This is a genomic window from Mycobacterium sp. (assembly GCF_036490025.1).
GTDB lineage: Bacteria > Actinomycetota > Actinomycetes > Mycobacteriales > Mycobacteriaceae > Mycobacterium.
Map to the genome: position 1 here is coordinate 1 of NZ_DASXEP010000123.1, position 44,081 is coordinate 44,081.

Annotated in this window: 45 protein-coding genes and 1 tRNA gene; 27 read left to right on the forward strand and 19 right to left on the reverse strand. The window is 66.6% G+C overall.

The features are described 5' to 3' along the window. Positions 1-63: 63 nt before the first annotated feature. The 3 genes from VGG53_RS12825 to VGG53_RS12835 all read right to left on the reverse strand — a co-directional run bounded on the left by VGG53_RS12825 (position 64) and on the right by VGG53_RS12835 (position 2,605). Positions 64-360, reverse strand: coding sequence for a WXG100 family type VII secretion target (locus VGG53_RS12825; RefSeq protein WP_331518434.1), 297 nt, complete (start codon positions 358-360; stop codon positions 64-66). 78 nt (positions 361-438) lie between these two features. Continuing rightward, a complete protein-coding gene (locus VGG53_RS12830) occupies positions 439-1,629 on the reverse strand; it encodes a PPE family protein (protein WP_331518436.1) in 1,191 nt (396 codons plus the stop codon). A 70-nt stretch (positions 1,630-1,699) separates the two neighbouring features. Continuing rightward, positions 1,700-2,605 carry a PPE family protein, SVP subgroup gene (locus VGG53_RS12835; RefSeq protein WP_331518437.1) on the reverse strand — a complete coding sequence of 302 codons (906 nt, stop codon included), beginning with the start codon at positions 2,603-2,605 and terminating at the stop codon, positions 1,700-1,702. A 240-nt stretch (positions 2,606-2,845) separates the two neighbouring features. On the opposite strand from VGG53_RS12835, the gene VGG53_RS12840 reads away from it, so the two are divergent. Next, positions 2,846-2,919, forward strand: a tRNA-Leu gene (locus VGG53_RS12840). A gap of 154 nt (positions 2,920-3,073) precedes the next feature. Continuing rightward, positions 3,074-3,871: a hypothetical protein gene (locus VGG53_RS12845; protein ID WP_331518438.1), complete on the forward strand. Its 798-nt coding sequence runs from the start codon at positions 3,074-3,076 to the stop codon at positions 3,869-3,871. On the opposite strand, the gene VGG53_RS12850 is transcribed toward VGG53_RS12845, so the two are convergent. Beyond that, positions 3,862-5,109 carry a methyltransferase gene (locus VGG53_RS12850; RefSeq protein WP_331518439.1) on the reverse strand — a complete coding sequence of 416 codons (1,248 nt, stop codon included), beginning with the start codon at positions 5,107-5,109 and terminating at the stop codon, positions 3,862-3,864. The two genes, VGG53_RS12845 and VGG53_RS12850, sit on opposite strands and share 10 nt — an antisense overlap. Before the next feature lie 504 nt (positions 5,110-5,613). On the opposite strand from VGG53_RS12850, the gene VGG53_RS12855 reads away from it, so the two are divergent. The 6 genes from VGG53_RS12855 to VGG53_RS12880 all read left to right on the forward strand — a co-directional run bounded on the left by VGG53_RS12855 (position 5,614) and on the right by VGG53_RS12880 (position 11,716). Further along, positions 5,614-6,675 carry a YncE family protein gene (locus VGG53_RS12855; protein ID WP_331518440.1) on the forward strand — a complete coding sequence of 354 codons (1,062 nt, stop codon included), beginning with the start codon at positions 5,614-5,616 and terminating at the stop codon, positions 6,673-6,675. Between the two features lie 120 nt (positions 6,676-6,795). Continuing rightward, entirely contained in the window at positions 6,796-8,427 is a 1,632-nt protein-coding gene (locus VGG53_RS12860) for a long-chain fatty acid--CoA ligase (protein WP_331518441.1), read from the forward strand. 11 nt (positions 8,428-8,438) lie between these two features. Continuing rightward, on the forward strand, positions 8,439-9,497 hold the full coding sequence (locus VGG53_RS12865; RefSeq protein WP_331518442.1) for a dihydrodipicolinate reductase: 1,059 nt from the start codon (positions 8,439-8,441) through the stop codon (positions 9,495-9,497). A gap of 9 nt (positions 9,498-9,506) precedes the next feature. Next, entirely contained in the window at positions 9,507-9,980 is a 474-nt protein-coding gene (locus tag VGG53_RS12870; protein ID WP_331518443.1) for an SRPBCC family protein, read from the forward strand. Then, a complete protein-coding gene (locus VGG53_RS12875) occupies positions 9,980-10,846 on the forward strand; it encodes a class II glutamine amidotransferase (protein WP_331518444.1) in 867 nt (288 codons plus the stop codon). Before VGG53_RS12870 ends, VGG53_RS12875 begins: the two co-directional genes overlap by 1 nt. A 3-nt stretch (positions 10,847-10,849) precedes the next feature. Beyond that, a complete protein-coding gene (locus VGG53_RS12880; RefSeq protein ID WP_331518445.1) occupies positions 10,850-11,716 on the forward strand; it encodes a patatin-like phospholipase family protein in 867 nt (288 codons plus the stop codon). On the opposite strand, the gene VGG53_RS12885 is transcribed toward VGG53_RS12880, so the two are convergent. From VGG53_RS12885 to VGG53_RS12895, 3 genes are all read right to left on the reverse strand, one after another. Continuing rightward, on the reverse strand, positions 11,709-12,692 hold the full coding sequence (locus VGG53_RS12885; protein WP_331518446.1) for a patatin-like phospholipase family protein: 984 nt from the start codon (positions 12,690-12,692) through the stop codon (positions 11,709-11,711). The two genes, VGG53_RS12880 and VGG53_RS12885, sit on opposite strands and share 8 nt — an antisense overlap. A gap of 105 nt (positions 12,693-12,797) precedes the next feature. Further along, on the reverse strand, positions 12,798-13,481 hold the full coding sequence (locus VGG53_RS12890) for a class I SAM-dependent methyltransferase (RefSeq protein ID WP_331518447.1): 684 nt from the start codon (positions 13,479-13,481) through the stop codon (positions 12,798-12,800). Between the two features lie 310 nt (positions 13,482-13,791). After that, positions 13,792-14,232, reverse strand: a complete 441-nt coding sequence (locus VGG53_RS12895; RefSeq protein WP_331518448.1) for a lipoprotein LpqV — start codon at positions 14,230-14,232, stop codon at positions 13,792-13,794. 138 nt (positions 14,233-14,370) lie between these two features. Here VGG53_RS12895 and VGG53_RS12900 point away from each other — a divergent pair, with 138 nt between their 5' ends. Both VGG53_RS12900 and VGG53_RS12905 read left to right on the forward strand, forming a co-directional pair. Next, positions 14,371-14,958, forward strand: a complete 588-nt coding sequence (locus tag VGG53_RS12900) for a cysteine dioxygenase (RefSeq protein WP_414688959.1) — start codon at positions 14,371-14,373, stop codon at positions 14,956-14,958. Further along, on the forward strand, positions 14,955-15,365 hold the full coding sequence (locus VGG53_RS12905; protein ID WP_331518449.1) for a rhodanese-like domain-containing protein: 411 nt from the start codon (positions 14,955-14,957) through the stop codon (positions 15,363-15,365). Before VGG53_RS12900 ends, VGG53_RS12905 begins: the two co-directional genes overlap by 4 nt. Here the strand turns inward: VGG53_RS12905 and VGG53_RS12910 are convergent. The 4 genes from VGG53_RS12910 to VGG53_RS12925 form a co-directional block, all read right to left on the reverse strand. Next, a complete protein-coding gene (locus VGG53_RS12910; protein ID WP_331518450.1) occupies positions 15,329-15,595 on the reverse strand; it encodes a hypothetical protein in 267 nt (88 codons plus the stop codon). The two genes, VGG53_RS12905 and VGG53_RS12910, sit on opposite strands and share 37 nt — an antisense overlap. Before the next feature lie 125 nt (positions 15,596-15,720). Beyond that, complete coding sequence (locus VGG53_RS12915; protein ID WP_414688960.1) at positions 15,721-17,409, reverse strand: alpha/beta hydrolase; 1,689 nt, start codon at positions 17,407-17,409, stop codon at positions 15,721-15,723. A 9-nt stretch (positions 17,410-17,418) separates the two neighbouring features. Further along, a complete protein-coding gene (locus VGG53_RS12920) occupies positions 17,419-18,192 on the reverse strand; it encodes an enoyl-CoA hydratase (protein WP_331518451.1) in 774 nt (257 codons plus the stop codon). 10 nt (positions 18,193-18,202) lie between these two features. Continuing rightward, entirely contained in the window at positions 18,203-19,249 is a 1,047-nt protein-coding gene (locus VGG53_RS12925) for an enoyl-CoA hydratase/isomerase family protein (RefSeq protein ID WP_331518452.1), read from the reverse strand. 234 nt (positions 19,250-19,483) lie between these two features. Between VGG53_RS12925 and VGG53_RS12930 the strand changes: the two genes are divergently transcribed. Then, complete coding sequence (locus VGG53_RS12930) at positions 19,484-20,335, forward strand: Bax inhibitor-1/YccA family protein (RefSeq protein WP_331518453.1); 852 nt, start codon at positions 19,484-19,486, stop codon at positions 20,333-20,335. Between the two features lie 68 nt (positions 20,336-20,403). Here VGG53_RS12930 and VGG53_RS12935 read toward each other — a convergent pair whose 3' ends face one another. From VGG53_RS12935 to VGG53_RS12945, 3 genes are all read right to left on the reverse strand, one after another. Continuing rightward, complete coding sequence (locus VGG53_RS12935) at positions 20,404-21,021, reverse strand: hypothetical protein (protein WP_331518454.1); 618 nt, start codon at positions 21,019-21,021, stop codon at positions 20,404-20,406. 152 nt (positions 21,022-21,173) lie between these two features. Beyond that, entirely contained in the window at positions 21,174-22,391 is a 1,218-nt protein-coding gene (locus VGG53_RS12940) for an acetyl-CoA C-acetyltransferase (protein WP_331518455.1), read from the reverse strand. A gap of 148 nt (positions 22,392-22,539) precedes the next feature. Beyond that, positions 22,540-23,511 (reverse strand): SGNH/GDSL hydrolase family protein, encoded by a 972-nt coding sequence (locus VGG53_RS12945; RefSeq protein ID WP_331518456.1) that lies wholly within the window; start codon positions 23,509-23,511, stop codon positions 22,540-22,542. Positions 23,512-23,720: 209 nt separating this feature from the next. On the opposite strand from VGG53_RS12945, the gene VGG53_RS12950 reads away from it, so the two are divergent. The 4 genes from VGG53_RS12950 to VGG53_RS12965 all read left to right on the forward strand — a co-directional run bounded on the left by VGG53_RS12950 (position 23,721) and on the right by VGG53_RS12965 (position 28,099). Further along, positions 23,721-24,773: an alpha/beta hydrolase gene (locus VGG53_RS12950; RefSeq protein WP_331518457.1), complete on the forward strand. Its 1,053-nt coding sequence runs from the start codon at positions 23,721-23,723 to the stop codon at positions 24,771-24,773. A 52-nt stretch (positions 24,774-24,825) separates the two neighbouring features. Further along, positions 24,826-26,220 (forward strand): cystathionine beta-synthase, encoded by a 1,395-nt coding sequence (locus VGG53_RS12955; protein WP_331518458.1) that lies wholly within the window; start codon positions 24,826-24,828, stop codon positions 26,218-26,220. A 62-nt stretch (positions 26,221-26,282) separates the two neighbouring features. Continuing rightward, positions 26,283-26,930: an RDD family protein gene (locus tag VGG53_RS12960; protein WP_331518459.1), complete on the forward strand. Its 648-nt coding sequence runs from the start codon at positions 26,283-26,285 to the stop codon at positions 26,928-26,930. Then, a complete protein-coding gene (locus VGG53_RS12965) occupies positions 26,927-28,099 on the forward strand; it encodes a cystathionine gamma-synthase (protein ID WP_331518460.1) in 1,173 nt (390 codons plus the stop codon). Before VGG53_RS12960 ends, VGG53_RS12965 begins: the two co-directional genes overlap by 4 nt. Positions 28,100-28,176: 77 nt before the next feature. On the opposite strand, the gene greA is transcribed toward VGG53_RS12965, so the two are convergent. Both greA and VGG53_RS12975 read right to left on the reverse strand, forming a co-directional pair. Next, on the reverse strand, positions 28,177-28,671 hold the full coding sequence (greA, locus tag VGG53_RS12970) for a transcription elongation factor GreA (RefSeq protein ID WP_331518461.1): 495 nt from the start codon (positions 28,669-28,671) through the stop codon (positions 28,177-28,179). Between the two features lie 261 nt (positions 28,672-28,932). After that, a complete protein-coding gene (locus VGG53_RS12975) occupies positions 28,933-29,364 on the reverse strand; it encodes a DUF4307 domain-containing protein (protein WP_331518462.1) in 432 nt (143 codons plus the stop codon). Positions 29,365-29,474: 110 nt separating this feature from the next. Here VGG53_RS12975 and mca point away from each other — a divergent pair, with 110 nt between their 5' ends. Genes mca through VGG53_RS12995 form a run of 4 tightly spaced genes read left to right on the forward strand, consistent with a single transcriptional unit; the run spans position 29,475 to position 32,994 of the window. Further along, entirely contained in the window at positions 29,475-30,347 is an 873-nt protein-coding gene (gene mca / locus VGG53_RS12980) for a mycothiol conjugate amidase Mca (RefSeq protein ID WP_331518463.1), read from the forward strand. After that, positions 30,347-30,613 carry a hypothetical protein gene (locus tag VGG53_RS12985; RefSeq protein WP_331518464.1) on the forward strand — a complete coding sequence of 89 codons (267 nt, stop codon included), beginning with the start codon at positions 30,347-30,349 and terminating at the stop codon, positions 30,611-30,613. Before mca ends, VGG53_RS12985 begins: the two co-directional genes overlap by 1 nt. Beyond that, positions 30,597-32,585, forward strand: a complete 1,989-nt coding sequence (locus VGG53_RS12990) for a thioredoxin domain-containing protein (RefSeq protein WP_331518475.1) — start codon at positions 30,597-30,599, stop codon at positions 32,583-32,585. Before VGG53_RS12985 ends, VGG53_RS12990 begins: the two co-directional genes overlap by 17 nt. A 37-nt stretch (positions 32,586-32,622) precedes the next feature. Beyond that, on the forward strand, positions 32,623-32,994 hold the full coding sequence (locus VGG53_RS12995; RefSeq protein WP_331518465.1) for a nuclear transport factor 2 family protein: 372 nt from the start codon (positions 32,623-32,625) through the stop codon (positions 32,992-32,994). Between the two features lie 10 nt (positions 32,995-33,004). On the opposite strand, the gene trhA is transcribed toward VGG53_RS12995, so the two are convergent. Continuing rightward, positions 33,005-33,754, reverse strand: a complete 750-nt coding sequence (gene trhA / locus VGG53_RS13000) for a PAQR family membrane homeostasis protein TrhA (protein ID WP_414688961.1) — start codon at positions 33,752-33,754, stop codon at positions 33,005-33,007. Between the two features lie 77 nt (positions 33,755-33,831). On the opposite strand from trhA, the gene VGG53_RS13005 reads away from it, so the two are divergent. From VGG53_RS13005 to VGG53_RS13015, 3 genes are all read left to right on the forward strand, one after another. Further along, positions 33,832-34,626, forward strand: a complete 795-nt coding sequence (locus VGG53_RS13005; RefSeq protein WP_331518466.1) for a (2Z,6E)-farnesyl diphosphate synthase — start codon at positions 33,832-33,834, stop codon at positions 34,624-34,626. 75 nt (positions 34,627-34,701) lie between these two features. Beyond that, positions 34,702-36,063: a hypothetical protein gene (locus tag VGG53_RS13010; RefSeq protein ID WP_331518467.1), complete on the forward strand. Its 1,362-nt coding sequence runs from the start codon at positions 34,702-34,704 to the stop codon at positions 36,061-36,063. Between the two features lie 270 nt (positions 36,064-36,333). Further along, a complete protein-coding gene (locus tag VGG53_RS13015; RefSeq protein ID WP_331518468.1) occupies positions 36,334-36,753 on the forward strand; it encodes a hypothetical protein in 420 nt (139 codons plus the stop codon). 75 nt (positions 36,754-36,828) lie between these two features. Here the strand turns inward: VGG53_RS13015 and VGG53_RS13020 are convergent, their stop codons facing one another. Both VGG53_RS13020 and coaA read right to left on the reverse strand, forming a co-directional pair. Next, positions 36,829-37,164 (reverse strand): hypothetical protein, encoded by a 336-nt coding sequence (locus VGG53_RS13020; protein ID WP_331518469.1) that lies wholly within the window; start codon positions 37,162-37,164, stop codon positions 36,829-36,831. Beyond that, positions 37,161-38,099, reverse strand: coding sequence for a type I pantothenate kinase (coaA, locus tag VGG53_RS13025; protein ID WP_331518470.1), 939 nt, complete (start codon positions 38,097-38,099; stop codon positions 37,161-37,163). The genes VGG53_RS13020 and coaA overlap by 4 nt, the downstream gene beginning before the upstream one ends. Positions 38,100-38,165: 66 nt before the next feature. Here coaA and VGG53_RS13030 point away from each other — a divergent pair, with 66 nt between their 5' ends. The 5 genes from VGG53_RS13030 to VGG53_RS13050 all read left to right on the forward strand — a co-directional run. Then, positions 38,166-39,386 (forward strand): DUF885 domain-containing protein, encoded by a 1,221-nt coding sequence (locus VGG53_RS13030; RefSeq protein WP_331518471.1) that lies wholly within the window; start codon positions 38,166-38,168, stop codon positions 39,384-39,386. 49 nt (positions 39,387-39,435) lie between these two features. Then, a complete protein-coding gene (glyA, locus tag VGG53_RS13035) occupies positions 39,436-40,710 on the forward strand; it encodes a serine hydroxymethyltransferase (RefSeq protein ID WP_331518477.1) in 1,275 nt (424 codons plus the stop codon). Between the two features lie 50 nt (positions 40,711-40,760). After that, positions 40,761-41,591: an acyl-ACP desaturase gene (locus tag VGG53_RS13040; RefSeq protein ID WP_331518472.1), complete on the forward strand. Its 831-nt coding sequence runs from the start codon at positions 40,761-40,763 to the stop codon at positions 41,589-41,591. 356 nt (positions 41,592-41,947) lie between these two features. After that, positions 41,948-43,243 (forward strand): PhoH family protein, encoded by a 1,296-nt coding sequence (locus VGG53_RS13045; protein WP_331518478.1) that lies wholly within the window; start codon positions 41,948-41,950, stop codon positions 43,241-43,243. A 24-nt stretch (positions 43,244-43,267) separates the two neighbouring features. Next, positions 43,268-44,081, forward strand: an 814-nt coding sequence (locus VGG53_RS13050) for a polysaccharide deacetylase family protein (protein ID WP_331518473.1), incomplete at its 3' end; no start/stop codon positions are given.

The following is a 44,081-nucleotide window of genomic DNA, read 5'->3' on the forward strand; positions in this document are numbered from 1 at the left end:
TCGACATCACCGAACTGGTAGTTGATCGACATGAGTGTTCTCCTATGAGGTTTCGGTGATCGGCTAGCTGGACAGGATCTGCTGGGAGGCCTGCTCTTGGGACTCGTAGTTGTTCGCGTCGCGGATCAGCCCGTCGCGCACCCCGTGCAGCATGTTGACGATGTTGCGGAAGGCGGTGTTCATCTGGCCCATCGTGTCGTAGGAGGTGGCCTGGGCCATCCCGCTCCAGCTGGCCCCGGCGATGTTCTGACTGGAGGACCACATCTTGCGGGCCTCATCCTCGACCGTTTGGGCGTGCACGTCGAAACGGCCCGCCATCGACCGCATCTCATGCGGGTCAGTCATAAAACGTGTGGGCATGTCTTTCTCCTTGCTGTGAATTGATACTGGCCGGATCTGCTGACCTGGTTTAGGAAGGCGGCATCGCCCCCATCGTCATCAGACGAATACCTGCTTGGGCATGACCTTTGGCTTGACGCCGTAGCGCGGTCCGCCAAAGCCCATCCCCGACTTGCCGCCCGCGGAGGCCATTCCCGGCATGATGCCCGGCGCACCTCCCATGCCGGCGACACTTTGGTCGGCGGCCGCGGTCCAGCCGGTGCCCGCCAACGTGGCGTCGCTGACGGCGGCCGGGGCGGCCGCCGACCACGCGGCCGGCACCGACAGCCCGCCGACCTCGGCTGCTGAGCCCATGCCGGCCAGCGTTGCGCCACCGACGCCGGAGGCCGAGCCCGCCAGAGTGGTGCCGAAGCCCAACCCGGCCCCCAGCGGAGTGACATCGCCGATCGTGACACCGAACGGAGCACCGGCGATGAAGTGGCCCAGGGTTCCCGCCGCCGATATCCCCATCATGGCGCACCAGGACGCCGTCACGTCCACGGAGTTGACCGAGTTCGTCACCGCACCGACTCCGAAGAAACCCTGGACCGCGTTGTACAGGTCTGTCAGCGGCGTGGTGGCCGCGGTGCTGGCCGCCGGGTTGGCGATCGAACTCGCGGAGTTCTGCAGGTTGCCGAGCAGCCCGTTGAGCCCGGCGTTCGCTGCGTTGCTGTTGGCGGCGTTGCCAACCGCGGCCGATTGTGCACCCGAGCCGCCGGGGTTGGTGTTCTGGGTCGGCTCGGTCAACGGTGTCACCTGCGCCGCGGTTGCCGCGGAGCCGGCGTACGTAGACATCGCGGTGGCGTCCTGCGCCCAGAACTCCCCGTAGAGGGCCTCGTTGGCCGCGATCGCCGGGGTGTTCTGTCCCAGGATGTTGGTCGCGACGAGCGCTGCCAGCTGAGCCCGGTTGGCGAACACCACCGGCGGTGGGATCGAGGCGGAAAACGCCGCCTCGTACGCCGCCGCCGAGGCGGTGGCCTTCGCGGCCGCTTCCTGCAGCTGCACTGAGGTGGTGTTCAGCCACTCGATGCTCTGCTGAGCTGCGGCGGCCATCGCGGTGGACGACGGTCCCTGCCAGTCCGAGCCGGTGAGCTGCGAGATCACCGATTCGTACCCCGCCGCATTGGTGCTCAGCTCCGAGCTCAGGCTGCTGAATGTCGAGGCGGCGGCCATCATCGGTCCTGCTCCGGCACCGGAGTAGATCAGTGTGGAGTTGACCTCCGGCGGTCGCGCTGCGAAATCAAAAACCATTTCTTGGGTCCCGTCTATTCATATGGGTGCGATTGGTGGTGTGGCCGGCCGACGCTGGCGGCGTGGGCTGTCAGGTGATCGTCGGCTTGGGCACCGCCGGCATGACCTTGGGCTTGACGCCGTAGCGCGGGGCGCCGAAGCTCGAGCCGCCACGACCGCCATTGGCGACGGCGGGCATGCCCGCGATCCCGTTCGTCATGCCACCAGTCGCCGGCGGGGGAGTGGCCCAGCTCTGAGACGCGAGCGTGACGGGTGTGCTCGCCCCCGGGATCCCGGCTCCGCCGGCCCAGCTGGGCGGCACCGACAGGGCGCCGATCGACGACCCCTGGCCGGCCGCGGCTAGCACCGGTGCGGCGCCCATCGCGCCGGCTCCGCCGATCCCGGGGGCGACGTTTCCGGCCAGGCCGGCGCCCAGGCCCCCGATGTCGGCGCCCGCAGTCGCAGGTCCGGCCAGCGCGGTGAGCATGCCGCCACCGCCGAGTCCGATGAGGTCCGAACCAGCCGACGCCCAGTTACCGACCTGGACGTTAGCGAGGTTGCCGATGTTGCTGCCGAAGAACGAGCCGCTGAGCGCGCTGCTCACGCTGTTGATCCAGCCGGCCAGGGTCTCTGCCGGGTCGGTGGCCGCCGTGCCCGCGGCCGACGAGGCGCCCGAGGTCGCGCCCGACAGCGAGTTGGCGGCGGCGCCGGCCTGGTTGGCCGACTCGGTCTCCTGGTAGGAGCCGGAGCTCTGGTTCAGCAGCTGAACGAACTGCTGATGGATGGCCTGGGCCTGGGCGCTGACCGATTGGTAGAGCTGCCCGTAGGTGGAGAACACCCCTGCCTGCAAAATCGACACCTCGTCGGAGGCCGCGGGCACGACATCGGTGGTCGAGGTCGCAGCGCCGGTGCTCTCAGCGGCAAACGAGTTGCCGATTCCCTCGAGCTGCGTCGCGGCGGCCGCGATCGCTGCAGGCTGTGTATTCACGAAGGCCATGTAAGTCTCCTGGTGTAAAAAGCCGACCCGGTGAAGGGTCGGCCACGGTCATCAATGCGTGGGTGTAGGTCGGGCTTCGCTGGCGTCCACGGGATAACCTTCGCGGACCTGCGGGTGCGTTGCCCAGCTGGTTAATGGCTTCTTAACAAGCACGGCGGAACTTTTAACACTTTCCTTGCGCCGTCCTGCGGCTACGGGCGTCCGACGGAATCTGGCGTTAACACGCTAGATTCGTCGCTGGCCCCCATAGCCCAATTGGCAGAGGCAGCGGACTTAAAATCCGCCCAGTGTCGGTTCGAGTCCGACTGGGGGCACGGCCACCCGCCGTACGGCGTTTGGTCAAGGTGTGCTGTTGTGAGACAACGAGGTCCGTGGGTACACCATGATCCACCGACATCGGACTGCCAACGATCTTGACGGTTTCCTTGCGGGGCGCCGTTCACCTTCGATGCTGGGTACGGTTGCACGGTGGCTGATCAGCTTTCGAATCCCGATGGCGACGCTCGACAAGACCCGGGCTTGAACCCAAGTGCGCCTATCATCTTCATAGCTACACCCATGTACGGGGGTATGGCTATGGCGGCATACACGTGGTCAATGGCGCAGACGCCCGCTATTTTCATGCGCAACGGACTGGGCCTGCTCTACATGAACAAGGTAAATGACAGCGTGGTGGCCAACGCCAGAAACACCTTGGCCCACCAATTCCTGGAATCTCAGGCGACTCATCTGATGTGGATTGACGCGGATATCGGCTTCAACCCAATAGACATCGTGAGCATGGTCGTGGCGGACAGAGACATCGTCTGCGGCCTGTATCCCAAGAAAGAGATCGATTGGAAGCGCGTGGCGCAGGCGGTCAGGGATGGCGTGCCGCCAGAAGAGTTGCACCAGCACGCGGGATCGTTCGTGGTCAACTTGATCACCGGCCCCGCCGGCACTGTCTGCGGGGATACCGACGGACTCTTCGAGATCGCCGGCGGTGGAACCGGATTCATGCTGATCAAGCGCGGAGTATTCGAAGCTCTGGCTGATGACGCCCGCGGATACGTACACGAGCAGACGGTGATCAAGGAGTTCTACGCCTCGAGCATTGACCCCGAAACAGGCAAGATGATGTCGGAGGATTACCACTTCTGCCGGCTGGCACGTGACCACGGTTTCAAGGTTTGCGCGGCACCCTGGGTGCGTTTAAGCCATACCGGGACATACGTGTTCGACAGCCCAATTCAGCCGGATTGGCTGACGCTGAATGTTCAGAACTGATTCGACCTGGGAGGCAGTCGCCAGGTCGCGTCCAACTTGATCGCGATGAAGTCGAGGCGCCACAGCGACTGGAATAAGTTGCGGCCGAAGCTTTCCAAGTCGGCTGTGCTAACTCCGTTGGGCGGTTCTCGCTGCGCCAGGTCCGCGGCGATCTCTCGAATACTGCGGCGGCCATCGACACTGCGTAAGAACGCCAACTGCGCCGGGTTCAGACGTATACGCCCGGCCGGCCAGAAGGCTTCGTCCCCGTCGACTCCGCACCGCATTCGCATCAGCGGCACATAGTTCAAGGCGTCAGCCGTCGAGAAGTCGATCGCGTAACTGTTTTTCGGCCGTACTGGCTGGCATGCCATGAAGAAATGGCACCCGTTCAACGTTTGCAACCGTTCCATCACGGACCAGATCTTGTTCTCGGGCAAAGCATTAACGGCTGGCTGAAACCCGCTCGGCGGCGCGAATAGGCTGTTCGGGTAGTACGGCGTCTTGTGATACCAGCTCTGGAAAACCAGCCCGGCCGAGGCCACGAAATCGAGGCACTCGTCGACGGTGTAACTGCGCGCGCGATGGTGCAGGAACGTATCCACCAGCGCGCCATCGTCTTGCAGATCGTAGGCAATTTTCAGATAGCTCTGAATCGGGTGGTCCACCGTCAGGGTCGAGAGGGTGTCCTTGACTAACTGGACCGATGAATCATCTTGGCGCAGGCCCAAATCGCGAAAGACCGACTCCAATAACTCGACTCCGATTCGCCCGTACTTGGCGTAGAGCATGAGAGCCATGACGCCATCGGGTCGCAGGCATCCCGCCAGAGCCTTCAGGCCGGCCCGCGGATCGGCCATGTGATGCAACACGCCGGTCGACACCACCAGGTCGAACTGGCGCCGCAGCGTCGGGAGTTCCTCGATCGGAAGCTGATGCAGCTGCAGGTTGGACAGGCCGTGTTTGTCCTTCAAATATTGCTGGTGATCCAGCGAGGGCTGGCTGATGTCGACCCCGACCACGTTGGCGTCAGGATTGCTGAACGCGAAGACCGCGGCCTGGTTGGTGCCGCAACCCGCGATCAGGATGTCGAGATCCGGCCGATAGTTCCGGTCCGGCCAGAAGATGCGGTGCGCATGCACCGGGTCGAACCAGTCCCAGTTCGTTGCGCTCCACGCCACCAGGTCTTCGACGGGAGGTGGGTATCTCCACCGCTCGTACTGGCGGCTGACCACATCAGCGCGCGCGTCGTTGTTCACGTCAGCGGTGCTCCGTCCCCGGGGAGCGGCCCGGATCCGCGCCGGTCCACGCCGGGGATTATCCGGCTACCCCCGGCCCGCCCGCAATCCGGCGAATGCGCGGTGCGCCCATTAACCCGTTGTGATATACGACTCTTTTGTAGAAAAGGATAAGGAATCCTTATCGGCGAATAATCCCGCCCCAGGCTATTCTCGGTTAGCGAAAACCATGAAGTACCTGGCGAAACTGCTTACTCCGTTTGCTGTTTAGAAACCCTGGGTGATGCCCGGTAAATGTTGTTTAAGGCTGCCTGAGTTACTCCGGTGACATGAGCAACAAACCGGAGTTTCGCACGACAGGGTGGCAATTTCAGCCGCTAGACTCGGCCGGAAGCGGCGCTCGACGCGCCTGAAGCAGGGATCTGAGTGTGCGGTCCGCGGAAGCATCGGACCAGCTGGAGCGTTATCGGCTCAGATACCCGATGTCCGCCCACCACGGACCAACAAGTAGAGGCTGGTACCACTGTGAGCGATGTGATTCCTGGGCTGGATCGGCCCCCCGGTTTCGCGGTAGCCGACGAGATCGCTGCCAAGCACGGCGCCGTGAGCGGCATGGCGATCAGTCCCGATGGCGCCATGTTGACGCTCACCCACTATGGCGACGACAGTTTCTCGCTGATCGACACCCGCAGCGGTGCGGTCGCACTAACGGTCGTCGACGTCGATGAATCGTCTGCCGTTGCCATGTCCGGTAGCCGTGCTTACGTCAGCACCGTGGCAGCCGAGCATGACTCGGTGCTGGCCTTTGACACCGACTCCAACGAGATTGCCGCGGAGTATCCGCTGGCGTTCAGCGTCACCGACTTGGCGGTCAGCCCGAACGGTCGGCAGGTCTATGCGGGCCGGACCGGCGTCAACGGCGCCGACGTCGCGATCATCGACACCAAGACCGGCAAGGGCGACTCGGTCAGCATCGCGAGCACCGCGGGAGCGACCGCCGGATGCGTGCGGGTGAGCCCGGACGGGCGCCGGTTGTATGTCGCGGTCAACGGCGCCTTCACCGCGGAGCTGGTGGTGATCGACGCTGTGCAGAAACGTGTGCTGAGCACGATCGAAATCGGTTCGCCCATCCGGGATATCGCGCTCAGCCCGAACGGTGCCACCGCCTATGTGGGCAGTTGCGGTCCCGACTTCGGTACCGTGCTCGACGTCGTGGACGTCCCCGCCACCCGCATGTCCATCAACGCCACCTACAAGTTCGGCGACGTCGCGGGGGCTCTCGCCCAGCTGACGGTGAGCCGCGACGGTGAGCGGACATACCTGGTCGGCGACCAGAGCGTGACCGTGCTGTCCACCGCGACGCAGGACGTGATCGGCAACATCGTGATCGACGGCCAGCCGTCGTGCGCGATCGAAAGCCCGGACGGCAAGCGGCTGTACATCGCCGACTACGCCGGGACGGTGACCGTCATGGAGATCGCTGCAACGGCCCCGCGCGCCGATGCCCGGTCAATCGATGACGATCCGACCGCTCCGCATCTGTGGGCAGTGCCCGACCTGCTGCTACTGCAGCCGACGCCGGCCTAGCCGCCGTCGCGGCCGCATCGCCGACAAGGCGATCGGCCGGACGTGCGATGATCGCCACCAGGGCGGGCCTAGGGCGGGCCGCCCCGGTAGTCAGGCGGCGGAGCCAAAGGCGGTCCATCGATGTACAGCACCATGCACAGCTTCCCGCTGACGATTACCGCCATCCTGCGGCACGCCACCCACGTCCACGGGGCGCGCAAGGTCACCACGGCCACCGGCGACGGTTATCGCGAGATCACCTACGCCGAGCTCGGTCGGCAAAGTGCGCAGTTGGCGAATGCGTTGCGGCGCATCGGTATCACCGGGGATCAACGGGTTGCCACCTTCATGTGGAACAACTCCGAACACCTGGCTGCGTATGTGGCGGTGCCGGCGATGGGCGCGGTGCTGCACACCCTGAACATTCGGCTGTTCCCCGAGCAGATCGTGTATGTCGCCAGCGAGGCCGAGGACCAGGTGGTGCTGGTCGACCTGTCGCTGGCCAACCTGCTGGCGCCGATACTTGCCGACCTCGAGACGGTGCACACCGTGATCGCGGTCGGCGACGGTGACACCGCTGCGCTCGAAGGATCGGGCAAGACCGTGCTGCGCTACGCTGACGTCGTCGCCGGCGAGCCGGCCGAATTCGACTGGCCCGAAGTTGACGAAAACTCCGCGGCCGCAATGTGTTACACCAGTGGCACCACCGGAAACCCCAAAGGCGTCGTCTACAGCCACCGGTCGAGCTATCTGCACACCATGGCGATCTGTACCAGCAACGGGATCGGCATCGGTTCCGGCGATTCGGTGTTGCCGATCGTGCCGATGTTTCACGCCAACGCGTGGGGCCTGCCCTACGGGGCGTTGATGGCCGGTGCGGACCTGGTGTTGCCCGACCGGCATCTGGATGCCAAGTCGCTGGTCGACATGATCGAGAAGCTGCGACCCACCGTCGCCGGCGCGGTGCCGACCATCTGGAACGACGTCATGCACTACCTGGAGCAGAACCCGGGCCACGACGTGTCGTCGCTGCGGATGGTTCCCAGCGGCGGCTCGGCGGTGCCGGTGTCGCTGATGCGCACCTTCGAGGAACGGCACGGCGTTCAGATCCGCCAGCTGTGGGGCATGACGGAAACATCGCCGACGGCCACCATGGCCTGGCCGCCGCCGGGCACCCCTGAGGACCAGCACTGGGCGTTCCGTGCGACCCAGGGTCAGCCGCTTTGCGGTGTGGAAGCCCGGATTGTGGACGACGACGGGCAGGTGCTGCCCAATGACAACGAGGCCGTCGGCGAGGTGGAAGTCCGCGGGCCCTGGATCACCAGTTCCTATTACCAGGGCCACGACGCGTCCAAGTTCGACTCGGGCTGGTTACGCACCGGCGACGTGGGCCGGGTCGACGAACACGGGTTCATCACCCTGACCGACCGCGCCAAAGACGTGATCAAGTCTGGCGGAGAATGGATTTCGTCGGTCGACCTGGAGAACGCCTTGATCGCGCATCCGGATGTGATCGAAGCCGCCGTGGTCGCGGTCCCCGACGAGCGCTGGCAGGAACGGCCGCTGGCCGTAGTCGTCGCCAGGGAAGGCTCCGATGTCAAAGCCGACGACCTGCGAAAGTTTCTGGCCGACAAGGTAGTTCGGTGGTGGCTGCCGGAGCGTTGGACATTCGTCGACGAAATTCCGCGCACCAGCGTCGGCAAGTACGACAAGAAGACCATCCGGTCCCGATACGCCGACGATGTCTATGCGGTCACCGAAGCCCGAGACTGAAAGGGAGAGCTATGAGCCTGCGGGTCGTTCAATGGGCAACGGGGTCGGTCGGTGTGGCCGCGATCAAGGGCATACTCGAGCATCCCGAGCTTGAACTGGCCGGGTGTTGGGTGCATTCGGAAGTCAAGAACGGCAAGGACGTCGGTGACATCATCGGCTGGTCCCCGCTCGGCGTCACCGCGACCAACAGCATCGACGACATTCTCGCGCTCGACGCCGATGCGGTGATCTACGCACCGCTGCTGCCCAACGTCGACGAAGTCGCGGCGCTGCTGCGCTCGGGCAAGAACGTCGTCACCCCGGTTGGCTGGTTCTACCCGGGCGAGAAGGAAGCCGCGCCACTGGAGGTTGCCGCCCAGGCCGGAAATGCCACACTGCACGGCGCGGGCATCGGTCCGGGGGCCGCGACCGAACTGTTTCCGTTACTCCTTTCGGTGATGTCGACCGGGGTGACTTTCGTTCGCTCCGAAGAGTTTTCCGATCTACGGACCTACGGGGCCCCGGATGTGCTGCGCCACGTGATGGGCTTCGGCGGCACGCCGGACAAGGCGCTGACCGGACCCATGCAGAAGATTCTCGACGGGGGCTTCATTCAGTCGGTGCGGCTGTGCGTGGATCGGCTGGGATTTGCCGCCGACCCGCAGATCCACACAGCGCAAGAGGTGGCGGTGGCGACCGGCCCGATCGAGTCGCCGATCGGGGTGATCGAGCCCGGGCAAGTGGCCGGTCGCCGTTTCCACTGGGAGGCGCTGGTCGGCGACGTGGTGGTGGTACGGATCACGGTGAACTGGCTGATGGGCGAGGAAAACCTCGATCCCCCTTGGACTTTCGGGCCGGCCGGGGAGCGCTACGAAATCGAGGTCCGCGGTCACCCGGACGCGTTCATCACGGTCAAGGGTTGGCAGCCGGAGAGTGTGGAAGCAGGTCTGAAAAGCAACCCCGGGGTGGTGGCGACCGCGGCGCACTGCGTCAACGCCGTACCGGCGACCTGCTCGGCGCCGGCGGGCATCCAAAGTTTCTTCGACCTGCCGCTGATCACCGCGCGGGCCGCACCCGGGCTGTCGCGGTAACCTGCCCGCATGGTGAGCACTTTGGCCGTTGAGCAATCGCGTGTCATTCCGGTCAGCGTCGAGGATGCCTTCGCCGGCACCTTGCCGATACCGCTGACCACAATTTTCAGCCGCTGGTACGGACCCATCGGGCCGATCAAAGGAGTCCGCGATCAGACCGGCCAGTGGGGCACCGTCGGGCAGACCCGGACAGTGCTGCTGACGCCCAGCGGGAGCTTCAAGGAAGAACTGACCAGTCTGGACCCGCCGCACTCGTTCGGCTACGCGTTGACCGGGGTCACCGGCCCATTGGGCTTGCTGGTGGGGCGGGCAGACGGCGAGTGGCGCTTCACCCCGAGCGGTAGCGCGACCACGGTCACCTGGCGGTGGAACATCCACGCCCGGTCGGCGCTCACTGCGCCGTTGCTGCCGGTGTTGGGCCAGCTGTGGAAGGGCTACGCGGGCAGATCGCTGGAAACGCTGTCGGCACAGCTGGCCCGCTGATGTGCCGACTGTTCGGTCTGCACGCCGGCAAGAACGTCGTCACTGCGACGTTTTGGCTGCTGGACGCCCCCGACAATCTGGCCGAGCAGAGCAGGCGAAACCCCGACGGCAGTGGTCTCGGGGTCTTCGACGGCCAGGGCCGCCCGCAGGTGCACAAGCAGCCGATCGCGGCGTGGCATGACGCCGAGTTCGCCACCGAAGCCCACGACCTGACCGGCACGACTTTTATCGCGCATGTCCGCTACGCGACCACCGGCTCGCACGACGTGGTCAACACCCATCCGTTCCTGCAAGACGGCCGGATCTTCGCGCACAACGGCGTACTGGAAGGCCTCGATGTACTCGACGAGCGGCTGCGCGAATCGGGTACGGCTGACCTGGTTTTGGGACAGACCGACTCCGAGCGGGTGTTCGCGCTGATCACCGCGTCGATCCGGGCGCGCGGCGGCGACGTCACCGCCGGTCTGGTCGACGCCATGCGCTGGCTGGCCGCCAATGTGCCGATCTACGCGGTCAACGTGCTGCTCAGTACGGCCACCGACCTGTGGGCGTTGCGCTACCCGGAGTCGCACGAGTTGTACGTGTCGGATCGCCGCCAGGTTCCGGCCAGCCACCGATTCCAGCTGCGCACCAGCAGAATTCGCGCCGACTCACAACATCTGCGCCAGCTGCCATCGGTCGTGTTCGCCACCGAGCCGATGGATGACGCGGCGCGCTGGCAGCTCATCGACCCGGGTGAGCTGATCCACGTCGATGCCGGTTTGCAGATCAGCCGCCATCTGGTGCTGCCGGATCCACCGCGCCACCAATTACGCGCCGCGGATCTGAGCCCGGCGGCTCAGGCCTCGCTACACCCATCGGTTTAGCGGGTGGACCTTACAGCCAACCGCGCGTTGGTGCTGGGCGGTGGCGGGGTGGCGGGAATCGCCTGGGAGACAGGTATTCTGCTCGGTATTGCGGATGAGTCTCCGTCGGCGGCACGGGTATTGCTGGATTCCGACGTGCTGCTCGGCACCTCGGCAGGCTCGGCGGTTGTCGCGCAGATCAGCAGCGGCCTGGGTCTGGCGGACCTGTTCGCCCGGCAAGTCGGTGCGAGGTCCGCCGAAATCGACCCTGGGGTCGGGATCGACGGCGTCACAGAGCTTTTCCTGGCCGCCATGGCCGACCCGGACGCCACGGTGACACAGCGGCGGCAGCGGATCGGGGCGGTCGCACTGACGGTCGAAACGGTGGCCGCGCCGTTGCGGCGCAACGTGATCGCGCAGCGACTTCCCGCTCACGTATGGCCCGACCGAGTGTTGCGCATCACCGCGATCGACACGGCCACCGGCGAATTGGTGGTATTCGATCGTGATTCGGGCGTCGACCTGATCGACGCGGTCGCGGCAAGTTGCGCCGTACCCGGCGCGTGGCCGCCGGTGACGATCGGCGACCGCCGTTACATCGACGGCGGCATCGGCAGCACGATCAACCTCGACGTCGCCGATGACTGCGCCGCGGCGGTGGTGCTCGTTCCCGCCGGTGAATCGGCGCCGGCTGCCTTCGGCGCCGGGCCTGCCAGTGAGATCAACGGATTTCGCGGTGCGGCACTCGGTGTGTTCGCCGACGACGAGTCGCTGTCGGCCTTTGGGCCGAACCCGTTGGATCCGCGCTGCCGCACCGCATCCGCGGAGGCTGGGCGCACTCAGGGCCGACGGGAGGCCGCCGCCGTCGCCGCGTTCCTGGACGTCAGCTGACCGGACGGGGTGCGTCGGCGGCATCCAGCGCCTCGGCGGCCAGCGTGCGTCCGATCTCGATCACTTCGGCCGCGCGGTGGAACTCCAGCCCGCGGCACGCCGAACGCGGCACCTCGATCAATAAGTCGGGTGGATAGGCGGCCAGCGTGTGGCGGGCCAGCGCGGCCTGAGCGATGTCGATGGTGCGGTTCATCACCTCGAAACCGCCGAGCTTGGGTACCTCCGATTCGGATTCCGATAGGACCTGCGAGTCCTCCGGATCCGCGGGGTCCGCTGTGTCGTCCGCGCTCGACGCCCCGAACCGGTCGAACAGCGCCGACGTGCTGCTCAGCATTCGGTTCAGCCACTCGGTGGTGGGCCGGGGTTCGGGTTCCGCGTCGGCGCCGCCGGCTTCGCTGCCGGACAGGCTGACCGCGATGGTCAGGTCGGCGTTGACGGCCGCGATCGGCGCCATCGGCAGCGGATCGAGGATTCCGCCGTCGGCCAGCAGCCGCCCGTCGACGACGTGCGGCGCGATGACTCCGGGGATGGCGATCGACGCCCGGATCGCCTCATCGACCGGTCCGCGCTGCAACCACACTGACTTGCCGGCCAACAGATCGGTGGACACCGCGGTGTATGGGATCGGCAATTCCTCGATGGTGGCGGCGCCCAGAATCTCACGCACCGCGTCCAGAATCTTCTCGGCCCGCAGCACACCCGCCGCGGTGATCGACGGATCCAGCAGCCTCAGGATCGAGCGCTGAGTCAATGACCTTGCCCAGTCGGCGAATTCGTCGAGTCGTTCGGCGGCCTGTAGCCCACCGACGAGCGCGCCCATCGACGACCCGGCAATGCCGACGATCTCATAGCCGCGGTCGCGCAGCTCGTGGATCACCCCGATGTGGGCGTATCCGCGGGCACCGCCGCTGCCCAGCGCCAGTGCGACCCGCGGCCGCGACACGTCCCCGCCGGCGTGAGCATCGAAGTCGGGCATGCGCTCATTGTTCCCCGCGCGGGAACGGTAGGGCGCACAGCACCCCGGTGCGAGGAGGGTTCGGCGGCCCGTCGGTGGCGACCGGCGAGCCACACGGCCAGGAGATTAGCCGCGGTGCGCGCTGACCAGCAGCGACGGCAGCTGCGCGCGGCCGTCGGACCCGATTGTCACGTTGCGGTATTCGAAACCGGCGGGCAGGGTCCGGGGCACGTTGACCCATGCGCGCGCGGGCCGCACCTCGTCGACGATGAGGTGCCTGCCGACGATGTCGCGCAATCCCGGCTCGGTGAACGGCCGTGGCCCGAAGTCGGCATCGGGCGGGAAGGCGTCGGTAGAGAAAACCAGCGCAAAGAATCTCCCGCCGGGCCGCAGCGCCCGCGCGCTCGATTCGATGTAACCGTCGCGCAACTGCTCGGGCAGGCAATGAAAGACCAGCCCGTCGACGACGGTATAGAAGTAGTTTTCGTACCCGGTCGATTTCGAGAGGTCGGCGACGCCGAATTCAACGTCCTGACCGCACCCGTCTGCCGCGCGCCTGGCTCGCTCGATAGCGGTTGCGGAAAGGTCGAGGCCGACGGCGTCATATCCTTTTTTGGCAAGCGCCAATGTCGTGATTCCGACCCCGCAGCCAGAGTCGAGAACCGGGCTTCGGAAACGCCCCTGACGCTCCAGCGCGGCGAGTTCGGGTTGCAATTCGCCGATATTCCAGCCGGGATTTCCGGGTGCGTAAGACGCCTCTCCGTTGTACAGCTCATCCCAGTCGACGCTGTTCACATTGAATGTTGGCATAGCACCGAAGGTAAGTACGCCGAGCAACGGCCGCAACTGGCCGAAGCCATTTTAACGACTTCAATACGGGTACCGATTCGCGAGCATTATGCCTCCGAAAATTGAAAAGACGCTGGAGATTTCCTTTGGCTATGCCAAAGCTGCCTCGACGTCATCGCATCGGCTGAATACCTGGCGCCGAATGCTGGGAATGCAATCAGAAATCTATTTATCGGCCGGGTCGCCGGTTCCTGTCGGGCGGGCGCTGTCCGCCAACTGCCGTCCGGCGCCCATTTTGCTCGGCGTGATTCATTCGCGGGCCGGTCTCAGGTCAGCCGCATTCGTCGTTGGCGGCGGCTTTGGCCGCCACGATCACCCCGGCCTGGCGTGCCAACGGCAATGCGCCCCAGGCGATGTTCCAGGTGCCGGCACCGGGCGGGGTGCCCGGCGCCTGGACTGCCGCCAAGTACCTTTCGACCAGACCCGATGGGTCACCCGGATGGCCCTGCATCCACGTTTTCGCTGCATGGCAGGCCTGGAAGTACTGCTCCTCGGTGGAGTACGCGGGCACGTCGACCTTGGTGGTGACGCCCGCGGGAGATACCGCCACCCCGCCGGGTGCGGCCGTCGCGCCGACTGGCACGGTGCTCGGCGCGGTCACCGACGGGGGCGGGCCGTTCTTGCCGTCGGCCGAACAGCCCGTCGTGGCCGGCGAAACGGCCAGGACGGCAGATGTGGCCCAGATCAGGGGCCGAGACGGGTGCCACCGCACCCGAGTAAATCTATGCAACACTGGCGACCGTGATGCAGCGAACCCGGTTTTGGGAGTGTTGTCGGCCCTAGCAAGGCCTTAGCAATAGGGCCCGTGCCGCCGCCCCCTCATACACCCGTTCGCTCTGGAGCATCCCGCATGGTTTCTGCAAACCTCGTTGCTGACACTGTCCTGTCCCGTCCTTCGCCGCTGCGGTCTGTCCCTGGGCCGACCCGGCTGCGGATGGCCGACCTGCTGCACATCACCGACCGAACCGCGGACGACGTGCTCAGCGGCCGTTACGACCACCTGGTTCCGCCGGGTGGTGTGCCCACCGACGACCGTTGGTTCGCGCGGTTACACGGTGACGACGAAGTCGACGTCTGGCTGATCAGCTGGGTGCCCGGGCATCGCACCGAGCTGCACGACCACGGCGGCTCGCTGGGTGCACTGACGTTGTTGTCCGGGTCGTTGGACGAATTCCGTTGGGACGGCCGGGATTTACGCTGCCGACGACTCGAGGCGGGGGATCAGGCCGGTTTTCCGCTGGGCTGGGTGCATGACGTGGTGTGGTCCCCGCCCGGGCCGAGGGCGTCGGTGTCGTCGCTGTCCAGCCCATCGGAGCCCGCACTGAGCGTGCACGCCTATTCGCCACCGTTGACCGTGATGTCGTACTACGAGATCAACGAGCGACACCGGCTGCACCGCAAGCGAACTGAGTTGACCGATCAACCGGAGACGCTGTGAGCCGTATCGACCAGGCCTTGGCGGCGGCACGAGCCCGGCTGCGGCGCCTGGCCGCCGACGAGGTGCCCGCGGCGCTGCGGCGCGGAGCATTGCTGGTCGACATCCGGCCGCAGGCGCAGCGGACCCGGGAAGGCGAGGTGCCCGAGGACCTGAAGGCTCTCGTCATCGAGCGAAATGTGTTGGAGTGGCGGTGCGATCCCAGCAGCGACGCCCGCCTCCCGCAGGCCGTCAGCGAGGACGTGGAATGGGTGGTGCTGTGCTCGGAGGGCTACACCTCGAGCCTGGCCGCGGCAGCCCTGCAGGACCTCGGCCTGCACCGGGCGACGGATGTCATCGGCGGCTACCAGGCGCTGGCCGCCGCTGGTTCGGCTCAGCCGCCCCCGCCGCCTTCGCCGCCGCTGCTGTAGTACCACCAGTCATTCGAGTCGTTGGGGTTGTAATACTCCCCATTCGGATGCCACGGCGGCGCCGGCACATCGGTGGGTGGATCCGCCGGCAGCGGCGCCGGGATGACGCTGGGCGGGGCGGGTGCCGCGGACGCGGGGACGCTCACCGCGGCAAGGGGTGCAGCGACGAGCATGCTTGCGATGGCGAGCTTGGTGATTGTGCAGACTTCGGACGACCGTGATCGAGTCATTGACTACTCCCTTCCGCGGGCGCGGAATAGGCTGATCGTGCCACTAATCGAGGCGGCCCGAGAGCTGTTCATCGCGACGTAGCCAATGTTCAGACGGTGGAAACCTGGCGCCCGGCGCGTCGGGGTCAACTGCTGCTGGCACGCAGCATCGGGCGCAGTCTGGCGGTCTTGTCCGGCGTCCAGCCCGGTGGCTGCAGCACTGCCGCCCAGCCGTCGGCGACATCGGCGACGTAGTCGTGGCCGTGCCCGGCCGGGACATCCTGGGCGACCGCCATATCGGCCGACAGCTGCAAGAACGTCACCACCGGAATCCATCGGGTCTCGGGCAGCACGTCGTAGCCCCGTTTTTCGCGCAACCAGTCCGGCTGGCGGAACAGCAAGCCGGGATCCCACCAGGCGATCGGATCGGAGGCGTGCTGCAGATACACCACCCGCGGCGTGATCCACGGCGAATCGGGACGGTTCAGGTCCGGTGGGCGTGCCACGAACCGCACATAGAGGCCGCGGTCGTAGGTCGGCAGCCATTCCGGTGACCCGCGGTCGCGGGTCGAGGTCAGGTCGGTCCAGATGGTGTTCTTGAAGGTCGGCCCGGAGAACAGCGCGCCGTCGGTGCGGGCCAAGACGTTGTTGAGGCTCAGGAAGGGCGCTTCGCCGCCGAAGGAGCCCAGGCTTTCACCGAATACGACGAGCTTGGGGCGCTGCGCCTCCGGCAATCGGCGCACCAACCGGTCGACAGCTTCGAACAGCGCCTGGCCCGCGTGACGCGCGTTCTCCTTGTCCACCAGAAACGACAGCCAGCTGGGCAGGAAGGAGTACTGCATGCTCACCACCGCGGTGTTGCCGTTGTACATGTACTCCAGCGCGTCGGCTTCGGCCTCGTTGATCCAGCCGGTGCCGGTGCTGGTTCCGACTGCGACGACGGCGCGGCGTAATCCGCCCGCACGCTCCAACTCGCGCGCGGCCAACTCCGCGGTCGCGGTGATTCCGTCGGCGGAGTCCAGCCCGGCGTAGGCACGAATCGGCTCGGCCGCTGCGGCGCCGTTGAAGGCGGTGAGCTGGGCGACGCTGGGCCCGCCCTGGACGAAAATGCGTCCCTGATGTCCCAGCGACTCCCACGATGTCAGCGATCCGGGGCCGCCGGAACGCAGCGGTGTGCGCGGCGCAGCGGAGTCGGGATCCACCTCGTCGTTCACGGCGGCGAAGGTGCTGTTCATGTTCCGCATCGCGAATTTCACCACGACGCCGTTGAGCAACGCGATAGTCAGGGCCACCAACAACGACACCACGATGACGGCCGAAACCCGCGGCGGCGCAAAGCGATCGAGTCGCAGATCCAGAAAGTGGACCAATCGGCGAATGAGCTGGCCGATTTCCACGACGCCGAACAGCACGGTCAACGAGACTGCGGTTGTCAACGGATAGTCGTGCCAGCTCAGGTGCTTGACGCCCATCAAGTCGCGCACCCGGTCTTGCCACACGTGAAACCAGATCACCATTGCGACCATGCCGATGGCCCCGAGGACGATCAGCACCCACCATGCGGGCCGTGGCGCCGGTGGGCTGGAATCGCGTGAGCGCATGAAACGAACCAGCCACACTGCGAAAACCCCGATGCCGTAGCCGATTGCGCCGCCCACGCCGCTGACCAAACCCTGAAACAGCGGTCCGCGCGGCAGCAGCGACGGGGTCATCGACAACCAGATGAACATCAGGCCGACCGCGGTGCCGGTGAAGGTGTAGTGCCGGACCCACCACGCCTTTCGGCGCTGTGGCTCGGCCGCTTGCGCGGGTTCGGCTATCGCCGACTCGCTCACCATGACCCCCTAACGGTGGGTGAAATTGGGTGCACGCTTTTCGATGAACGCGGCCATGCCTTCGGACTGGTCGTCGGTCGCGAAAGCCGAATGGAACAACCGGCGTTCGTACAGCAGCCCTTCGGCCAACGTGGACTCGAAGGCGCGGTTGACCGCTTCCTTCGCCATCCGGGACGCCGACCGCGACATCTGCGAAATCGTGGTGGCCACCGCCTTGGCCTCGGTCAGCAGGTCATCGGCGGGCACCACCCGCGACACCAGTCCGCTGCGTTCGGCCTCCTCGGCGTCCATGTTGCGTCCGGTCAGAATCAGGTCCATCGCCTTGGCTTTGCCGATGGCCCGGGTCAGCCGCTGCGAACCGCCCATACCCGGCAGCACGCCCAGTTTGATCTCGGGTTGTCCGAATTTCGCTGTGTCGGCAGCGATCAGCACGTCACACATCATCGCGAGCTCGCAGCCACCGCCGAGCGCGTAGCCGGCCACCGCCGCGATCGTCGGCGTGCGGGTGGCGGCCAGCTTGGCCCACGGGGCGAAGAAGTCGGCGTCGAAGACATCGGAAAACACCAGGCTGGACATCTCTTTGATGTCGGCGCCCGCGGCGAACGCCTTCGCCGAACCGGTGATGATGATCGCGCCGATGCCCGAATCGCGATCGAATTCGGCTGCCGCAGTGGTCACTTCGTTCATCATCTGGCTGTTGAGCGCATTGAGCGCCTTTGGCCGGTTCAAGGTGATGATGCCGACTCGCTCGTCGCGCTCGACCAGAATCGTTTCGTAAGCCATGGTTGCCTTCCTAGAACTCCAGTTCGTCGTCGACGGGTGCGAAATAGGCCTCGACGTCGGCCGCGCTCACCTGGGATAGCGATGCCGGCGACCACTGCGGGTTGCGGTCCTTGTCAACCAGCTGAGCGCGGATGCCTTCCACCAGATCGTGCGAACGCAGCGACGCCGATGACACCCGATAGTCTTGGGCCAGAACGTCTTCCAACGTGTCGAGGTTGGCGGCGCGGCGGATGGCCGCCAGGGTCACCGACAGCGCGATGGGCGAACGGGTAGCGATCAGGTTGGCGGCGTCGTTGGCGGGGCCGGCCCCCGTTTTTTGGTGGTTCCGCAGACTGGCGACGATATCGGCGACGGTGTCACCGGCGTAGCAGTGGTCGATCCAGTCACGTTGGGCGGCAAGGCTACTGGGTGGCGGTTCGACGGCGTGGGCGGCAATCGCCTGCTCGACACCGTCCGCGGCGATGGCCTGACTGAAGGTGTCCAGTTTGTCGTGCGGCAGGTAGTGGTCGGCGAAGCCCATGGCGATCGCATCGGCCCCGGAGAACGGCGCTCCGGTGAGCGCGGCGTGCAGACCCAGCAATCCCGGTGCGCGCGACAGCAGGAAAGCCCCGCCGACGTCCGGGATGAAGCCGATCCCGACCTCGGGCATGGCGACCTTCGACGTATCGGTCACCACGCGGGTGTTGGCGTGGGCGCCGACCCCGACGCCACCGCCCATCACGATGCCGTCCATCAGCGCCACGTACTGCTTCGGGAATCGGCCGATCTGACCGTTCATCAAGTATTCGTCGCGCCAGAACCGCCGCGCGGCGGTCCCGTCGGCGCGGGCGCTGTGGTAGATCGCCACCACGTCACCGCCGGCGCACAGCCCGCGCTCACCGGCCCCGGCCAGCACCACCGCGCTGACCGCCGGTTCGTGCTCCCATTCCGCCAAGACCGCGCGCAGCCCCTCGACCATGCTCTGGTTCAGCGAGTTGATCGCCTTGGGCCGGTTGAGCGTCACAAAGCCGACGCCGTTGTCGACTCGGCTCAGAATGTCGTCGGATTCGTCCGTCACGCGCGTGGTCTCCCCTTGGTGAATGGTCTGCTGGATCCCTCGTCGAACGCTGGTCGCGGCCTGACGAGCAATCTAGATCGTTACCCCGGTCGGGGTCCCGGGCGGGTAAGGTTTATCTGGAGTAGGTCCGGCCGCACATTCGGGTAAAGCCCCCGCGGGGAACACGGCTGGACTACCGTTCGTTGATCGATTGTTCGCACAGCTCGAAGTCACAGCTCACGAGAGGAACCGACGGTGCGGGAGACTAGCAACCCGGTATTTCGCTCGCTGCCCAAGCAGCGTGGCGGGTACGCGCAGTTCGGCAGCGGCGTCGCGGGCGCCGCGACGCAATATGGGCATCAGGCGGACCCCTATGCGTCCTATACCGATCAGCGGGCAGGCGTTTCGCGTCCGCTGACCATCGACGATGTCGTCACCAAGACCGGAATCACCCTGGCGGTGCTGTCGGCTGTCGCCGTCGTCTCGTACTTCATGGTGGCGGCCAACCAGGCGTTGGCCACGCCGTTCACCTTCGTCGGTGCGTTCGGTGGGCTGGCCATGGTGATGATCGCGACGTTCGCCCGCAAGCAGGACAACCCGGCCATCGTGTTGACCTACGCCGGTCTGGAGGGGCTGTTCCTCGGAGCGATCTCCTTCCTGCTGGCCAACTTCTCGGTGTCGAACACCAGCGCCGGCGTGATGATCGGGCAGGCGATCCTGGGCACGCTCGGGGTGTTCGTCGGGATGCTCGTCGTCTACAAAACCGGCGCCATCCGGGTCACCCCGAAGTTCACCCGGATGATCGTCGCCGGTCTGTTCGGAGTGCTGGCCCTGATGCTGGGCAACCTGGTGCTGGGCATGTTCGGTGTCGGCCACGGCGAGGGCATGGGTCTGCGCAGCGGCGGCCCACTGGCCATCATCTTTTCGCTGGTCTGCATCGGTCTGGCGGCATTCAGCTTCCTGATCGACTTCGACGCGGCAGATCAGATGATCCGTGCCGGAGCCCCCGAGAAGGCCGCATGGGGTGTCGCGCTGGGCCTGACGGTGACACTGGTCTGGCTCTACATCGAGATCCTGCGGTTGCTCAGTTATCTGCAGAACGATTGACGCTTGACACAAAAGAAGGCCGGCACGTACGCAACGTGCCGGCCTTTTTGTGCGTCAACGTCGTTGCGTCAGCTCAGTCCGTTCTTGATGGCCATGTCTTGCTTTTGGCCGAGGCCGGTGACGAAATCCGGTGGCGGCAGCATGTCGGGCGGACCGACGAAGTTCAGCGTGGTGAACGCTTTGCCCTCGGTGAACAGCAACACCATGACCCCCTTGGAGCCGTCCGGTGAGTTGCCCGAGGCTGTGGTACCGCCAGTTCCCACGTCAGCCGGTCCGGGTGTGCCCTGGACGGAATCACCCAGCTTCGCCTTCGCGGCGTCGAGCGCGCCGGCCGCCGCGGAAGGATCGCCCAGGACGAGGATGGTGTCGTGGATCTGACGAGTGTTGTCGTCGTTGCTGAACGTCGTTTCCACCCCGGCCTGGCCATTTGGGTTATGTGTTACCGGGCCCGCGGTGAAGGGCATGGGCGATTCGATGTCTTTGGCCTGGATCAACAGTCGGCTGTAGTCGGCGGACTGGGGTTGCGCCGAACTCGCTGTCGAGCTGTGGCTGGTCGGCGCCGAGCTGGCTGACTTCGACGAGGCCGTCGGCGACTTCGGATTGCTACTGCAGCCGGCCGCTGACGCCGACGTGACTGCCGCCACCGCGGCCGTCACCGCTGCAACTGTTCTCAGGGAAGTACTCATTGCGCCGCTCCTTTTCCACCGAGTCATCTCGAACTCGGATGCGCAGGCCACCGGGCGGCAGCTGGCAAACCGTAACCCAATCCGGGTGATCCCATGCCCGAACGTGCGGTTACGCCAGTTTGGCGGCAAAACAGGAGACGTGTGCCGCGGTGTCAGCTCAGCCGCTCGATCACCATCGCCATGCCCTGACCACCGCCCACGCACATGGTTTCCAGACCGTACGTCTTGTCGTGGGTCTGCAGGTTGTTCAGCAGCGTGGTGGCGATGCGGGCGCCGGTCATGCCGAACGGGTGACCCAGCGCGATGGCGCCCCCGGAGACGTTGAGCTTGTCCTGGTCGATGCCCAGTTCACGTGCCGAGCCGAGCACCTGCACCGCGAAGGCCTCGTTGATCTCGAACAAGTCGATGTCCTTGACGGACAGCCCGGCCCGTTGCAGCGCATTCCTGCTCGCCTCAATCGGTCCCAGGCCCATGATCTCCGGGGACAGGCCGCTCACGCCGGTGGACACGATGCGGGCCAGCGGCTGCAGGCCGAGCTCCTTGGCCTTGGTGTCGCTGGTGATGACCACCGCGGCGGCGCCGTCGTTCAGCGGGCAGGCATTGCCCGCAGTCACCGTGCCGTTGGGCCGGAAGACGGGCTTGAGCTCGCTGATCTTCTCGTAGGTGGTGCCCGGCCGCGGGCCGTCGTCGGTGCTGACAGTGCTGCCGTCGGGCAGCGTGACGGGCGCGATCTCGCGCTCGAAGAAGCCACTCTTGATGGCTTCCTCAGCGCGGTTCTGGCTGCGCACGCCCCAGTGGTCCTGGTCCTCGCGGCTGATCCCGGTCATGATCGCGACGTTTTCGGCGGTCTGACCCATCGCGATGTAGATGTCGGGGATCGCGTTGTCGGTGCGGGGATCGTGCCAGTCCGTCGCGCCCTCCGCGGCGCTGGCCGTCCGCTCGGCGGCCTCGTCGAAGAGCGGGTTCTTGGTGTCCGGCAGCGAGTCCGAACTACCCTTGCCGAACCTGGACACCGTCTCGACGCCCGCGGAGATGAACGCGTCGCCTTCACCGGCCTTGATCGCGTGGAAGGCCATCCGAATGGTCTGCAGCGATGATGAGCAGTAGCGGTTGACGGTGGTGCCCGGCAGGAAGTCGTAGCCGAGCTCGACGGCGACGACGCGGGCCATGTTGAAGCCTTGCTCGCCACCCGGCAGGCCGCAGCCCAGCATCAGGTCGTCGATCTGGTGCGGGTTCAGCGCTTCCACCTTGTCCAGCGCGGCGCGCACCATCTGCGCCGCGAGGTCGTCGGGCCGCACGCTGACCAGCGATCCTTTCATGGCGCGCCCGATCGGCGAACGGGCAGTTGAAACAATGACGGCTTCCGGCATTTCGGCTCCATCCGTGGTGTTAGGTCCGGACCCGAATCTAGCCCGGCGACGATGCAGGCCGTAAACGGCCTGCTGAGAAGCCGGGCAATCGGATCTAGCCCGGCGACGATGCAGGCCGTAAACGGCCTGGCTAGACACCCCGGGAGACTCAGCGGGGGGCGGTTGTGACGAGAGATGCGGGGACTCCGGTGGTGGGCCGTCGCCACAACCGCGAGATCAGGCCCAGCGCCGAATAGCCGCCGGGACCAGCCTCCGTGGCGGTATCGGACTGCAGGGCCGGTATCGGCTGGCCCGCCCAGTCGCCGAGCGCGTGGCACAGCGCCGGCAGCAGCTGACTTGCGGCGAGCGCGTATCCGGCCGCCGACGGATGGAATTGGTCCTCGGACAACATCAGCTCGGCTGCATGCCGAAACTCGCGACTCATCAATGACGCCAGCGGCACCGGCACGCCGCCGGCCGACCTGACGGCGCCGGACTGGGCGCGGGCCAGCCGCAGCCCCCAGGTACGCACCGTCCACCGCAGCGGCTGCGGAATGGCCCTGACCACCCCGAAGTCGGGGCAGGTGGCAACCACGACCACTGCGCCGCTGGCGCACAGCCGTCGTACCGCTGCCCCGAGCCGGCGCGCGGAGGCACCGATGCCGTTCAGCCTTGTGACGTCGTTGGCGCCGATCAGGATCACCGCGGCATCCGGTGGCGGACCGGCCACGAACATGGCGTCGACCTGTCCGGACAAGCCCTTGGAGGTGGCTCCGACGATCGCCTTGGTGCTCAACCGGATACGTTTGCCGGTCTGCTCGGCTAGCCCGCGGGCGATCAGGACGCCGGGAACTTGGTCGGCGATGATGCAGCCGTAGCCCGTTGCCGTCGAGTCACCGAAGATCATCAGATGCAAGTCGACGTCCATCCCGCGCTCCCAGCGCTGGACCGGGCCGCCGCCCGGGGCGTACACACCGTCCGCTCGCGGCGGGACGTCCCACGACTTCGGAATGACGCTGCGTGCCTTGGCGGCCTGGCTGATCAGCAGATTGCGCGCCCCCACATAGGCTGTGCCGGTCGATGCCAGCGCGCCCGCTGCAGCCAGCGCGGCGATCGAACCCCGCGGTGCGCGTCGTACCACGTGATCAGTTTATGTCCTGAGCGGCCGCTGGCTCCTGCGCCCGGCCTGTGCCATCACGAGTCGGAGCAATCTCGGCATCAAATCAGACTCTTTGATTGTTGAAACTTTTTATAGTGTCAAGCTAAGTTCGCGAGGTTGGCTGAGGACGCCCTCTCCGCTGCTTCGCCGACATGTTTACCGCGGACTACAACGGCGTAGGAGTGTTGAGCATGACCGCACCGAACAAGGTCTGGGGTGCCCCCCGTACCGCAGTTCGTGCCCGCGACGTCTTGCGGGCGCGCAGATTTCCCGCTGACGACGGCGCGCCGGTCGAGGTCGTCGAGAGCGGACCCAGCCTCACCGGGATGCTGGCGTCGCTGGCCTGTCGTCTGACGATCCGTCCGACTTTGGGTGTGGTCAGCCATATCCCGCACGTCCCCTTCCCGTTCGGGATCATCGACTTCGCTTCCCGGGCGTTGCTTCCCGGGCCCGGAACGATCCGCAAGACAGTCGGGTTGCCGCACTGCACCGCCCGGCTGGTGCGCGCTCCCGGCGTGCTGCCGGCCGACGGCAACCGGCGCGTGGTGCTCTATCTGCACGGCGGCGCGTTCTTGACGTGTGGGGTCAACTCGCACAGCCGAATCGTCAACGCGCTGTCGAAGTTTGCCGACTCGCCGGTGCTGGTGGTCAATTACCGGCTCATCCCGAAGCACTCCGTCGGTCAGGCACTGGACGACTGCCACGACGCCTACCGCTGGCTGCGCTTGCGCGGATATCCCCCGGAGCAGATCGTGGTGGCCGGCGACTCGGCCGGCGGCTATCTGGCTCTGGCTCTGGCGCAACGACTTCAACAGGTACACGAGCAACCGGCGGCACTGGTGGCGATCTCTCCGCTGCTGCAGCTGGCCAAGGAGCCCAAGCAGTCGCACCCGAACATCAAGACCGATGCGATGTTCCCGGCCAAGGCATTTGACGCGTTGTCAGCCCTGGTCGCCAAGGCCGCGTCCAAGCACGTCGTCGACGGAAAGCCCGAGCAGCTCTACGAACCGCTGGACCATCTCGAGCCGGGGCTGCCGCGGACGTTGATCCACGTGTCCGGGTCGGAGGTATTGCTGCACGACGCCCGCGTCGCCGCCCGTGCACTGGCGGCGGCGGGAGTGCCGACCGAGGTGCGGGTCTGGCCCGGCCAGATTCACGACTTTCAGCTTGCCGCGCCGATTGTGCCCGAGGCCGTCCGGTCGCTGCGGCAGATCGGCGAGTACATCCGCGAGGCCACCGGGTAGCCGTCCGGGCGGCCGCTGCGCGCGGCCGAGCCGCACCTGAGACGATTCACACATGCGGATCGCGCAACACATCAGTGAACTCATCGGCAATACTCCGCTGGTTCAGCTGAACTCGGTCGTGCCACCAGGGTCGGGCCGGGTGGTGGCCAAGGTCGAATATCTCAACCCCGGGTTGAGCAGCAAGGATCGGATCGCGGTCAAGATGATCGACGCCGCCGAGGCCAGCGGCGAGCTCAGGCCCGGCGGCACCATTGTCGAGCCGACCTCGGGGAACACCGGCGTCGGCCTGGCCCTGGTTGCGCAGAACCGCGGCTACCGGTGTGTGTTCGTCTGCCCCGACAAGGTCAGCGAGGACAAGCGCAACGCGCTGCGGGCCTACGGCGCCGAGGTGGTGGTCTGCCCGACGGCGGTGCCGCCCGAACACCCGGACAGCTACTACAGCGTCTCCGACCGGCTGGTCAGCGAGATCGACGGTGCCTGGAAGCCCGACCAGTACTCCAACCCGCAGGGGCCGGCCAGCCACTACGAGACCACCGGCCCGGAGATCTGGGCCGACACCGACGGCCTGGTCACCCATTTCGTGGCCGGCATCGGCACTGGCGGAACCATCACCGGCGCCGGGCGCTATCTCAAAGACGTTTCCGGTGGGAAGGTGCGCGTCGTCGGTGCCGACCCGGAAGGGTCGGTGTACTCCGGCGGCAGCGGCCGGCCCTACCTCGTCGAGGGCGTCGGCGAGGACTTCTGGCCGGCCGCCTATGACCCGGCGGTGCCCGACGAGATCATCGCGGTGTCCGACTCCGACTCGTTCAACATGACCAGGAGGCTCGCCCGCGAGGAGGCCATGCTCGTCGGCGGCTCCTGCGGCATGGCCGTGGTGGCGGCCCTGAAAGTGGCCGAGCAAGCCGGACCCGACGCGCTGATCGTGGTGCTGCTGCCCGACGGTGGGCGCGGCTACATGTCGAAAATCTTCAACGACGCCTGGATGTCGTCGTACGGGTTCCTGCGCACCCGGCTGGACGGCTCGATCGAGCAGCCCACGGTTGGCGACGTGCTGCGGGGCAAGTCCGGTCACCTGCCCGACCTGGTGCACACCCACCCGTCCGAGACAGTCCGTGACGCGATCAGCATCCTGCGCGAGTACGGGGTGTCGCAGATGCCCGTCGTCGGCGCCGAGCCGCCGGTGATGGCCGGCGAAGTGGCCGGGAGCGTCTCTGAGCGCGAACTGCTTTCGGCGGTCTTCGAGGGACGCGCCAGCTTGGCCGACGCCGTCGGTATGCACATGAGCCCGCCGCTGCCGATCATCGGTGCAGGCGAACAGGTCAGCTCGCTGGCCAAGGCGCTGCGCGACTTGGACGCCGTGATGGTCGTCGAAGAAGGCAAACCGGTCGGGGTCATCACCCGCTACGACTTGTTGGGTTTTCTCTCCGACGGGGTGTCACGCAAGTAGCCGGAGGGCCTGCAGGCAAATTACTTCGGGTAGCAAATCACTGTGCAACGAGAAAGCCGGTCATGACCGAACAACCCCCATCGTCGTTTCCGCCGCCCCCGCCGCCGGGGGGCGGTGCCTATCCGCCGCCACCCCCGCCGTCGGGCGGATACTTGCCGCCGCCGCCCGGGCCGGTACTGCGCGGCCTGACGCAAGAGCAGTGCACGCCGTGGATCACCCGGGTCGCGGCCTACCTCGTCGACCATCTGCCGCTGGTGCTGATCCTCGGCGTCGGCTGGCTGGTGCTGCAGAACTCCATCGACAGCGCCTGCCTGACCGGCATCACCCCCAACGCCGGTGATCAGATCTGTGCGATCGGATACTCGACGAAGGGTCTGACGGTGATGTGGGTTGCGGTGCTGGCCGGGCTGGCCTACTTCGTCTGGAACTACGGATACCGGCAGGGCACCACCGGATCGAGCATCGGCAAGTCGTTGCTGAGATTCAAAGTCGTCAGCGAGAACACCGGGAAGCCAATCGGTTTCGGCTTGTCGCTACTGCGACAGATCGCCCATCTGGTCGACGCGGTCATTTTCTACATCGGCTACTTGTTCCCGCTGTGGGATGCCAAGCGCCAGACGTTGGCCGACAAGATGATCGCCACCGTGTGCCTGCCACTGGACCGGTCGGCGGCCGCCGAGGAGACCTCTCACGAGGGTGATCGTCGATGAGCGAACACCGCAGTGCCTCCGCCGGCTTTCACTCCGCAGGGCTGGCCACCAAGGCCATCCACGCCGGCTACCGGCCCGATCCGGCGACCGGCGCGGTCAACACCCCGATCTACGCCAGCAGCACCTTCGCCCAGGACGGCGTCGGCGGGCTTCGCGGCGGATTCGAGTACGCCCGCACCGGCAACCCGACCAGGGCCGCGCTGGAAACCGCGCTGGCCGCGGTCGAGGAGGGCCGTTTCGGCCGGGCATTCAGCTCCGGCATGGCGGCCAGCGACTGCGCGCTGCGCGCGCTGCTACGCCCCGGCGATCATGTGGTGATCCCCGACGACGCGTACGGCGGAACATTTCGGCTCATCGACAAGGTCTTCACCCAGTGGGGCGTGCAGCACACCCCGGTCCCGTTGTCCGATGTCGAGGCGGTCCGCGCGGCGGTTACCCCGCAGACGCGGCTGATCTGGGTGGAAACCCCCACCAACCCGCTGCTGTCGATCGCCGACATCGCCGCGATTGCCGAGCTTGGCGCAGAGAAGTCAGCAAAAGTCTTGGTGGACAACACCTTTGCCTCACCAGCGCTGCAGCAGCCGCTGACTCTCGGTGCCGATATCGTGCTGCACTCGACCACCAAATACCTCGGCGGGCACTCCGACGTGGTGGGCGGCGCACTGGTCACCAACGACGAGGAGTTGGACGCGGCGTTCGCCTTCCTGCAGAACGGGGCCGGTGCCGTACCGGGACCGTTCGACGCCTACCTGACCATGCGCGGCCTCAAAACGCTAGTGCTGCGAATGCAGCGGCACAGCGAAAACGCCGCTGCGGTAGCGCAATTCCTCGCCGGACACCCGTCGGTGGACGCGGTGCTGTATCCGGGTCTGCCCACTCATCGCGGTCACCAGGTCGCCGCGCGGCAGATGCACGGTTTCGGCGGCATGGTGTCGGTGCGGATGCGGGGCGGACGCAGCGCGGCGCAGGCGCTGTGCGCCAACACCAAAGTGTTCATCCTCGCCGAGTCGCTCGGCGGGGTGGAGTCGCTGATCGAGCATCCGGGTGCGATGACCCATGCGTCGACGGCCGGTTCCCAGTTGGAGGTTCCCGACGATCTGGTGCGGCTGTCGGTCGGCATCGAGGACATCGCCGACCTGATCGGTGATCTCGAACAGGCACTGGGCTGACTGGTCCCCGCGAGCAGACAGAGAATCGCATCCGAAAGCCGCCCAGCGTGCGATTCTACGTCTGCTCGGCAGGAAAACTAGGCGTGGTAGGGCTCCGCGCTGACCAGCGTCACTTTGACGGTGTTGCCGTTGGGCACGGTGTAGCTGCGAGTCTCACCGACCTTGGCGTCGATCAGCGCGCCGCCCAGCGGTGAGTTCGGCGAGTACACCTCGAGCTTGCCCTCGTTGACGCCTTCCTGGCGGGTGGCGATCAGGAAGGTTTCGTTGTCCGACTTGTCGCCGTTGTAGTAAACCTTCACCACCGAACCGGGCAGTGCGACCCCGGACTGCTTGGGCGCTTCGCCGACCTTCGCGTTGTTGAGCAGGTCTTGCAGCTGGCGAATCCGGGCCTCCTGCTGGCCCTGCTCCTCGCGGGCGGCGTGGTAGCCGCCGTTCTCGCGCAGATCGCCTTCCTCGCGCCGGTCGTTGATTTCGGCGGCGATGACCGGACGGTTCGCGATCAACTGGTCGAGCTCGGTCTTGAGTCGATCGTGCGATTCCTGGGTCAACCAGGTCACCTGGGTGTCCGTCATCTCGTCGTGCTCCTTGTGGTGTCGGTGGGGCGGCATCCGCCTCGGCAGGTTGTCGGTCGTGCTGCCGGGCGGTCCCACCACCTGTACCGCCGACCTCAGTAGTCGGGCGGACCCCCTGCGCGGCGCATATGGCCACTAATGCAGCAATACACGGTCCCAGCCGGAACCGTGCATCCGAACAGCCTACCACCGCGGCCGGGGCGGTCGAGGCCATTTTCGCAGTTCGGCGTTTGCCGCCAGGGTTTGCCGGGGCCGACGTGATCAGGGTGCGCGCAGGTAGTCGGGCACATCGGTGCCGCAGCCGTAGATGTCGCCCACCACGGCCGGCTTACTCGACTTCACGATCGTCGTCACCTGCACTGTTGCCTGGTCCGACGGCGGGACCAGCACCTCGCGCCTGCCTGTCTCGCTGCCGTCTTTTGCCCGCACCCGCACGATGCAGTCGACCGGGCGCGACGGGTCGGTTCGCGTCACGCTGATCGTTACTGAGACGGTGTGGCTGTCGATCAGCCGATAGCCGGCCAACGTGCCGTCGACATCGCTGCGGCCCAGTCGGTGATAGCCGATGACAGCGAGCACGACGCCGGCCGCGGCAACCACCACGACGGCGGCCGCGGCCTTGCGTCGCGACGGGCGACGCAACCGGCCAGGCCCGTAGCGGGTCGGTGGCGGCGAGCGGGAATCGTCGGTCATTGTGGGTTGCTGTCGGCGCCGGGTACTCGGGTTTCGGGCCCCGGTGTCCGGGATGGAACTATTAGACCTGGAACTATAGGCGCAGGAAACAGCACACAGTCAGGGAGCACGTGAGCGAACTGCGGTTGATGGCGGTGCACGCCCACCCGGACGACGAGTCCAGTAAGGGCGCTGCCACCCTTGCCCGCTACGCGGATGAGGGTTGCCGCGTACTGGTGGTGACCCTGACCGGGGGCGAACGTGGCGAAATCCTCAACCCGGCGATGGACTTGCCGGAAGTGCACGGTCGCATCGCAGATATCCGCCGCGACGAAATGGCCAAGGCGGCCGAAATCCTCGGAGTTGAACACACTTGGCTGGGCTTCGTCGATTCCGGATTGCCGCAAGGGGATCCGGCGCCAGCCCTGCCGGATGGCTGTTTCGCGCTGACGCCGCTGGACGCGCCGACCGAGGCGCTGGTTCGGGTGATGCGCGAATTCCGGCCGCATGTGGTGACGACCTACGACGAGAACGGGGGCTACCCCCACCCCGATCACATTCGCTGCCACCAGGTTTCGGTGGCCGCATACGAGGCCGCCGGTGACTATCAGCGGTTCCCGGATGCGGGCCCGGTGTGGGCGGTATCCAAGCTGTATTACAACCACGGGTTCCTGCGCCAGCGCATGCAGATGCTGCAGGACGAGTTCGCCAAGCGCGGGCAGACCGGTCCGTTCGAGAAATGGCTCAAGCATTGGGATCCCGCCCACGACGTGTTCGCCGGGCGGGTGACGACCCGCATCGAGTGCTCGGCGTATTTCAGTCAGCGTGACGACGCGCTGCGCGCGCATGCCACCCAGATCGATCCCAAGGGAGATTTCTTCGCCGCCCCGATCGAATGGCAGCAACGGCTCTGGCCGACCGAGGAATTCGAGCTGGCGCGATCACGTGTTCCGGTGCGGCTGCCCGAGAACGACCTGTTCGACGGAATCGAGGCCCACCAGTGATGCACCTTCAGCTGGCGGCGTTGGCATTGCTGGCCGACGACGCGCCGCACAACAGCGGACCGGACTTCGGCAAGGCCAGCCCCTTCGGCCTACTGGTGGTGGTGCTGCTGTTGATCAGCGTGCTGCTACTGGTCCGCTCGATGAACCGGCACCTCAAGAAACTGCCGGAGTCCTTCGACCCGCAGCATCCCGAACCGGATCAGGCCGCCGACGACGGGACGATCCAGCAGCATGAGGACCAAGCACCGCATGAGCCCGGCGGGTAACCAACTCGGCGGGGCCGCCAGCCCCTACCTTCGCCAGCACGCCGACAACCCGGTGCACTGGCAGCAATGGTCGCCGGACGCGCTGGCCGAGGCCGCACGACGCGATGTGCCGATCCTGCTCTCGATCGGCTACGCCGCATGCCATTGGTGTCACGTGATGGCCCACGAATCGTTCGATGACGACGTGGTGGCCGCGGCGATGAACGCTCGCTTCGTGTGCGTCAAAGTGGACCGCGAGGAGCGGCCCGACATCGACGCCGTGTACATGAATGCCACCGTCGCGCTTACCGGGCAGGGCGGCTGGCCCATGACGTGTTTTCTGACGCCGGACGGACGGCCGTTTTACTGCGGCACCTACTATCCCAAAGATGCTTTCCTGCAGCTTCTTTCGGCCATAACCAGTACCTGGCGGGACCGTCGCGACGAGGTCGAGCAGAGCTCCGATCACATCGCGAGCGAACTGCGGTCAATGGCATCAGGTTTGCCCGGCGGCCCGGATGCGGAGCCGTTCCTCTGCGATCAGGCCGTAGCCGCGGTGCTGCGCGACGAGGACACCGTCCACGGCGGTTTCGGTGGCGCACCAAAATTCCCACCGTCGATGCTGCTGGAGGCGCTGCTGCGGCACTGGGAGCGTACCGGATCGGAGCAGGCACTGGCTGCTGTGCGCCGCACCGGTAGCGCGATGGCGCGCGGCGGAATGTACGACCAACTGGCCGGCGGGTTCGCCCGCTACAGCGTTGACAATGCCTGGGTGGTACCGCATTTCGAGAAGATGCTGTACGACAACGCGCTGCTGTTGCGGGCGTACGCGCACTCGGCCAGGCGAACCGGCGACCCGTTGGCGGGCCGGGTCACCGACGAAACCGCGCGGTTCTTGCTCGACGAGTTGCGCGAGGCCGACATGTTCACCTCGTCGCTGGACGCCGACGCCGACGGCCGGGAGGGCTCGACCTACGTCTGGACGCCGGCACAGCTCACCGAGATCCTCGGGGACGACGACGGGCATTGGGTCGCTTCGGTTTTCGGCGTCACCGAGGCCGGTACATTCGAGGCCGGTGCATCGGTGCTGCAACGGCCCGGCGATCCGGACGACGCTGCCCGGTTCGACCGGATCCGGGCCGCGCTGCTGGCCGCCCGGCTGACCCGACCTCAACCGGCGCGTGACGACAAGGTCGTCACCGCCTGGAACGGGCTGGCCATCACGGCGCTGGCAGAGGCCAGTGTCGCGTTGGCCGCACCGGAGTTGGCCGACGCCGCCACCGCATGCGCGCGGGCCCTGGTAGGTCTGCACCTGGTGGATGGCCGATTGCGACGGGCCAGCCTGGGCGGGCGGGTCGGTGAAAGCGCCGCGATCCTGGAAGATCACGCGATGCTGGCCACCGGCCTGCTCGCGCTGTATCAGCTGACCACCGAAGCCGACTGGCTGACCACCGCGACCGACCTGCTGGATATTGCGTTGGCGCACTTCGCCGATCACGACAATCCGGGCCGCTGGTTCGACAGCGCCGACGATGGTGAGCGGCTGTTGCTGCGGCCCGCCGACCCCTACGACGGCGCGACGCCGTCGGGCGCATCCGCGATCGCCGAAGCGTTGCTGACCGCGGCGCATCTGACCGGTGCAGGGCGAGCGGACCGATACCGGCAGGCGGCTGCCGACACGCTGCAGTCGCACACTGTGCTGCTGGCCCGCGTGCCGCGCTCGGCCGCTCACTGGCTGGCCGTCGCGGAATCCGTTGTGCGCGGGCCGTTGCAGATCGCGGTGGCCTGCGGGCCGGATTCGCCGCTGCTGGCCGATGCCCGCCGGCTCGCGCCCGGCGGGGCGATCGTCGTCGGCGGCGCGGCCGATTCCTCGGAGTTGTTGGCCGGCCGCGGCCGGGTTGGCGATGCCGACGCGGCCTACGTGTGCCGCGGCCGGCTGTGCGATCTGCCGGTCACCTCCGCCGCGGACTTGGCGGCCGCTCTCGCCCGGTGACGATGCGGGCCGTGAATCGGCGGGTAGCCTGCCTCCCATGCCGAGTGCTCAACACATCACCGAGACCGTCAACCGCTACATCAGTCTGGTCGCCAAGGGCACCGCGGACGATCTGGTCGAGTTGTACGCCGAAGACGCCACCGTCGAGGACCCGGTCGGCGGAGAGGTGCACATCGGCCGCCAGGCGATCCACGGCTTCTACTCCGCGATGGAAAGCGTGCAGCGGGACTGCGAGCTGGTGACGCTGCGGGTGGCCGGAAACGAGGCGGCTTTCCACTTCAAGTTGACGGTCAGCGCCGGGGACAGCCGGATGCTCATCGAGCCGATCGATGTGATGGTGTTCGGCGACGACGGCAAGATCACTGCGATGAAGGCCTACTGGTCGCCGGACAGCGTCACGCAGTTATAGCGCCCGCACGTCAGAAGACGGCGAACCAAATCGCGATGTAATGGCAGATCGCGGCGACCGCGGTGCAGGCGTGGAAGAACTCGTGATAGCCGAACGTGCCCGGCCACGGGTCGGGCCAGCGCAGCGCGTACAGGACTCCGCCGACGCTGTAGAGGACGCCGCCCGCGGCCAGCAGCACCATCGCGGCCACCCCCGCCTGGTGCAGGATCATCGCGATGTAGAACGCCGACACCCAACCCAGGACCAGATACAGCGGAACACCGACCCAGCGTGGCGCGCTGGGCCAGCACATCTTGAGCAACACCCCGGCCAGTGCGCCGCCCCAGACGATCCACAGCACCAGCACCCCCGCGTGATGCGGCATTGCCAGCAACGCGAACGGTGTATAGGTGCCCGCGATCAGCACGAAGATCATCGAGTGGTCGAGCCGTCTCATCCACTTGCGGGCGGACGCCGTTTTCCAGGTCACCCTGTGGTAGATGGCGCTGACGGTGAACATCCCCACCACCGAGCCGGTGTAGATGAACGTCGCCAGACCTGCCGTGAGTCCGGCCAACGGCCAGGACACCGAGATCAGCGATGCGCCGGCGATGACGGCGACGACCGCCGACACCAGGTGAATCCAGCCCCGCGCCCGAGGCTTGACCAGTGCCTGGGCGGTGTCCTTGACGCCCTCGACGATCTGCCCGGCAACGTCCGCGACGGCGTCGGACGCCCCGGTTGCGCCGCCCTTCGTGGCCACGTCGGTGTCGCGACTCAATGCCACTCCTTAACGTCGGCCTGCCTTTGCGGCAGGGATGCCGATGGGCCGTATCGCCCACAGTAATCTGGATCGCTGTGGAGATCATTCCGCCGCGTGTCAAGGAACCGTTGTATCGGCTCTACGAGTTGCGGCTGCGGCAAGGCCTGGCCGCATCGAAATCCGCGCTGCCGCGCCACATCGCGGTGCTGTGTGACGGCAACCGGCGCTGGGCACGCGATGCCGGCTACGAAGACGTCAGCTACGGCTACCGGATGGGCGCCGCCAAGATCGCCGAGATGTTGCGCTGGTGCCAGGACGCCGGCATCGAAATGGCCACTGTCTATTTGCTTTCCACCGAAAACCTGCGCCGCGATCCCGCCGAGCTGGCCGCGCTCATCGAGATCATCACAGATGTCGTCGAGGAGATTTGTGCGCCGGCCAACGGCTGGACGGTGCGCACGGTCGGGGACTTGGAGCTGATCGGCGAGGAACCCGCGCGGCGACTGCGTGATGCGGTGGAGGGCACCGCAGCGACCGGCAACGGCGGCTTCCACGTCAACGTCGCGGTCGGCTACGGCGGCCGCCAGGAAATCGCCGACGCCGTGCGCGCACTGCTGGGCAAGGCACTTGCTGACGGCGCCAGCGGCGAGGAGCTCGTCGATGCCGTCACCGTCGACGCGATCTCGGAGAACCTGTATACCTCCGGGCAACCCGACCCCGATCTGGTGATCCGGACCTCAGGGGAGCAGCGGCTGTCCGGTTTCCTGCTCTGGCAAAGCGCCTATTCGGAGATGTGGTTCACCGAAGCGCACTGGCCCGCATTCCGCCGGGTCGACTTCTTGCGCGCATTGCGCGATTACAGCTTGCGCCACCGCCGCTACGGCGCTTGACGACGATCGCAAGCGCGGCGCAGCCGGGTGCGGCGGGTCGCCGCCGACTACCCCGTGGCGTGCCACACTGAAAGCATGGCTGCGCTTTCGGCGTTGGTGTTCTCGCTGAGCTGGTGGCTGGGGCTGTATCTGGTGGCCCGTAACCCGCGCAAGCCGGTGCTGGCTTTCTCGGCGGTCGGCCTGTGCAGTTTCGCGATGGCGGTCGCGCTGGACGCGGTGCGGCTCGTCACGCACTCCGCCCTGCTCGGCCACATCGAGATCTATCTGGTCGCTGTGCCCGGCGTGGCCTGGTTCGCGGTGCTTCTCGAGCTGGCCCGGCCGACCGACGGCGAGCGGGCACGCACCGGCGAGCTGTTGCTGGTCGGTATTGTCGCCGCGCTGACACTCGTCGGTGCGACGCTGGCCGGCAGTGTCAACGGCCCGTTGCGGCTCGGCCATGTGGTGATGTGCGCGGTGATCTCGGTGTCCACGTTGGGCGCGATGGTCGCCGCACTGCGGAGCCGGGCGCAGAAGATCCCGCTGGTCGGACTCATCATCACGGCGACGCTGTTCTTCGCGCTGGCCAACGCGATCCTGATCATTCCGCTGGGCGTGGTACCCAGCTGGCTGGCCCTGGCGTCGACGAGTTGCGACGTGCTGGGGCTGGGGGTGGCGGTGGCGCTGTGGGACGCGTTCGATGAAGGCCAGGCGTTGCGGGCCGACATGATGCGCTCGTTCACTGGCACCGGCACAGTCGTGGCGCTGCTCGGCGGTCAGCTGCTGATCGCCATCGAGTTGACCCGGCGGCAGAGCGTCGCGCAGATTGCGTTGACGGTGCTGCTGTTCACCAGCCTGGGGATCGCCGCCTCGGTGCAGGTGCTGGCCGATCCGCTGGCCGCCGCGCTGGACCGGCTGGTGTTTTCCCGAGCGCCGTTGCTGCGGGCGCATCGGGAGACGTTGCGGCGCACGCAATCCGCGCTGCCGCTGCGGCTGGCCGATCCGCTTGGCGGCTTCGACGACGACACATTCGCCCGGCTGACCCGCCGTGCGCTCGGCCATTACGGCGACCTGTCCAAGCTGGTCGCCAACCCGCTGACCGCACTGCCCTGCATCGACGAGCGACTGGCCGCCCGGGGCGTCCCGGATCAGCCGCTGGAGCGTGCCATCGAGCTCAAGGCTTTGCTGGCGGATCGGATTGCAGCGCTCAAACCGCGCGACGGCGGTGACTTCGGCACCACCGAGCAATGGCGGCACTACAACTCGCTGTACTTCCCGTACGTCGTGGGGGTGCGCGCCTACGCGCAGAACGCCACCGCCGCCGGTCTGGACCCGACCGCGCGGCAGGCGTGGCAATGGTTCGTCACCGAGGTGCCGCAGCGGTCGCTGCACAACTGGCAGAATGCCGCGGCCAAGCTGATTGCCGCCGATCTTCGCGGCCGGGTCACCGTCTCCAGCTAGGACGCGACGGGTCTTCACCGTGCGCTCAGGGCGATGGCCACCGGCGTGTCACCGCCCTGGATGCACGGTGGGCGCCCTAGATGCACGCTGAACAGGCAACGGCCTGGGCGGTCCGCCTCAGCCGATTAGCCCGGCTAGCCAAGGAATACGTGGCCTAGATCACCTGGTTGACCTGCGCATGGCACTGCTTGGCAGTGTCAAGCGTCGATCTGGCAGTCCCGGAACGGCACGCTCAGAAGTGTTCGATCCGATATCGCAAGGAGTTCCGACATGACCGCTGTTGCTCCACTGGCCACTCGCCCCTTCGCCGACTCGACTGACTCCCTGTTGCGGTTTGCCATGCGGCTGGACGCAACGCTGAGCGGCCTTGTCGGCCTGTTCATAGCCGCGGCGGCGGACCCGCTCTCGTCGCTGACCGGGCTGAGCTCCATCGCGGAGTACGGCCTGGGCGCATTCCTGGTTCTCTGCGGTGCGCTCATGTTCGGCCTCGCCGCGGCACCAGACCTGCGCCGCGCCGGGATCGGCGTCATTGTCGGCAACATCGTCCTGACGGTGGCCGCGGTCGCGGTGGTCGCCGCGGACGTACTGCCGCTGACCGAAACCGGCATCGCCGCGACACTGGCCACCGGCGGCTACACCGCGCTGATCGGCTACCTGCAATACCTCGGAGTGCGCCGCCTGCCGGCGTGACTCCCGTCCCGCCGGTGCGGGGCGTCGCCGTCAGAGGTTGCGGTGCGCGTCCCCGCATCGGCTTGAGTTAAAGGATTATCCTGCAGCGAATTTGATGATGCGGGCGTTCATCGTGTCGGCGACGTAGACACTGCCGCCCGCGTCGACCGCCACGCCCTCCGGCCAGGACAGACCGACCAACGGCAGCTCGGTCTGCTGGGTTGAGCCGACCCCGAGCTTGAGCACCCGGCGATGGCCCGCATCGGTGATATAGACGTCGCCGTTGGTGGCTACCGCGACGCTGTTCGGATCCTTGAGACCGGTGAACGGAAGATCGGTCTGCTCAGCGGACATCAGCTTGGCGGACGTCCCTGGCGGCGGCATGCTGACGTTGAGGAGCATCAGGGCCGCGGCGACGAGTCCGACTCTCACAGCTTGCGCAGCCGTAGCCGGTTGATCGAATGATCGGCGTCTTTGCGCAGCACCAGGGTGGCGCGCGGCCGGGTCGGCAGGATGTTCTCGATCAGGTTGGGCCGGTTGATCGACCGCCAGATGTCGCGGGCCGCGATGTCGGCCTGCTGGTCGGTCAGCCCCGCGTAGTGGTGGAAGTGCGACGCCGGGTTGGCGAACGCCGTGGAGCGCATCGCCAGAAACCGCGAGATGTACCACTGCTCGATGTCCTCGATCCGGGCGTCCACATATAGCGAGAAGTCGAACAGATCCGACACCATCAGCGTGGGGCCGGTTTGCAGCACGTTGAGGCCTTCCAGGATCAGGATGTCTGGGTGGCGGACCACCTGCTTGGCGTCCGGAACCCGGTCGTAGTGCAGGTGCGAGTACACCGGCGCGCACACGTAGTCCGAACCCGACTTGACCGAGGTGACGAATCGCATTAACGCCCGCCGGTCGTAGCTTTCCGGAAAACCTTTGCGGTGCATCAGGTTTCGTCGATTCAGCTCGGCATTGGGGTAGAGAAAGCCATCGGTGGTGACCAGGTCGACCCGAGGGTGGTGATCCCAGCGGGCCAGCAGCGCCTGCAGCACGCGGGCCGTCGTCGACTTACCGACCGCCACGCTGCCGGCCACCCCGATGATGAACGGCACCGGCCGATCCGGGTTCTGCTGGGGCTCGCCGAGGAACTCGGCGGTGGCAGAGAACAGCCCTTGACGGGCGGCGACCTGCAGGTGCAACAACCGGGCCAGCGGCAGGTAGACCTCTTCGACTTCGCGCAGGTTGATCTGCTCGCCGAGGCCGCGCAAGCCGACGACCTCTTCTTCGGTCAGCGGCTGCGGCGTCGACATACGTAGGGCGCGCCATTGACGTCGATCGAACTCCACATAGGGGCTCGGCTCGCTTGGCCGCGGCATGGGTGTCAGTCTTGCAGCCCCAACCACAATGCGGACCGCTGGGGCGAACAGATAGCGTTGGCTGACGTGGAACCTGACGCGCTGGTCCGCGATCACCTGCTCCTCGGTTTGCGTTTCGACCGGATCGAGTCGGGCTACGTCGACTCCTTCACCGGCGATCCGGCGCTGCGCCAGGCGGTGTCGGCCGAGCCCGCGCCCGATCCGGCCGACCTGGTTCGACAAGCCCGGCGGCTGATTGCGGCGCTTCCAGATGTCCCGCACCGCAATGGATTTGATCAGCAGCGCGCCGACTACCTGGGCGCTCATCTGCGTGCGCTGGAATGTGCCGGGCGCAAGTTCGCCGGAGAAGACATCGGATTCGTCGACGAGGTGCACGATTACTTCGACGTGCACATCAGCAAGGGTGAGCCCGAGACATACCGGCAGGCGCACGCCCGCCTCGACGACGTGCTCGGCGGTGACGGCCCGCTGGCCGACCGGATGGCAGCGCACCGCACCGCCGAGGAGATCCCACCCGAGCGGCTGGGGGAATGCATCGAAGCGTTCTCCAGCACGCTGCGCGACCGGGTCCGCGCCGAGTATCCGCTGCCGGACGCCGAAACCGTCGACTACCAAGTGGTGACCGACAAGCCCTGGTCGGGATTCAACTACTACCTGGGTGACTACCGCTCAACGGTCGCCGTCAACGCCGACATCAAGCAACTGATGTCCAACCTGCCGCGGCTGGTGGCGCACGAGTCCTATCCCGGCCACCACACCGAGCACTGCCGCAAAGAGGCCGGGCTGGTCCGCCGGAAAGGCCAGGCCGAGCAGACCATCTTCCTGGTGAACACGCCGCAGTGCCTGATCGCCGAAGGTCTGGCCGACCTGGCGCTGTATGCGGCGATCGGCCCCGGCTGGGGGCGGTGGGCAGCCGAGATCTACGCCGATCTGGGACTGCGGTTCGACGGCGAACATGCCGAGGCGGTATCGGAGGCGTCGGCGGCGCTGGCCCGGGTGCGTCAGGACGCGGCGTTGATGTTGCACGACGAGCACCGCGACGCCGACGAGGTCGCGGAGTTCCTGCGCCGCTGGTTGCTGGTCGACGATGTCCGCGCGCGGCAGATGCTGCGGTTCTTGTCCTCGCCGCTGTGGCGCGCCTACACCAGCACGTATGTCGAGGGTTATCGGCTGCTTCGCGGCTGGCTGGACGATCGCCCCACCGAGGTGAGCGTGATCGAGCGGTTCGGCCGGCTGCTGGACGAACCACTTCTCCCGTCGGCGCTGCGGGACGAAGCCGCTCGATAGACTGACGGGCGTGACTGCCGCACCCGACGCTCGTACCGCCGCCTCCGTCATGTCCGCGCCACTGGCCGACGTCGACCCCGACATCGCCGAGCTGCTCGGCAAAGAGCTTGGCCGCCAGCGCGACACGCTGGAGATGATCGCCTCGGAGAACTTCGTGCCGCGGGCAGTACTGCAGGCCCAAGGCAGCGTGCTGACCAACAAGTACGCCGAGGGTCTGCCCGGTCGCCGCTACTACGGCGGTTGCGAGTACGTCGACGTGGTGGAGAACATCGCCCGCGACCGCGCCAAGGCGCTGTTCGGCGCGGACTTCGCCAACGTGCAGCCGCACTCGGGCGCCCAGGCCAACGCCGCGGTGCTGCACGCGCTGATGTCGCCGGGGGAGCGACTGCTGGGTCTCGACCTTGCCAACGGCGGTCACCTGACGCACGGCATGAAGCTGAATTTCTCCGGCAAGCTCTACGAAAACGCCTTCTACGGCGTCGATGCCACCACGCACCTGATCGACATGGACGCGCTGCGCGCCCAGGCGCTCGAGTTCCGCCCGAAGGTGATTGTCGCGGGCTGGTCGGCTTACCCGCGAGTTCTAGACTTCGCGGCGTTCAAGTCGATCGCCGACGAGCACGACGCCAAGCTGTGGGTGGACATGGCGCACTTCGCGGGTCTGGTCGCGGTCGGTCTGCACCCATCGCCGGTACCGCACGCCGACATCGTGTCGACCACCGTGCACAAGACGTTGGGTGGCCCGCGGTCCGGCCTGATCATCGGCAAGCAGGAGTACGCCAAGTCGATCAACTCCGCGGTCTTCCCTGGCCAGCAGGGCGGGCCGCTGATGCACGTCATCGCCGCCAAGGCGGTGGCGCTGAAAATCGCGGGCACCCCGGAATTCGCCGACCGTCAGCAGCGCACGCTGTCCGGTGCCCGGATCATCGCCGATCGCCTGTTGGCCGCCGATGTCGCCAAGGCCGGGGTCTCGGTGGTCAGCCGGGGCACCGACGTCCACTTGGTGCTGGTCGACCTGCGCGACTCACCGCTGGACGGTCAGGCGGCCGAGGACCTGCTGCATGACGTCGGGATCACCGTCAACCGCAACGCCGTGCCCAACGATCCGCGGCCGCCGATGGTTACGTCGGGCCTGCGGATCGGCACCCCGGCGCTGGCCACCCGCGGCTTCGGGGACGCCGAATTCACCGAGGTCGCTGACATCATCGCCACCGCGCTGGCGGCCGGCAGTGCTTCGGATGTGTCGGCGTTGCGGGACCGCGTGACCCGTCTGGCCAGGGAATTCCCGCTGTATGACGGCCTGGAGGACTGGTCGCTGGTATAACGTCGCGCCAGATTTTACGAAACCTGTGTACGGGGGTTACAGTTACTTTCATGGCAGTCAAACCCGTTGCTAACGCGCTCATTCTCGAACTCGAGCCAGTCGTCGGCGAAAACATGGACCGCCACCTCGCGACCGAGCAACTCTGGTTCGCCCATGATTTCGTGCCGTTCGAACAGGGCCAGAACTTCGCCTTCCTCGGCGGACATGACTGGGATCCGTCGCAGGTGACGCTGCCCAAGGCCATCACTGACGCGTGCGAAATCCTGCTCATCACCAAAGACAACATCGCGGGCTACCACCGCGAGCTCGTCGAGCACTTCATCCTCGAAGACAATTGGGCCCATTGGATCGGCCGGTGGACCGCCGAAGAACATCTGCACGCCATCGCGCTGCGCGAGTACTTCGTCGTGACCCGTGAGGTCGACCCCACCGCCAACGAGCAGGTCCGCTTCGAGCACGTGTCGTCGAAGGGCTACCGAGCCGACCATTATTCACAGGTCGAGACGTTGACGTTCATGGCTCTTTTCGAGGGCGCCCACGCGGTGTACTGCAACAACCTGGCGGCCCAGATCGAGGAGCCGGTGCTGGCCGGCCTGATCACCCACATCGCGCGCGACGAGGAGCGGCACGAGGAGTTCTTCGCCAACCTCGTCGCGCACTGCCTCAGCTACACCCGCGACGAGACGATCGCCGCCATCGCCGCGCGCGCGGCTGAGATCGACGTCATCGGCGCCGACATCGACGCCTACGGCGACAAGGTGCGAAACGTCGCTGATGCAGGCATTTTCGGCGCCGACCAACTGCGCCAGGTGGTTTCCGACCGCATCACCGTGTGGGGAGTCGCCGACGAGCCCGCGCTGCAGCAGTTCGTCATCAGCTAGCCATGTCGGCGGGGCTTATCTGCGCCGCTCCTCGGCATCGCTGCGCTCTGCGTCATCGTCGGCGCGCCTGCACGGCGCACCTGCGCTGACCGGAGTAGCGTCGTTTTCGATGGCTAGCGACATGCTCTGCTATCCGGGCGGCGCCTCTCATCTCAACTTCGACAGGACCGCCGGCCCCGGTCCTGGCGCCGCGGCCCCCGCCGAATCGTCCGTGCGGGCCGCACGGGCATCCAGCCCGGTCAGGACGCCTCGCGCGCATGGGTGGCGGTGGGGCCACCACCCGCATGGCGCAGGCAACCGGGCGATGAGCTCGAGGAGCGCTCGTGACTGATTCTCCGGCGGTTTCACAGCACACCATCAGGACCTACGTTCTCGACACGTCGGTGTTGCTGTCCGATCCGTGGGCCTGCTCCCGCTTCGCCGAACACGAAGTGGTGGTTCCGCTGGTAGTGATCAGTGAGTTGGAAGCCAAGCGCCACCACCACGAACTGGGCTGGTTCGCCCGCCAGGCGTTGCGGTTGTTCGACGACCTCCGGCTCGAGCACGGGCGGCTGGATCTGCCCATTCCGGTTGGGACACAAGGCGGCACGCTGCACGTCGAACTCAACCACAGCGACCCGGACGTGCTGCCGCCCGGATTCCGTACCGACACCAACGACTCGCGCATCCTGTGCTGTGCCGCCAACCTCGCCGCCGAAGGCAAGCGAGTGACGTTGGTCAGCAAGGACATTCCGCTGCGCGTGAAAGCGGGCGCGGTGGGTTTGCCCGCCGACGAATACCACGCGCAAGATGTGGTGGTATCCGGCTGGACCGGCATGACGGAGATGGAAGCCAGCACTGACGACATCGACGCGTTGTTCGCCGACGGCGATGTCGACCTGGAAGCGGCGCGAGATCTGCCCTGCCACACCGGTATTCGACTACTGGCCGGCAGCTCGCATGCACTGGGCCGGGTGAATGCGCACAAGCGCGTCCAGCTGGTCCGCGGCGACCGCGAGGTTTTCGGGCTACGCGGCCGCTCCGCCGAACAGCGGGTGGCCCTGGATCTGCTGCTCGACGAGTCGGTCGGCATCGTGTCGCTGGGCGGCAAGGCCGGCACCGGCAAGTCGGCGCTGGCGCTGTGCGCCGGGCTGGAAGCCGTGCTGGAGCGGCGCACGCAGCGCAAGGTCGTAGTCTTCCGGCCGCTGTACGCGGTCGGCGGCCAAGAGCTTGGTTACCTACCGGGCAGCGAGAGCGAAAAGATGGGCCCGTGGGCGCAGGCGGTCTTCGACACCCTCGAAGGTCTGGCCAGCCCCGCGGTGCTCGAAGAGGTGCTCTCTCGCGGCATGCTCGAGGTGTTGCCACTGACCCACATCCGCGGTCGCTCGCTGCACGACTCGTTCGTCATCGTCGACGAGGCGCAGTCGCTGGAACGCAACGTGTTGCTGACCGTGCTGTCGCGGCTGGGCGCGGGCTCACGGGTGGTGTTGACCCACGATGTCGCCCAGCGTGACAACCTTCGGGTGGGCCGTCACGACGGGGTCGCGGCGGTGGTCGAGAAGCTCAAGGGACATCCGCTGTTCGCGCACATCACGCTGCTGCGCAGCGAGCGGTCGCCGATCGCGGCGCTGGTCACCGAGATGCTCGAGGAGATCAGCGGCGCACCGCTGTAATCAGGGCGCGGGTAAGGTTTGCCCGTGCCGAAACGACTGGACAACCAAGCCTGGCGGTACGGGCGCATGGTCGCCGGCGTAGCGGCAGGCGCCGTGATCGTCGCGATCGGTGCGTTTACCGGGCACGTCCGATTCGCCCACGCCAACGACGTCGTCGACTGCGCGCAAGTCAAGTGCGTCGCGTTGACCTTCGACGACGGCCCCACCCCCTACACCGACCGGCTGCTGAGCATCCTGACCGCGAACAAGGCCAAGGCGACGTTCTTCGAGATCGGCAACAAGGTTGCGGCCAACCCGGCGGGCGCCAAGCGGGTGGTCGATGCGGGCATGGAGTTGGGCAACCACACCTGGGAACACCCCAACATGACGACGCTGCCACCGGTCGACGTGCCCGCCCAGCTGACCCGGGCCAACGACGCGATTGCCGCGGCCACCGGCGTGACCCCGACGTTGTGGCGGCCACCGGGTGGGTTGACCAATGCCGCGGTCAACGAGCAGGCCCGGAAAGCCGGCCTGGCCGGAATCCTCTGGGACGTCATCCCTTACGACTGGATCAACGACTCCAACACCGCGGCCAGCCGGCCCCTGTTGATGACCCAGATCAAGCCCGGTTCGGTGGTGCTGATGCACGACACCTACTCCAGCACCGTCGACCTCGTCGAGCAGTTCATCCCGGTGCTCAAAGCCAACGACTACCACTTGGTGACGGTCAGCCAGCTTCTCGGGCAGCGCGCCGCGGGGAGCGTCTACGGCGGTCGAGACAACGGTCCACCGGCCAACGACCTGCACGACATCCCCGCGTCCGAGATTCCGGCGCTGCCGAACACCCCGTCGCCGC

Excerpts from the sequence above, each read along its gene's own strand:
- VGG53_RS12825 (WP_331518434.1), bottom strand. The coding sequence starts at position 360 with ATGCCCACACGTTTTATGACTGACCCGCATGAGATGCGGTCGATGGCG.
- VGG53_RS12830 (WP_331518436.1), bottom strand. The coding sequence starts at position 1,629 with ATGGTTTTTGATTTCGCAGCGCGACCGCCGGAGGTCAACTCCACACTG.
- VGG53_RS12835 (WP_331518437.1), bottom strand. The coding sequence starts at position 2,605 with ATGGCCTTCGTGAATACACAGCCTGCAGCGATCGCGGCCGCCGCGACG.
- VGG53_RS12860 (WP_331518441.1), top strand. The coding sequence starts at position 6,796 with ATGTACAGCACCATGCACAGCTTCCCGCTGACGATTACCGCCATCCTG.
- VGG53_RS12865 (WP_331518442.1), top strand. The coding sequence starts at position 8,439 with ATGAGCCTGCGGGTCGTTCAATGGGCAACGGGGTCGGTCGGTGTGGCC.
- VGG53_RS12870 (WP_331518443.1), top strand. The coding sequence starts at position 9,507 with ATGGTGAGCACTTTGGCCGTTGAGCAATCGCGTGTCATTCCGGTCAGC.
- VGG53_RS12875 (WP_331518444.1), top strand. The coding sequence starts at position 9,980 with ATGTGCCGACTGTTCGGTCTGCACGCCGGCAAGAACGTCGTCACTGCG.
- VGG53_RS12885 (WP_331518446.1), bottom strand. The coding sequence starts at position 12,692 with ATGCCCGACTTCGATGCTCACGCCGGCGGGGACGTGTCGCGGCCGCGG.
- VGG53_RS12890 (WP_331518447.1), bottom strand. The coding sequence starts at position 13,481 with ATGCCAACATTCAATGTGAACAGCGTCGACTGGGATGAGCTGTACAAC.
- VGG53_RS12900 (WP_414688959.1), top strand. The coding sequence starts at position 14,371 with ATGGTTTCTGCAAACCTCGTTGCTGACACTGTCCTGTCCCGTCCTTCG.
- VGG53_RS12910 (WP_331518450.1), bottom strand. The coding sequence starts at position 15,595 with ATGACTCGATCACGGTCGTCCGAAGTCTGCACAATCACCAAGCTCGCC.
- VGG53_RS12920 (WP_331518451.1), bottom strand. The coding sequence starts at position 18,192 with ATGGCTTACGAAACGATTCTGGTCGAGCGCGACGAGCGAGTCGGCATC.
- VGG53_RS12935 (WP_331518454.1), bottom strand. The coding sequence starts at position 21,021 with ATGAGTACTTCCCTGAGAACAGTTGCAGCGGTGACGGCCGCGGTGGCG.
- VGG53_RS12940 (WP_331518455.1), bottom strand. The coding sequence starts at position 22,391 with ATGCCGGAAGCCGTCATTGTTTCAACTGCCCGTTCGCCGATCGGGCGC.
- VGG53_RS12950 (WP_331518457.1), top strand. The coding sequence starts at position 23,721 with ATGACCGCACCGAACAAGGTCTGGGGTGCCCCCCGTACCGCAGTTCGT.
- VGG53_RS12955 (WP_331518458.1), top strand. The coding sequence starts at position 24,826 with ATGCGGATCGCGCAACACATCAGTGAACTCATCGGCAATACTCCGCTG.
- VGG53_RS12960 (WP_331518459.1), top strand. The coding sequence starts at position 26,283 with ATGACCGAACAACCCCCATCGTCGTTTCCGCCGCCCCCGCCGCCGGGG.
- VGG53_RS12965 (WP_331518460.1), top strand. The coding sequence starts at position 26,927 with ATGAGCGAACACCGCAGTGCCTCCGCCGGCTTTCACTCCGCAGGGCTG.
- greA (WP_331518461.1), bottom strand. The coding sequence starts at position 28,671 with ATGACGGACACCCAGGTGACCTGGTTGACCCAGGAATCGCACGATCGA.
- VGG53_RS12975 (WP_331518462.1), bottom strand. The coding sequence starts at position 29,364 with ATGACCGACGATTCCCGCTCGCCGCCACCGACCCGCTACGGGCCTGGC.
- VGG53_RS12985 (WP_331518464.1), top strand. The coding sequence starts at position 30,347 with ATGCACCTTCAGCTGGCGGCGTTGGCATTGCTGGCCGACGACGCGCCG.
- VGG53_RS12990 (WP_331518475.1), top strand. The coding sequence starts at position 30,597 with ATGAGCCCGGCGGGTAACCAACTCGGCGGGGCCGCCAGCCCCTACCTT.
- VGG53_RS12995 (WP_331518465.1), top strand. The coding sequence starts at position 32,623 with ATGCCGAGTGCTCAACACATCACCGAGACCGTCAACCGCTACATCAGT.
- VGG53_RS13010 (WP_331518467.1), top strand. The coding sequence starts at position 34,702 with ATGGCTGCGCTTTCGGCGTTGGTGTTCTCGCTGAGCTGGTGGCTGGGG.
- VGG53_RS13015 (WP_331518468.1), top strand. The coding sequence starts at position 36,334 with ATGACCGCTGTTGCTCCACTGGCCACTCGCCCCTTCGCCGACTCGACT.
- coaA (WP_331518470.1), bottom strand. The coding sequence starts at position 38,099 with ATGCCGCGGCCAAGCGAGCCGAGCCCCTATGTGGAGTTCGATCGACGT.
- glyA (WP_331518477.1), top strand. The coding sequence starts at position 39,436 with ATGTCCGCGCCACTGGCCGACGTCGACCCCGACATCGCCGAGCTGCTC.
- VGG53_RS13040 (WP_331518472.1), top strand. The coding sequence starts at position 40,761 with ATGGCAGTCAAACCCGTTGCTAACGCGCTCATTCTCGAACTCGAGCCA.